Origin of the sequence: Mesorhizobium sp. M0522 (assembly GCF_040321085.1) — a bacterium.
Classification (GTDB): Bacteria; Pseudomonadota; Alphaproteobacteria; order Rhizobiales; family Rhizobiaceae; genus Mesorhizobium.
The window spans coordinates 57,366-112,279 of the sequence record NZ_JAMYQW010000005.1; the positions used below are offsets into that span (position 1 = coordinate 57,366).

The window sequence follows — 54,914 nt, forward strand, 5'->3', positions numbered from 1 at the left end:
GGTCGGCGAGCGCGGCCGAGTATCCCGCTTGCCGGCCAGCGACGTCCTGACCGGCAAGCTATCGTACCGGCCGAGCCTTAGCTGGGCCGGCCGGTACGCTTGCCGGCCTGACGAGGGCCGCCGTCAAGCAGCCGGTCGAATGTTTTGGTTCACCCGGAAGAGGTTGTTTGGGTCGTATTTCTTCTTCAGCGTAGCCAGGCGCTCATAGTTGTCGCCATAAGCCGCCTTGAGCCTTGCATCGCCCTCGTCATCCATCATGAAGTTCAGGTAGGCGCCACCCAGATCGAACGGATGCACGGCCTCCCAATAGGCCTTGGTCCAGCGTGTCACCGGCCCCGCTTTCTGTGGGTCCGGATCGATCCCGGCGATGACCATCGACCAGGTCGCATCACGGTAATTCCAGGGCGTCTCGTCTTTGCCGACGCGATGGACCGCACCATCGATCGGGTAGAGGTGCATGAGCGATAGCTCGCTCGGCGTCTTCGCCGCCTGCTCGAGATGGGCGTCGATCGCCTCGTCGGACATCGTCTTGACGAAATCGCCCCGCCAGTACCACTGCATTCCCTTCGGGTAGAGCCCATCGAACATGCTCTGCACCGCGGGATAGGGCATCGTTCCCATCCAGTTGAACCAGGGCGCGGGCAGCGCATCGAGCAGCGGGGCCAGCGCCTCTCTGCCCTTTTCCTCCGGGCCGTTGTAGCAGCACATCAGCAGACACATCCGCTTTCCCCAAAACTCTTCCGGGAAGGGTGCGCTCGAGAGGACGGTCTTGAGCCCGAGAAAGATCCCGAGTTCTTCGGGCGCGTTCGGCAGGAACTCGCGATAATGCTGCATGATGGTGCGGGCGTGGCGCTGATCCCATGCGATCGGCCCCGCAAAGACCATGCTGACCTGGTGGAGCTTGAACACAAAGCTGGTGACAATGCCGAAATTGCCGCCGCCGCCGCGAAGCGCCCAGAACAGGTTGGGGTTCCGCTCCTTGCTGGCGGTGACGAAGCTTCCATCGGCAAGCACGACATCGGCCTCGATCAGATTGTCGATGGTCAGGCCATATTTGCGCGTCAGATAGCCATGGCCGCCGCTCAGCGTCAGTCCGGCGACCCCGGTGGTCGAGATGATGCCCGCCGGTACGGCCAGGCCAAAGGCATGGGTGGCATGGTCGAGGTCGCCCTGAGTGCAGCCCGGGCCCACCCGCGCCGTGCGGGCATCCGGATCGACGCGCACGCCGTTCATCGCCGACAGATCGATCACCAGACCGTCGTCGCAGCTCCCCAATCCTGGTCCGTTATGGCCGCCGCCACGTACCGCAACCAGCAAATTGTTGTCGCGGCCGAAATTCACCGCTGTGATTACGTCGGCGACGTCCACACAGCGGGCGATGATCAGCGGCCGCTTGTCGATCATGCCGTTGTAGAGCTTGCGGGCCTCGTCATAGCGGGCGTCGCCGGCGCGGATGACTTCGCCTCGCAGGCTTGCTGCGAATTTGGTGATGTCTTCATCGTTCATGACATTCCTCCCTGTTATTGGACCTGCCGGCCGGCCGATGAAACGCTAATCCCGTCCGCTGTTCCCGCAAATGTCACATCGTCCATTTCTGTTGCCCGATCGTTCAGAGTAGGATTAGACCGGATGGATAGTTGCTCGGGCGGCCATATTGCCGGATAGTCCGAGATGCCTGGCGGAAAAACTCGTTGTCAAAGGGAGTAGCCGATCGTTTCCGGAGGTGTAGTGCATGGATGTCCTTTCCGATGTGCTCCGAGCCGTTCGCCTCACCGGTGCGATCTATTTCGACGTCGACGCCAGCTCTCCCTGGGTTGGCGAGTCGCCGGGCACGGCCGACATTGCCGCCGCCATCATGCCGGAGGCAGAGCACATCATTTCTTTTCATGCCGTGATGTCGGGCTCGTGCTGGGCCGCGCTGGGAGACGATTCGGTGCCGCCGGTGCTCGTGAACGCCGGTGATGTCGTTGTCTTCCCCGGTGGTGTTCCGAACGTGTTGAGCTCCTCGCCGGGGGCGCGGGGCGAACCCAATATGGCGATGTATTATCGGCCGATAGACGAGAGCCTGCCGTTCGCGGTGATCCATGGTGGCGGCGGAGACGAGCGGACCCGGTTCATTTGCGGGTATCTTGGCTGCGATGCACGTCCCTTCAATCCTCTCCTGGCCGCATTGCCGGCCATCCTGTGTGCCCGCAAGCCCGCCGATGGAAGCAGTTGGGTTGTCGACCTTTTTCGGCTGGCGCTGGCCGAAGGTGGCAGTGGGCGGGCGGGCTGTGAAACGATACTCGCCAAGCTGAGCGAGCTGATGTTTGTCGAGATCATCCGCCGCCATCTCGAGACCCTCCCCGACGATTCGCGCGGCTGGCTGTCAGGCCTACGGGATCCACATGTCGGCGAGGCGCTCCGGCTCATCCACGCTCGCCCCAGGGAGGAATGGACATTGGACCGGCTCGCCCGCGAAGTAGGGCTCTCGCGCACGGCGTTTGCGAGCCGCTTTACCCACTATGTCGAGGTCTCCCCCATGCACTATCTTGCTCGCTGGCGTCTGCAACTGGCGGGACGTCTGCTCGAACGGCCCGAAATGAGCATCGCGCAAGCGGGTGCCGAGGTCGGCTACGAGTCGGAAGCCGCCTTCAATCGCGCCTTCAAAAAGTTCGTCGGCATTCCACCTGGCACCTGGCGAAAGGGACGATCGGCGTTGCTCGAGGCTCAGAGATTGCCCGCTGGCGTCGTGCAATAGGAAAGAACTGGCGGGGCGTTGACGCTTCGGTCTGCGTGCAGCGTCCCAATGCTCGAAAGCCCCTGGCACAAAGCGGTAGACGATGACCGGCCGCCGCGACGCTTTCGGCGAGGCGTGTCAGGCTTCGCGCCTCAATCCTTCGCGCGCTCGACATAGGCGCCATCGGCCGTCATCACCACCACGCGGGTGCCGGCGCTGATGTGTGGCGGCACCAGGGTACGCACGCCGTTGGACAGCGTTGCCGGCTTGTAGGACGAGGACGCCGTCTGGCCCTTGGTCACCGGCTCGGTCTCGACCACCTCGAAAGTGGCGCGCTGCGGCAGTACCAGCGAGATGGCGATGTTGTTGTATTGCGAGATCTGCACCGGCATGCCTTCCACCAGATAAGGCGCCATGTCGCCGACCACGCTTTCCGGCACCGCGACCTGGTCGTAAGTCTCCGGATTCATGAAGTGAAAGCCTTCGCCGTCATGGTAGAGGAACGTGTGCTCGCGCTCCTCGACATAGGCGCGCTCGACCTGCTCGGTGGTGCGGTAACGCTCGGAAACCTTTACCCCGTCGGAGATACGCCGCATGTCGAGCTGGGTGACCGGCGTACCCTTGCCAGGATGAATGTTTTCGGCAAAGAGGATCACATAAAGCTTGCCGTCCTTTTCGACGACGTTGCCTTTGCGTAAGGAGCTGGCGATGACCTTCACGGGTTTCCATCCTGATAAAATTTGTTGGCGCAAATCGGCTGGAGAGGCCGTTGCGTGCGGCCTAGCGCATCTTGGCCGCAATCGCCAGCCCTCTGTGCAATTCCCCTGAAACCGATGACCGCCGCCTCGCCGTGGTGGACGCCGCATGTCCACGCCGACCGCCGGCCGCGGCTGATCCTGCGCAATGCCATTGCCGCCGGGATGCGCGACTGGTTCGCCCGCCGCGACTTCGTCGAGGTGGAGACATCGGCCCTGCAGGTCTCGCCCGGCAATGAAGCGCACCTGTCGGCCTTTGCCACCGAGGCGATCGGGCCGGACGGACAGCGCCAGCCGCTCTACCTCCACACGTCGCCGGAATTCGCCTGCAAGAAGCTGCTTGCCGCCGGCGAGGAGCGCATCTTCAGCTTCGGGGCTGTCTGGCGCAACCGCGAGCGCGGCCCCTTGCACCATCCTGAGTTCACCATGCTCGAATGGTACCGCGTCGGCGAGACCTATGAGAGCCTGATGCGCGACTGCGCCGAGCTCGTAGCGCTGGCGGCCGAACGGGCCGGAGCGAAGCGTTTTAGCTTCCGCGGCCGTGAAGCCGATCCGTTCGCCGAGCCGGAACGGTTGAGCGTCGCCGAAGCTTTCATGCGCCATGCCGGCATCGATCTGCTGGCGACGGTTGCAGCCGATGGCAGCACCGACCGCGCGGTGTTGCATGCCGCCCTGGTCCAGGCCGGATTGCGGACCGCGCCCGACGACAATTGGGCCGACCTGTTCAGCCGGGTGATGGTCGAAAAAATCGAGCCGGCGCTGGGGCAGGGACGCCCCACCATCCTTTTCGGATATCCGATCTCGGAGGCGGCATTGGCCCGGCCGAGCGCCGACGATCCGCGCACCGCCGAGCGTTTCGAGCTTTATTGCTGCGGCGTCGAGCTCGCCAACGCCTTCGGCGAATTGACCGACCCGGCCGAGCAGCGCCTGCGCTTTGCCGCCGAAATGGATGAGAAGCAGCGCGTCTATGGCGAACGCTACCCGATCGACGAGGACTTCCTCGCCGCGCTCGCCATCATGCCGCAGGCGAGCGGCGCCGCGCTCGGCTTCGACCGGCTGGTGATGCTCGCCACCGGCGCGCTCAGGATCGAGGACGTGATCTGGACGCCGGTGGCCGCTTCCTGAGGGATTGTCGATCTCGCTCGCCGTTCATCCGCCTGCGGCCTGCGGTCCTGTTTGGGCGCTTGATGCACCCGGTTTGCCCGCTTCTCCCATTGCAGAAGCGGCATCGGGACAATAGATGGTGCAGCAGCGGCTGCCCTTCAGCCGGCCGGAAATAACAGGATTATGCGCATGACCGATACGCTCGACGCAGCGAAACTGACCGATCGCGTCGCGGCCCTGGTCGAGGCTGCCAAACGCGCCGGCGCCGATGCCGCCGATGCCGTTGCGGTACGCGGCCGCTCGACCGGCGTGTCGGTGCGGCTTGGCAAGGTCGAAGGCACAGAGGCGTCCGAGAGCGAGGACGTCTCGCTGCGCGTCTTCGTCGGCAAGCGGGTAGCGAGCGTTTCGGCAACGGCGGCATCCGACCCCAATATGCTGGCCGAGCGCGCGGTCGCCATGGCCAAGGTGTCCCCCGAGGATCCCTATCAGGGCCTCGCCGACCCGGCCTTCCTGGTCAAGAAACCGCGCGACCTCGATCTGTTCGACGCCACCGAGGTGCCGGCGGACCAGTTGAAGGAAGCAGCGCTTGCCGCCGAAGCGGCGGCGCTTGCCGTCAAGGGCGTCACCAATTCGGCCGGCAGTGGCGCCAGTGCTGGGCTCGGCGGCCTGGTGCTCGCCACCTCGCACGGCTTCGTCGGCCATTACGTCGCCTCGCGTTTTTCACGCTCGACCAGCGTGATCGCCGGCGAGGGCACCGGCATGGAGCGCGACTACGAATTCTCCTCGCGCCAGCATTTTTCCGATCTCGACGCGCCGGAAGACATCGGCCGCAAGGCCGGTGAGCGCGCCGTCCGCCGCATTGGCGCGCGCAAGGCGGCGACCGGGCCTGTCGACGTGGTGTTCGATCCGCGTGTGGCGCGCGGCATTGCCGGCCACCTTGCCGGTGCCATCAATGGCGCCGCGGTCGCGCGCAAGACCAGCTTTCTCCGCGACATGATGGGCAAGAAGGTGGCTTCGGCCGCAATCACCGTCACCGACGAGCCGCTCCGGCGCCGTGGGCAGGCCTCGCGCCCGTTCGACGGCGAAGGCGTCGAGGGCGAAAAACTGTTCATGGTCGACAAGGGCGTGCTCAGCCACTGGTTCCTATCGACTTCGGCGGCTCGGGAACTCGGCCTCGTCACCAACGGGCGCGGCTCGCGCAGCGGCTCGTCGGTCTCGCCGTCGTCGACCAATCTCGCCATCGAGCCCGGGGAAAATACGCCGGAAGAGCTGATCAAGTCGCTCAAGTCCGGCTTCTACGTCACCGAAGTGTTCGGCCAGGGCGTCGACATGGTGACAGGCGAATATAGCCGCGGCGCTTCCGGCTTCTGGATCGAAAATGGCGAGCTGGCCTATCCCGTCGCCGAGGTGACCATCGCCTCCAATCTGAAGACGATGTTCCTCAACATGGTTCCGGCGAGCGATCTCGACCGCAATTTCGGCACTGCCGCGCCCACGCTTTTGATCGAAGGAATGACCCTTGCCGGAGCTTGACCCGGCCGTCTCGGCCGGCGCTACTGAAGACCTGCAGCTGTTGCGCGATGCCGCCCGCGAGGCGGGGCTCATCGCCATGCAGTACTTCAACAACAATCCGCAGGTGTGGATGAAGGGCGGCACCTCGCCGGTCAGCGAAGCCGATCACGCCGCCGACAAATATCTGCGCGAGACCTTGCTGGCGGCCCGGCCGGATTATGGCTGGCTGTCGGAGGAAACCGTCGACGACCCGGTAAGGCTTGTCGCGCGCCGCACCTTCGTCGTCGATCCGATCGACGGCACGCGCGGTTTCCTCGAGGGCCTGCCCACATGGTGCGTCAGCGTCGCTGTGGTCGAGAACGGTCGAACGCTTGCCGGCGTGCTCGACTGCCCGGCGAAGGGCGAAATCTATTGGGCGCTGCCGGGCGAGGGCGCGTTCCTGAACGGCAGGCGCATCAGCGTGCGTCCGCCGTCGGAAACGGCCGAAATCGCCGGACCGAAGGCGATGATCGACCTGATGCCGGCGAAATGGCACAAACGGCTGAAGCGCGTGCTCTATATTCCTTCGCTCGCCTACCGGCTGGCGATGATCGCCGGCGGCCAGCTCGATGCCACCTTCGTCAAGGCCAACGCGCATGACTGGGACATCGCCGCGGCCGATCTCATCCTGCGCGAGGCAGGCGGCGCCTTGCTCGATCGGCATGGCCGCGCGCCGCTCTATGCCGGCGAAGTGATCCGTCACGGACCGCTCGCCGCCGGCAGCGGCGAACTCCTCGCCGTGCTCGCCGGCGTCATCGCCGGGCTGGACAATTGACCACTATCAATAGTTCCAAAGTCGGCGGCTTTGGTCTAGACCTGTCCCAAACTCACGATATGTGAAGGATCGACATGGCCGCTGAAGACGGAAAGAAACAGCTTTTGCACCTGGTGTTCGGCGGCGAACTCAAGAAGCTGGGCGGCACCGAATTCCGCGATCTCGACGCGCTCGATATTGTCGGCATCTATCCGGACTATCAATCGGCGCACGCCGTCTGGAAGGCCAAGGCGCAAGCTAGCGTCGACAATGCCCATATGCGCTATTTCGTCGTTCACCTGCACCGCCTGCTCGACCCCGAAAACAAGGCCGTCGGTTGACATCGATGAACCATGAAGCGGTCAAGCGATCAGCCCCGCGGTCGGCGGTCAGACGTCGCAAGCCGAAGACGTTCTGGCGCAAGATCCGCGAACCGCTGGCGCAGTCGCGATTCGTCAAGAATGCGCTTGCCGCGCTGTTTGCGTATTTCGTTCGCCTTGTCCGCTTGACCAACCGCATGGTCGACGGATCGGCCAAGTTTTCCGGCGGCGCCTATGCGCAGCTCGAGCCTGGCATCATCGCGCTCTGGCACGGCCAGCACCTGCTGACTCCGGCCTACTATCCCAAGGGACGGCCGCTGGTTGCCATGGTATCGCGCAGCGCCGATGCCGAGCTCAACGCGCTGATGGTCGAGAAATTCGGCATCGAGGCGGTGCGCGGCTCTGGCGGGCGCGAAAGCGCAAGGCATCTCGACAAGGGCGGGGCCAAGGCGCTCATCGCCCTCAAAAAGTCGCTCGCCACCGGCAAGAATGTCGCCATGATTGCTGATATTCCCCACGGCACGCCGCGCGATGCGGGGCTCGGCGTCGTCCTTCTGGCGCGGCTGTCCGGCCGGCCGATCCTGCCTGCCGCGATAGCCACCAGCCGCCGCAAGGTGATCGAGGGCAGCTGGGACAAGACGACGATCAACTTGCCCTTCGGCCGCTCCTCGATTGTCGTCGGCACGCCTGTCTTCGTGCCGGCCAACGCCGACGCCGCGGAAATGGAACGCAAGCGCCAGGAGGTCACGGCCTCGCTCAATGCCGCGACCGCCGAGGCCTATCGCCTTGTGGACGGTTCGAAATGAGTATGCGCTGGGCCCGCGCCTTCCTGACGGCCTACCGCTTCGCCGGGGCCGCCGCTTACCCGCTGGTCGGACCTTACGTCGCCTGGCGCACTTCCAGAGGCAAGGAGGACCGGATTCGCCGGCGTGAACGCTACGGCGTCGCCGGACGCGAGCGTCCCGAAGGCCCGGTGATCTGGATCCATGCAGCCAGCGTCGGCGAGACCATCGCCGTCGTGCCGCTGGTCGAGAGCATTCTCGATTACGGCGTCAACATCGTGCTGACGACGGGCACGGTCACCTCGGCGCAGGTCGCCGAAAAACGGCTGGGCGACCGCATCATCCACCAATATGTGCCGCTCGACCTCAAGCCGGCGGTCAGCCGCTTCCTCGACCATTGGCAGCCGGACCTGGCGATCATCGCCGAATCGGAGATCTGGCCGATGACCATCCTGGAACTCGGCGCCCGCCGCGTGCCGCAGGTTCTGGTCAACGGCAGGCTGTCCGACCGCTCCTTCAAGTCCTGGAAGAAGCGCGCCAACATTGCCGAAGCATTGTTCGAAAATCTTGCCCATGTCGTCGCCCAGTCGGATCTCGATGGCGAGCGCTTCCTATCGCTCGGCGCCCGGCCGGTCACCGTATCCGGCAATCTCAAGGTCGACACCGCGCCGCCGCCGGCCGACGAGCGGGCGTTGGCGGCGCTGAGACGCCAGATCGGCGGTCGCCCGACCTGGGCGGCGACCTCGACCCATGACGGCGAAGAGGCGGTCGCCGCCGAAGTTCACGCCATGCTGCACAAGCGCCACCACGGGCTTTTGACGATCATCGTGCCGCGCCATCCCGATCGCGCCGGGCAGCTGGCCGCCCAGATTTCCGGCATGGGCCTGAAGCTGGCGCAGCGCAGCAAGGGCGACAGGATCACCGCCGACACCGATATTCTGCTCGGCGACACGATCGGCGAGATGGGGCTTTATCTGAGGCTGACGGAAATCGCCTTTGTCGGCCGTTCGCTGACTTCCGAGGGCGGCCAGAACCCGCTGGAACCAGCCATGCTGGAGACGGCGGTGCTTGCCGGCCGCAACGTCCAGAATTTTCGTGAGGCCTATCAGCGCCTGCTCGATAGCGGCGGCGCCAAGCTGGTGCGCGACCGCGATATGCTGGCCGGCGCCGTTAATTTCCTTTTGACCAACGAGGCGGCCCGCCATGAGATGATGGCGGCGGGTGCGGCGACGGTCGACGAGATGCGCGGTGCGCTGGCGCATACGCTCAGGTCGCTCGAGCCCTATATCCAGCCGCTGGTCGTCAAGTCGCGCCTGAAGGGCGCGAACGGGCGCTGACGTGACCTCGGAAGCGCCGCCCTTCTGGTGGGAAGAGCCGGACTGGCGGGTCAAGGCGCTGTCGCCGCTTTCCGCCGTCTATGCGCTTGTCGCCGGTCGCCGCATGCGGCACGCGCCGCGCGAAAAGGTCGAGGCGCCGGTGCTCTGCGTCGGCAACTTCACCGTCGGCGGCACCGGCAAGACGCCGGTGGCGATCGCGCTGGCCGAGCAGGCCAGGCGCATGCAGCTCAATCCGGGTTTCCTGTCGCGCGGCCATGGCGGCTCCTTCGCGCAGCCGCATATAGTCGATCCGCACCACGACGCCGCCAAGCATGTCGGCGACGAGCCGCTGCTTCTGGCCGAACACGCGCCGGTCGCGGTGACGCCGAACCGGGCCGCCGGCGCCAGGCTTCTGCTGGAGAAGCTCGGCTGCGATTTCTTGATCATGGATGACGGTTTTCAGAGCGCGCGCATCCACATCGACTATGCGCTGGTCGTTGTCGATGCGCGCCATGGCATCGGCAATGGCCGCGTCATCCCCGGCGGGCCCCTGCGGGCAAACATCGTCGACCAACTGGTCTTCACCAGCGCGTTGCTGAAGATGGGCGAGGGCACCGCGGCCGACACGGTCGTGCGCCAGGCAGCGCGCGCCGGCAGGCCGATCTTCGAGGCGCACACTGCCCCGAGCAGCAAGGTGACGCTGGCCGGCAGGCGGTTCCTGGCGTTCGCCGGCATTGGCCATCCCGACAGGTTTTTCGACACGGTAAGCGAGGCCGGGGGCGAGCTTGCGCTGACCGGACCGTTTCCTGACCATCATTTCTACAGTGCGGACGAGCTTGCCGAATTGGCGGCGACGGCACGTAAAGCCGGGCTTGGCCTCATTACCACCGCCAAGGACGCTGCCCGCCTGCGTCACGGCGCAGCACCGCCGGAATTCCTCGACGGGCTCGATGTGCTGGAGATCGACACCGTCTTCGAGCTCGACCATGTGCCGCAACGCATCATCGACGAGACGCTGGATGCCTGGCGGCAGCGCCGGCTTAAAGGCTGACCAGAAGCTTGAGCACCGAGGCAATGCGGGACTGGAATTTGCAGCTTTCCGCCGGTCGAACGTATTTTGTTCTTGCTTTGTGCCGGCAGCTATGCTAATAATTTCGGTATGGTGATGATTCGCCGGTGACCCGCCCTCGAGCCTGAGGCGGGTTTTTTATTTCGAGATAGCCTCTAAGGTTTCGGTGTTGCCGTGTCTGACACCGCGGCAGAGGGCGCAGGATCGCAACGGGGCGGCTTCCATTTGCGCTGGACTAGCGTCGGCGGCGCAGTTCCGGATGCGCTTCGATCTCGCGGCGCAGCGAGGCAGCGGCGTTCACATAGGGTTCCTGCCTGGCGACACTCCAGTATTTGAGCTCGTCGAGCGGGATGCTCTCGCCGGTCACCGCGCAGCGCACGAAGGCGCCGGGGCTGGTCACCTGGAAGTCGCCGTCGAGATAGCGGATGCGGGCTTCCTTGCCGCCGGGTCCTTCGAAACGGTTCATCATGGGGTGGTGCCGAAATTCATGACGATGTCATCGCCACAAATTGCGGCGAGGTCAAGCTTGGTTGGCTTTGCGTGGTTCTGTTTCTGGTGACGCTTGCTCAAACAAGCCGGCAAAGCGGATGCCAATGCATGTCGCGCAAAAGTGTGCAGCGGTTTTGCGATAACGACATGCATAAAACACAAGAACCTGAAGCACGTCGTATCAGGCCGGCCGCACGCGACGCGCCTGAGGCATCTCATTCCTCGGCGATGATAAACTCTTCGATCTTCTCCGCTGGCAGCCCGGCCTGGACGGCGATGCGCCGGGCGAGTTCGGCGGCGGCGGCGCGTGGGCGCCCCAGCGGCCGGTCGAGCCAGTAAGATATCGGGCTCAGCGTACTGCGCTCGTCTACGGCGACGATGCGGCCCGATTTCAATTGGTCCACCGTCAACGGCGGACGTGCCAGCGCAATACCGAGCCCGTGCGCGGCGGCGTCGAGCACGAGGTTGTAGTCCTCGAAACGGCGGTCGTGCGGCCGCGGCCGATAGTCCATCTCCTGCGCCGCAAACCAGGCGCGCCACGCCGAAGCGTCGGAATCATTGATAACCGGATAGTTGAGCAGCCGGGCGGGATCTCCGCGACCGATCTCCCTGGCCAGTCCCGGCGAGGCGACCGGGAACACATATTCTTCGAAAAGCTGCACCGAGATCCGGCCCGGAATGCGACCGCGCCCGCAGCGGATCGACAGGTCGATGCCCTCGTCGGCAAGATCGCCCTGGCGGATGTCGACGTCGAGCACGATGCGCAGCTTGGACGGGTGGTTCTCCAGCGCCGCCATGCGCGGCATCAGCCACAGCCCGCTGACCGAAGGGATCGAGGTCAGCCGCACCACCGCCGTGCCGCGCGGCTCGACCCAACGGTCCGAATTGCTGGCGATCAGGGCGAAGGCTTCGGTGGTGCGCAGATGCAGGCGGTTGCCCTCGACGGTCAGCGAGACGCCGCGCGCGCCGCGATCGAAGACTTTCAGCCCAAGCCAGCCCTCGAGCTTGGCGATCTGCCGGCTGACGGCGCCGTGGGTGATCTTGAGCTTCTCGGCCGCCGCCGAAAAGCTGCCGGTCCGAGCCGCGGCGTCGAAGGCGCGCAGCGTTTCGAGCGGCAGCATCGGGTCTAAGCTGTGATCCATAGTCACAGGTGATCCTCGATTTGTTCGTTTGTCAACCGACCCGCAATAGCGTTTCTCTACTTCATGGCATTGGATCGCGAGGACACCCAGATGAGCGCTTACACCGGCACGTTGAATACGACACAGCGCATGGATGCCACGGCTGCCATCGCGGTGGCGCTGACGGTCGTCGGCTGGGCCTCCGCCTTTCCGGCGATCCGCGCCGGCCTTGCCGCTTTCGGGCCGCTGGAACTTGGCGCGCTGCGCTTTGCCATCGCCGCGGTTCCGGCGGCGATCTTCCTCGCGGTCAAGCGGCCGGCACTGCCCAGGCTCGATGAACTCTGGCGCTTTGTCTTCGGTGGTGCCGTCTTCGTCGCACTCTACACGGTGATGCTCAATTTCGGCGAGCTGACCGTTTCGGCCGGTGCGGCCGGCTTCATCATCAATGTCAGCCCGATCTTCACCGCCATCATGGCCATGGCGCTGCTCGGCGAACGCTTCTCGGGCCTGGCCTGGGCCGGCACATTCCTGTCCTTCGCCGGTATCGGGATCATCGCCATGGGCGAGGGGCAAGGGCTGCATTTCAACAGCGGTGCGCTGCTTGTCCTCGGCTCGGCGCTGTGCTCGGCCGTCAACACCATCGTCCAGAAGCCGCTATTTGGTCGCCACCACCCGCTGACGATCTCGGCCTCGAACATGGTGCTTGGCGCGCTCTGCCTGTCGCCGTTCCTGCCGAGCGGTCTGGCGCAAGCGGCGGTCGCCGACACCGCCGGGCTCGGCGCCGTCATCTTTCTCGGCATCGTGCCCAGCCTCATCGCCTATGCCGCATGGGCAACAGCACTTTCCCGACTGCCCGCGGCGCGTGCCTCGAACTTCCTCTATCTGGTGTCGCCGGTGGCGACGCTGATCGGCTTCTTCTGGCTGGGCGAGGTGCCGACGCTGCTTGGCATAATCGGCGGCGCGCTGGCGCTGGGCGGCGTCATCGTGGTGAATTTGAAGAGGTGAGCAAAGGGTTTGGGGCTGTGCCTGACTCGAAAGAGCCGCTGTACAGCGGCTCTTTTCGTACCCCCACCCCGCTGCTTCGCAGCGGCCCTCCCCACAAGGGGGAGGGTAAGCTCCTCGCGAGGCGTCGGCGGGTAGGCTCCCTACCTCCCCCTTGTGGGGAGGTCGGACCGAAGGTCCGGGTGGGGCTGCGCCCTGCGAGTTTCTCACCGCCGCCCGAACAACCGCTCAATATCCGCCAGCTTGAGCTCGATATAGGTCGGGCGGCCGTGGTTGCAGGTGCCGGAGCCCGGCGTCGCCTCCATCTGCCGCAGCAGCGCGTTCATCTCTTCCGGTTTGAGCAGGCGGCCGGAACGTACCGAGCCGTGGCAGGCCATGGTCGCGGCTATTTTGTCCAGCCGCTCCTTCAGCGTGTCGACCGTGTCGTTGTCGGCGATCTCGTCGGCGAGATCGCGCACCAGCTGCTGGACGTTGGTCTCGCCGAGCATCGACGGCGTCTCGCGCACGGCCACCGCACCGGGGCCGAAGCGCTCGATGCCGAGGCCGAAGCGGGCCAGCGTCTTGGAATGCCTAGCAAGCCGCTCGGCATCCTCTTCCGACAGATCGACAATCTCGGGCAACAGCAGCATCTGCGACGGCACCGCGCGTGAGTGGAGGGCGTTCTTCAAGGCCTCGTAGACCAGCCGCTCATGCGCCGCATGCTGGTCGACGATGACAAGCGAATCCCTGGTCTGGGCGACGATATAATTCTCGTGCACTTGCGCGCGCGCCGCGCCCAGCGCCGTGCCGAGCAGCGTTTCCGCGGCTTCGTTTTGCCCGGCGCGCGCGTCGGCACTTTGCAGTGGCCCGGCGTCGAAGGCCGTCTGCTCGTCCTCGCCGAACCCGTCGCCCATATCGAGCGGCCGCTGTGGCGACCGGGCAGCATCGAACCCGGCAAAGCCCGATGCCCGATAGGCGGCCTCGTAGCTGCGGTGACCGTTGGCCGGCCCGCCATGCGCATAGGATGCGGCGCCTGGCCGGAACGCCGCCATCATGCCGGCGGCCCCGGTGGTGGCGGCGCGGATGCCGGCATTGGCCAGCGCTTCGCGGATAGCGCCGACGATCAGCCCGCGCACCAGCCCCGGGTCGCGGAAGCGCACGTCTGCCTTGGCCGGATGGACGTTGACGTCGACGATCGCCGGATCGAGCGTCAGGAACAGCACGGTGACGGCATGGCGGTCGCGCGGCAGCACGTCGGCGAAGGCGCCGCGAATGGCGCCGGCGATCAGTTTGTCACGCACCGGGCGGCCGTTGACATAAGCGTATTGCTGCAGCGCGTTGGCGCGGGTGAAGGAGGGGACCGAGACATGGCCGGCGAGATGCACGCCGTCCCGCATCGCGTCGATGGCGATCGCATTGTCCGGAAAGTCGGCGCCCATCACCTGTGCCACCCGGCGCAGCCGGCCTTCCGGGCTGTCGTCGGTCGCCGGCAGTTCCAGCGTCGAGCGGTCCGGGCCGGCCAGGGTGAAGCGCACGGCGGGAAAGGCGATGGCGATGCGCTTGACCACGTCGCCGATGGCCGAGCTTTCGGCGCGCTCGCCCTTCATGAATTTGAGCCTTGCGGGCGTGGCGAAGAACAGGTCGCGCACCTCAACCGTGGTTCCGCGATTGGCCGCCGCCGGCCTGACCGCGGAGACGCGGCCGCCGTCGATGCCGATCTCGGCGGCGTTTTCACTGGACGCGGTGCGCGAGCGGATCGACAGCCGCGCCACCGAGCCGATCGAAGGCAAGGCCTCGCCGCGGAAGCCGAGCGAGCGGATGTCGTGAATGTCGTCGGCGAGCTTGGAGGTGCAATGGCGCGCAATCGCCAGCGCCAGTTCGTTTTCCGGAATGCCCAAGCCGTCGTCGCTGACCCGGATAAGATTCAGCCCGCCGCCGGCGGTGACGATCTCGACTCTGGCAGCACCGGCATCGAGCGCGTTCTCGACCAGTTCCTTGACCACGCTTGCCGGACGCTCGATGACTTCGCCGGCGGCGATCTGGTTGATCATCGTTTCGGAAAGCTGGCGGATGGGCATGGGTTCATTCTACATGGATTCGTAGAATGCGAACCAGCACACCAAACGCAAATTATCGCGCTCAGTTTATTGAGGTCCCCTTTGGCTTCGTTTCCAAAAGAGCTTGCGAAGATTGTTTTCGAAAGATGGCCCAACATGGTCGCCGGCGACTATGCGCTTCCGCTATGCCCACCCCTGCCTCTGTTGAGGCAGCTATTGGAGATTTGCTACCTCACTGCAAGTGCGCCGGAAGAGTCCCGTTATCCACAATTCAACGTTATTGCCTTGCCAAAAAATGATGCAGAAATACCCGAGTCTGCTGGCAGAATGTATCGTTTCTCGTCGGAGCGACCTTTAAGCGTTAGCGAGCTTCGCCGTCTCGCTCCGGCAACGGATATCAAGAAATCGGCTATATTGGTGCTCTGGGATGAGCGAGGGTGGTCAATCGGGGGGCTATTTGATTTAGGGACATCGTGGCACCGAGCTCGAAGCGGTTTGGAGTATAGGTATAGATCTCCAAACAATTTCTTTGCCCAAGTCGATCGTCCTGGGCGTCTACGGGTTTACCAGGGGCCATACCACGTTGCGTCACTTGCGGATGGGGTTGTACTCACAAGCAGGTTTGAATTTAACCTCGTTCTCCATGAGGTGGCGAGCAGGGGGCTTGCAAAGATGGATGGTTCTATTGATCCGCCGTTGTATGAACACCCGAAGGAGTATGAAGGATTCGAATTTATTGCGGCAATAAATACGTATGCTGCTATTGCAAACGCGATCAGTATGGCTGGTCATGGTGGCATGATAGTAATTATTGATGGAGAGAACGGATTGAACAAATCATTGATAAAACTGAAATATGAAATAGGCTCTGACAATTTGAAAAGTGAATTCATTTCTTATATTAACAAGCGTCATGAAATTGGCGATTATTATGAATTATCTGAGGACGGGCACCTCGTACCTGAGGGAGTAATATATAGGTCCGAGTTAGCTTTGAGTGATAGATTCGAAGCGCTGGTGGAAGCTACTCGGCTTGTGGCAAGCCTGTCCGGATGCGATGGTTCGATAGTTATATCTGATGATTTGAATCTGATTGGATTTGGTGGGGAGATAAAAGCTGAGATTTCGCCTGAGGTTGATATCTTTGAAGTAATAGACGAAATGCAAAGAAAATATAAGAAATGTGATATTGAGCAATTTGGTATGCGACATCGGTCAGCGGTGAAATTGGCAAGTCAAGATGAAAAATCTGTGGCATTAGTTATTTCGCAAGACGGACCAATCAGCGCGGTTTGGCGGGAGAATAAAAAGGTTTTTGTCAAGAAGGATGTCAACCTAGTCAACATGAATATGCCTTGGGCATGAGTTCTTGTCACACCAGCAAGCGACAGCGCGATTTGTCGTGTGCGCCCTCTCGACGCGGCGCTCGGTGATGTAACCTCTCACGCCTGCGCGGCAAGCCAGTCCCGCACCTTGCGGGCATTGTCACTGAGGTCGCGGTTCCTCGACCAGATGACGTGAAAGCCCTTGCCGGTCGCCATCGTATGGCCGGTGGCGCGCACCAGCAGCCCCGATGCCAGCAGCCGCTCGGCGAGGTGGCCCCAGCCGACTATAGGCGATGCGGGAGGGCGGAATTGAGGAAATCCACGCAGCTGACCGCGGCCGTGCACTTCAACTCATGAGCTTGGGCAGCGCTGCCGACAGTGCATCGACGGCAAGGCGGACTTTCATCGGCAGATGAGGCGTCTGCAACCACAGGGCATGAACGTCGTAGAGAAACCGGGATTGTTCCGGTAACAGCGGGACAAGTGCGCCCGCCTGGATGCGCTGGCGAACCATCCAGTATGGCAACCAGGCGAGCCCCATACCGGCGGCCGCGGCATCGGCGATGGCATCGAGATCGTCGAGCCGTAATCTGCTGACTGGCCTGACCTTAATCGCGGGGTGGCCATTGCGCGGAAACAGCCACGGCTGAACGGCACGGCCGGAACGGCGGTAGATGATCGCGTGATGGCTGCCGAGGTCATCGATTTCATGTGGCTCGCCGTGCCGGTCGAGATAGGCGGGGACGCGCAGACGACCATGTGCTGGCGCGCGATGCGACGCGCCATCACCCCGGTCTGGTCCTCCAGATCGCCCGTTCGGATGGCAAGATCGCAGCCATCCTCTGCCAGATCGGCGATGGCATCGCTGAACGACAGGTCAAGTTCCAGCGCCGGATATTGCTGCGCAAGCCCGAACAGGATCGGGGCAACGCAGCGCCGGCCGAAATGCACCGGCATGAGGACAGCTTTCCGCGCGGTTCGGCAAGCTGGTCGGCGGCGAGTGCATCAGCGGCCTCCGCTTCGGCAAGCACCAACCGGCAGCGTTCATAATAGGCGCGCCCGAAATCGGTCAGGCTTTGGCGGCGCGTGGTCCGGTTGATGAGGCGCACGCTCAGGCGCTCCTCGAGAAACCGGACATGCTTGCCGACCATCGGCCCGGACAGATCGAGAGCCGCCGCCGCGGCTGCGAACGAGCCCAGGTCGACGGCTTTGACGAACACGGCCATGCTCGTAAGGCGATCCATATTCAAAACCTGCAGTTTCTGCTGATCTACTCAAGCGGCTATTTATCCGCCTGATGAGCGCTGGCATAGCTGATTCAGTTCAAACATTTTGGAGTTGTGACCGATGGCACGTGTCGTTCGCTTTCATGAGCTCGGTGGTCCCGAGGTCCTGCGCATCGAGAATGTTGACACGCCTGCGCCCGCGAGCGGTGAGATTCAGATCCGCGTCAAGGCGTTGGGTATAACCGCGCCGAGGCGCTGCTGCGTTCGGGGACCTACATCCAGACCGCGCCGTTGCCTTCCGGTCTTGGGCTCGAGGCGGCGGGTATCGTCGAGATGGTCGGCGAAGGCGTGGACGGGTTTGCGCCTGGCGATGCCGTCAGCATCGTGCCGCCATTATCGATGGCCCGCTGGCCTGCCTATGGTGAGATTGCCACATACCCAGCCGAGCTCGTCGTCAAGCACCCGCCATCGCTGAGTTGGGAAGAGGCCGCCGCCGCGTGGATGCAATATCTCACCGCCTACGGTGCGCTGATCGACATTGCCAACCTCCAAAGCGAGGACTTTGTTGTCATTACCGCGGCAACGAGCAGCGTCGGACTCGCCGCGATCCAGATCGCCAACATGATTGGCGCGACCCCGATCGCGGTCACACGGACATCTGCCAAGAAGCGGGCTTTGCTTGAGTTCGGCGCGGCGCACGTCATCGCCTCGGCAGAGGAGGACCTGGAAGCCAGGCTGAAGCGAATCGCCGGCCCGGACGGCGTGCGCGTGGTGTTCGATGCCGTCGGCGGCCCGATTTTCAAGCCTCTGACGGCAGCGATGGCACCGGGTGGCATTCTCATCGAATATGGCGGCTTGAGCCTCGACCCGACACCCTTTCCGCTACCTGCAGTGCTGGCAAAGACACTGACGCTGCGCGGTTATCTCGTCCATGAGATCGTGCGCGATCCGGTCCGGCTGCAGACCGCCAAGGCGTTCATCCTTGACGGACTGAGCTCGGGTTCGCTGAAGCCGGCAATCGCCAGAACCTTTCCGTTCGACCAGATCGTCGAGGCGCACCGCTATCTCGAATCGAACGAGCAATTCGGCAAGATCGTCGTGACCGTTTGACCGGGCATTTATCGGCCTCACGCCTGCGCGGCCAGCCAGTCCCGCACCTTGCGGGCGTTGTCGCTGAGTTCGCGGTTCCTCGACCAGATGACATGAAAGCCCTTGCCGGTCGTCATCGTGTGGCCGGTGACGCGCACCAGCAGCCCTGATGCCAGCAGCCGCTCGGCGAGGTGACCCCAGCCGAGCGCGATGCCTTGCCCTTCCATGACTGCCTGGATCACCAGCGCATAGTCGTTGATGCGCAAGCCGCGTCCGGCATCGGCGATGTCGACACCGGCCGAGGCGAACCATTCGTCCCAGCTCGCGGCCTCGCGAAACGGCTCTTCAAGATGGATAAGGCGGTGCGATTGAAGGTCCGCGACACGCTCCGGCAGCCCGAATCGTGCCACATAACTAACGCCGGCAACGGGGAATATCACCTCATCGGCCAGCGGCAGCGAATGATAATCCGGCCATTCCTTGGGCTCGCCGCCGCGGACGCCGAGCGGGATGTCTTCGGCGATGATGTCGAGATCGCGGTCGGCGGTCTGGATGCGCAGGTCGATGCCCGGCAATTCGTCGCGAAACTGCTGCAGGCGCGGCATCATCCAGAACGAGGCGAAGGCGGTCGAGGCCGCGAGCGTCACATGCGCGCCGACGGCGATCTGGCGCAGATCCTCCGCCGACTTGCGAATGTGCGACAGGCCGAGCGAGACGTCGGCATGGAAGCGGTCGCCGGCCTCGGTCAGGCTGACTTGCCGGTGGCGGCGCTGGAAGAGTTTGGCGCCGAGCTGCTCTTCGAGCCCACGGATCGCATAGGAGACGGCAGCCTGCGTCATACCGAGCTCCCGCCCGGCGGCGGTAAAGCTCGACAGCCGCCCGGCGGCCTCGAAAACGATCAGGCGGCCGGCCGACGGCAGCAGGTGGCGCAAGCTTCGCATAAGCTGAGCTTATACAAGAGATCAGGATTTTCCAGCGTCACAGCCGCATTTTGTCTGGCTAGATTGGTCGAGACAGGAGATGGAGCCTCCATGAACGCACCGGCCGTTGAAGTGAGCGAACACACCAACCGCCGCAGCGGTGGCCGCCTGGGGCGCAAGGCGCTGCGGGGCGCACCCATAGCGTCGTTTCCAACCCTGGTCCGCCAGATTCCCGTCTATCAGATGGTTCCGGACGAGGCGGTTGAGCTGATCCACCAGGAGTCGCTCTCCATCCTCGAAGAAGTGGGATGCGAGTTCCGCGACGACGAGGCGATCGCAATGTGGAAGGCGGCGGGCGCCGATGTCTCGGAGACAAGGGTCCGGATCGACCGCGCCCTGCTGATGGAGCTCATCTCGAAGGTCCCGTCGGAGTTCACGCTCAATGCGAGGAATCCCCAGCGTTCCGTACGTGTGGGTGGAAACAACTCCATCTTCGTGCCGATGTACGGGGCGCCTTACGTGCGCGACCTCGACAACAACAGGCGCTACGGCACACTCGCCGACCTCAACAATTTCCACAAGCTCGCCTACATGGCGCCGGCGCTGCATTCGTCGAGCTCGATCATCTGCGAGCCGATGGAAATCGCGGTGCCGAAACGTCACCTCCACATCATCCATTCGGCGCTGAAGCACTCCGACAAGCCGTTCATGGGCATCGTGACCTCCAGGGATCGAGCCGAAGACACGATGGCGATGGCAGGCATCGTGTTCGGCGAGGACTATGTCCGCGACAACCCGGTCCTGGTGTCGATCACCAACTGCAATTCGCCGCTGGTGTGGGACGCCACCATGCTGGACGCGATGAAAGTCTATGCGCGCCACAACCAGCCGCTGATTCTCGCCCCCTTCGCCCTTTGCGGCGCCTCGACTTCGGCCTCTGCCGTCGGTGCGGTCGCGCAGGTCAATGCCGAAGCGCTGGCGGGCGTCGCGTTCACACAGCTCCTGCGTCCGGGTTCGCCGCAGATCTACGGACAGTTCATGGTGACGGTCGACATGAAGACCGGCGCTCCCATGGGCGGCACGCCGGAGGCGGCCCAGATGATGTATCTCATGGGCGCGCTGGCGCGGAAGTATCGTCTGCCGTGGCGCACGTCCGGTTTCCATGTCGGCTCGAAGCTGAACGACGCCCAGGCGGGCTACGAGGCGAACATGCTGATGCATGCCGCCATCCTTGCCGGCGCCAACTACATCTGGCACTCCGCCGGTTGGCTCGAGGCCGGCCTGACCTGCGGCTATTCGAAATTTGCCACCGACTGCGAGCAGCTTGTCGGCTGGTACAAATATGCTGGCGGGCTGCCATTCGACGATTTCAAGGAGGCTATGGCGGCTATCCGCGAGGTCGGACCGCAGGGCCATTTCCTCGGCACCCAGCACACGCTTGAACATTTCGAGTCCGCCTTCTTCATACCGAGCATCATGGACTTCAATTCGTTCGAACAGTGGAAGGCGGAAGGAGCAAAGGACCACGACACCCGCGGCCGCGAGAAAGCGCGCAACATGCTCGCCGATTATGAGGAGCCGAAGCTCGATGAGGGCATCGCCGATGGTCTCAAAGATTTGATTGCGCGGCGCGAGGAGAAACTGCCGGACAGCGTTAGTTGATCACGGGCGAAGACCCGATGCGAACCATAAGGGAGGAAAAAATGACACTCTTCAGAAGCAACGGCGATCGCGTACCGAGCGCCATCGAAGCAATGGCCAGCGAGGCGCGCGCCGGTCGTGTCGACCGGCGCGAGTTTCTGGCGCTGGCGAGCGCCTTCGGCGCATCGACGGCCCTTGCATACGGCGTGATCGGTCTTGCCGTGCCGGAGCGGGCTTTGGCTGAAGAGCCGAAGAAAGGCGGAACGCTGCACGTTTCGATGTCGGTGAAGGCGCAAAAGGACACGCGCACCTACGACTGGGTGGAACTTGCGAACATTTCACGCTGCTGGCTCGAGCCGCTTGTCCGCTACACCCGCCAGTTCACATTCGAGCCGGTTCTGCTCGAAAGCTGGGAGGTCAACGACGACGCCACCGAATACGTGCTGCATGTGCGCAAGGGCATTACCTGGAACAACGGCGATGCTTTCAACGCCGATGACGTGGCCTACAATCTGACGCGCTGGTGCGAGAAGGCGGCCGCCGGCAATTCGATGGCCGCGCGCGTCGGTGCGCTGATCGATGCAAAGACCGGCAAGGCCAGGGAAGGGGCGATCACCAAGGTCGACGACAACACGGTGAAGCTGAAGCTGAACGAACCGGACATCTCGCTGATCCCTAACTTCACCGACTATCCGGCGCTGGTGGTCCATCGCAACTTCGACGCCGACGGCGCCAATCCGATTGAGAAGCCGATTGGCACCGGGCCGTTCGAACTGGTGTCTTATGCGGTCGGCCAGAAAGCGGTCGTGAAGCGTCGTGAGAATGGCAAATGGTGGGGCGGTGAAGCGCTTCTCGACGGCGTCGAATTCATCGACTACGGAACCGATTTCAACGCCTCGATAAATGCATTCGACTCCGGCGAAATCGACCTCAACTTCGAGACGCCGGCCGACTTCATAGACATTCTCGACAAGATGGGGCTGGTCAAATCGGAGGTCGCGACAGCGACCACGCTCGTCGCCCGCACCAACATCACGAACAAGCCCTATGACGACAAGCGGGTTCGCAACGCCCTCCAGATGGCCGTCGACAACAAAGCGGTGCTCGAACTTGGCTACGCCGGGCGAGGCACTGTTGGTGAAAACCACCACGTCAGCCCGATTCATCCGGAATACTACGCGCTGCCCAAGAAGACACGCGACGCCGCGGGCGCCAAGAAGCTTATGGCCGATGCCGGGCAGGACGACTTCGAGCACGAACTGATCACCGTCGAGGACGATTGGCAAAAGAACACCGGCGACGCTATTGCCGGCCAGTTGCGCGATGCCGGGATCAAGGTGAAGCGCACCGTGCTGCCGGGGTCGACCTTCTGGAACGACTGGACGAAATACCCCTATTCGATGACCATCTGGTACATGCGCCCGCTTGGCGTACAGGTGTTGGCGCTCGGCTATCGCACCGGCGAGGCCTGGAACGAAACAGGCTACTCGAACCCTGATTTCGACGCCAAGCTCAAGCAGGCTCTTTCGCTCATCGACGTGGAAAAGCGCCGCGAGGTCATGAAGGACATCGAGCAGATCCTGCAGGATTCGGGCGTCATCATTCAGCCGTTTTGGCAGAAGCTGTTCAGCCACATGAACGAGAAGGTGAAGAACTACGGTGTCCACCAAACCTTCGAGATGGATCTCCAGGATGTCTGGCTGAACGCCTGAGTTGCCAGCAGAGGACGCGTTGCAGGATTTCATGGACCGCAAGAAAGCCGACGGGCAAGATGCGTGGTACTGATAGCTTCCGTCAGTGAACAATCGGGGACACCCATGAAACTGCCACTTTTTGTTGCCGCGCTTTCGATGGCTGTGCCGGCGGCCGCGTTTGCCGGCCCTGCTGCCAACGCCGTGAAGTTCTTTTATGTCCCGTCGGTTAAATTCGAGGCCGATGCGCAATATCGCGACCGCTTCACCGCGCCGGTGACGAAACTGTTCGAATTGAACGACAATGCCGCAAAGAACCATCCGGATGAAGTTCCCTGCATCGACTTCGCCCCTGGTCTCGATGCGCAAGACTATGACGAGAAGACCGTGGCCAAGACGCTGACGCTGGCCGAAACGCTGGATGGCGACAGTGCCGAGGTGACGGCGACGTTCAACCTTTTTCCGGAAGGCGATGATTCCAAACGCGAAATGGTCTGGTCGTTGAAGAAGATCGACGGCCAGTGGAAGGTAGCCGACATTACCTCGAAGACCAGCGGCTGGACGCTGAGTGCGCTCGAATGCCTGGCCGGGCAGCCTCCGGAGTGACACCGTGCTTCGCTGCCGTCCCTGGATTTTGGCGACTGCGTGCCTGCTGGCCGGATTGAGCAGCGCCGCCGCTCAGAGCCTGTTCGGCGCGCCGCCCGCAAACGCGCCGGCCGACAGTGCGGCACCTCCGCCGGCAGTTTTGCCGCCGGCAGAAAACGCGCCGGCCGCACCCGTGCAGCCGGGCTCGCCGACCGCGGTAGTGAAGCCGTTCTACGAGCATGCCGGGCTCGAGGTCGATCCGGCTCAGCGGGGCCATTTCACCGACCCGGCAAAGTCGGTGCTGGACAAGAGCGACGCGCTGCGGAAGTCGGGGCAGGGCGAGTGCCTCGATCCCAACATGGCACTCGACAATTCCGAATACGACAAGGCGCAGATCGACAAAAGCCTGAAGACCATCGAAGCGGTCAAGGGCGATGAGGCCAAGGTCGTCGTCGCTTTTGTCGTCTCCGGCAATCCGCACCGGCTGGAATGGAAGTTCAAAAAGATCGACGGCGACTGGAAGATATCGGACCTGCTCTCGGTGACCGGCGAATGGGCGCTAAGTCAATACCAGTGCGAGTGAGAACGGAACCGATGAAGATCACCAACATCCGCGTCACCCACGTCAACGTCCCGCTCGATGCTCCGTTCTGGTGGACGGCTGGTCTCTACGGCGGCGCCTCGAAATCGATCATCGAGGTCGAGACGGACGAAGGCGTGGTCGGACTGGGCGAGGCGCCATGGTGGCATTTCGGCGAGGTGATCAAGGCCGAGATCGCGCCGGCGCTGATTGGCGCCGATCCGCTCGACATCGCCGACTGCGAGGCGCGCTGTGTGCCGCCCTGGCAGATCACCGCCAACACCGGCGAGAACGCAGCCACGGTGGCGTTCGGCGCCGTCGAACTGGCGCTGTGGGATATAAGAGGCAAGGTCTTCGGCATGCCGCTCTACAAGCTGCTCGGCGGCGCGGTGCGCAAGGACATTCCGTTTTCGGAATATTTCGCCTTTCGCCCCGCTCAAGGCGGAGCCGGCGGCGAGATGACCGCCGAAGCGATCGTCGACTACTGTCTCGGCATGCGAGAACAGCACGGCTCGACGATCTTCGAGGGCAAGCTGATCATGGGCGATCCCGAGCTCGAGATCAGGACAGTGCGCATGCTGCGCGAGGCGCTTGGCGATAAAGCGCAGATCAAACTCGATTCCAACATGCAGTGGTCGCTGACCACAGCGCGCTGGGTGCTGCGCGAGATCGAGCCGTTCAACATCCGCAACTACGAGGATCCGGTCGCGACCTTCGAGGAGATGGCTGCGCTGCGCCAGCATTCGCGCATTCCGTTCTCCACGCACATCCCGGATCTCAGACGGGCAGTCGCGCTCGGTGCGCCGGATTACTTCGTCTGCAATGTCGCAGCACTCGGCGGATTGTCCAAAACTCTGAAATTCATCGCCGCCTGTGAGGCCATGGGCAAGGGGTTCTGGTGCTATTCGAACGATCTCGGCATCATGACATCGGCTTATCTGCACGTCATAGCGGCGACGCCGTGGATCACGGAAGCGTCGCAGTCGCTGTTTCGCTGGCAGATCGGCGACGTCATCAAGGATGGCCCATTCCGGCAGATCGCCAACACGGTGCGTGTGCCGGAGGGTGACGGGCTGGGCATCGAACTCGATCCGGCGGCAATGAAACGCTGGTCAGCGCACTTTGCCGAACACGGGCCGATGCACCATTTCAGCGACCCGAACAACCCCAGCCGCTACCGGCGGCTGCCGCTCAACTGATGCGAAGTGCACGTGACCGATCGATGAGAAGAGGTCCTGTCGTGGTTGCTTTATTCGCGGCGGTTTGCGTCCTGGCCTGCGCTGTCACCTGGGAGGCAGGAAGCCGCGCGGTGGCCCGCGTGCCTCAGCAAAGCTTCACGCTGCCTGTGGGGTTACCGGTGGAGCGCATCGTTCTGAAGCAGGAGGGCGCGCCCGACCTTGCCGGTTGGGTGGCGGATCGGCAGGACAGTTGCGGAACAATCGTGCTGTTACACGGACGCGGTTCAAACAAGCTGGCGACGGTTCCAAGAGCGAAGCTGCTTTTCGAAAGCGGCTACTCGATCGTGCTGTTCGATCTGTCGGGACATGGCGAAAGCGGCGGCGATATCAGAGGCTTTGGTTACATCGAACGGCAGGACGCCAGCCGCATCCTCGCCTTTGCGCGGCAACGCTTCGCCGGTCGCAAGGTGGCGGCCATCGGCTCGTCGCTCGGTGCGGCTGCTTTTGTATTTGGCGCTCAGCAGGAGCATGCCGATGCCTATGTCCTGGAGCAGCTCTACGCGACTTTGCTGGAAACCACGGCGTTGCGAGCGCCCTTGCCTATGTTGCGCGACGTACAGGCGACCGTGCTCTTGGCGCAGATGCAGCTCCGCCTTGGCTTCGGGGTAGATGATGTCAGGCCCGTCGATCGCATCGGCGCGATTGATCGTCCGATATTGCTGCTAGCAGGCAATTCGGATCCGTTTGTCGCTCGCAGCCAGACACTGGCGTTGAAAGATGCGGCAGGCGCTGACGCAAAGCTGGTCTGGTTCGACGGCGCGCGGCATGTTGATCTCTATCGCTATGACCAACAGCGGTACCGCGACGCGGTGTTGCCTTTCCTGGAGACCAACCTGTGCCGGACCGGGATCAGGTGAGCCGCTCCGTCCGATTAGCCGCGCCCGCGATAGGGGGTGACGCCGGTGTCGGGCAGCCACACACCTTCCGGCGGCGCGCCGGTTTGCCAGAACACGTCAATCGGAATGCCCCCGCGCGGATACCAGTAGCCGCCGATGCGCAACCACAATGGCTTGGTCGCGGCGATGATGCGGCGGCCGATCATGACGGTGCATTCTTCGTGGAAGGCGCCATGGTTGCGAAACGAGGTCATGAACAGCTTGAGCGACTTCGATTCCACCAGCAGCGCATCGGGTGCGTAGTCGATGACGATATGGGCGAAGTCCGGCTGGCCGGTGACCGGGCAGAGCGAAGTGAATTCCGGGCAGGTGAAGCGAACGATGGCCGGCGGGCCGTGGCCGCGCGAAAACGGCACGGTTTCCAGGACTGCCGCTTCAGGGCTCTGTGGCGCCTCGACGTTGGTGCCGAGCTGGGTGAGATTTTTCGTATCGGTCATGAGCAGGTTCCTTGCTGCATGTCGCCCAAAACTGCGCAGCGATTTTGGGACAGCGACATGCGTAAAACAAAAATTTGCCGCTCATTAGCACAATTTGAAACAGCAGGAAGACGATGACCAGCAACGACCCGCTCCTCCAGCCCTATCAGCTCAAGCATTTGACGCTGAAGAACCGGGTGATGTCGACCAGCCATGAGCCGGCCTATTCCGAGGACGGCATGCCGAAGGAGCGGTACCGGCTCTACCATGCCGAAAAGGCCAAGGGCGGCATGGCGCTGACCATGACCGCCGGTTCGGCGATCGTCTCGCGCGACAGCCCGGCCGCTTTTGGCAATCTGCATGTCTATGACGACCGCATCGTGCCGTGGCTCGCCGAGCTTACCGGTGCCTGCCACGAGCACGATTGCAAGGTGATGATACAGATCACCCATCTCGGCCGCCGCACCGGTTGGAACAAGGCCGACTGGCTGCCCGTCCTGTCGGCTTCGCCGGTGCGCGAACCGGCCCATCGCGCCTTTCCCAAGACTATCGAGGACTGGGATATCGAGCGCATCGTCGCCGACTATGCGGCGGCCGCGCAGCGCTGCCAGGCTGCCGGCCTCGACGGCATCGAGTTCGAAGCCTACGGCCATCTGATGGACGGTTTCTGGTCGCCGGCCACCAACCGGCGCGACGACGATTTCGGCGGCTCGCTCGACAACCGGCTGCGCTTCACCGGAATGGTGCTCGACGCAGTGCGTGCCGCAGTCGGCGAAAAGTTCGTCGTCGGCATCCGCATGGTCGCCGACGAGGATTTCGAGAAAGGCCTGTCGAAACAGGAGGGCGTCGAAATCGCCAGGCGGCTGGCCGGCTCCGGCAAGGTCGATTTCCTCAACATCATCCGTGGCTCGATCGAGACCGATGCGGCGCTGACCAAGGTCATCCCGGTGACCGGCATGCGCTCGTCACCGCATCTCGACTTCGCAGGGGAGGTGAGAGCGGCGACGAAATTCCCGACCTTCCATGCGGCGCGGATTTCCGACGTCGCCACCGCGCGTCACGCCATCGCCACCGGCAAGCTCGACATGGTCGGCATGACGCGTGCCCACATTGCCGACCCGCATATCGTCAAAAAAGTGATGGAGGGCCGCGAGCACGAGATCCGGCCTTGCGTCGGCGCCACATATTGCCTCGACCGCATCTATGAGGGCGGCGAGGCGCTGTGTATCCACAATGCGGCGACGGGCCGCGAGGCTGATATCCCGCATATTATTCCGAAAACCGAGGGACCGAAGCGGAAGGTGGTCGTCGTCGGCGCCGGCGCCGGCGGGCTGGAGGCGGCGCGCGTCGCCGCCGAGCGCGGGCACCAGGTGACGGTGCTGGAAGCATCGAGCCAGGCCGGCGGCCAGGTGCGGCTGGCAACGCAAAACCCGCGCCGCAAGGAATTGATCGGCATCATCGACTGGCGGCTGGCCGAACTCGACCGGCTTGGCGTCGAGATCCGCTACGACAACTGGGCGGAGAAGAACGACGTGCTGGCGCTGTCGCCGGACGTGGTGGTGATCGCCACCGGCGGGCTGCCGCAGAACCCGCCTCTGACGGCGGGCGACGATCTCGTCACCTCGAGCTGGGACATCATGGCCGGCAGCGTCAAGCCGGCCGAGAACGTGCTGCTCTATGACGACAATGGCGGCCATCAGGGCATGGGTGCTGCCGAACTGATCGCCAATAGCGGCGCCAGGCTTGAGCTGGTTTCGCCCGAACGCTTCTTCGCCCCGGAAATGGGCGGCATGAATCATGTGCCCTACATGCGCGCCTTCCAGGAAAAGGGTGTCACGGTGACCATCAACACACGGCTACGCTCTGTGCGGCGCGAAGGCAACCAGCTGATCGCCGAGCTCGCCTCCGACTTCGCCGATGGCTGGCGCGGCGAGCGGCGCGTCGACCAGGTGGTGGTCGAGCATGGCACGCTGCCGCTCGACGATCTCTACCTGGCGCTGAAGCCGCTGTCGAAGAACGCCGGCGCGATCGATTACGAAAGACTGGTCAATGGCGGCGACATCTTTCCGGTGCGCAATCCGCAGAGTAGTTTCGTGCTCTTCCGCATCGGCGATGCAGTCGCCTCGCGCAACATCCACGCCGCCATCTATGACGGCATCAGGTTCGGCTTGCGGATCTGAGGAATATTTTGGATTGATTGGTGGCGCGCAGCCGAACCTCCGTACGGAGAGCCACCACGGTACTTTGGTCCGGTCTGCGCGCCGCGCACGCCGCCGGCCATCGCCGGGCACCGTACGATCTTGCGATTGCGGCAGGACGTTCAAAACATCCTGGCGGTGGCCATGCAGAACACGGTGATAACCAGCAGGCCGCCAGCGATGCGTTCGCCTTTTGTCATCTTGGCGCGCAACTGGGTTTGCTTCGCCGCATCAGCGCCGGCCAACTGCCTGCTGGCGGAACCCACCAGCGCGCCCTGAACCCCGGCGGCGATTAACGCCGTCAAGATGCCCAGCGCCAAGACCATCTCCATCGAGCCGAAAGAGCCGTTGTGGAAGAAATACCACAGCAGCAAGCCGGTGAGGAAAACCACGCCGGCTGCGCCCATTTGCGGCCGGAAGAAACGTTCCGCCCTGATCTCCGGTTCGCGGGCGACCGCGATGGTGGTGCCGGCCCAGAACACGCCCGCCATGACGTGAAGGCCGAGGACGATGATGTAGACATATTGCATGACCGCATTTCCTCTCTTGCCCACCGCTAGTCATATTGATAGATATCAAATGATTAGATGTCAACGCATAAGCTCGAGCCGGTTCCATAGGCTTTGCCCTTGTTCTAGTGTCGGATCATGACGCCCTTTGACCGCCCGCCGATCGGGATGAATCTCGCGCGCACCGCCAAGCTGGTTGCGCAGGCTTTCGACGCTGCCTTGGTCGAGGCAGGCGGCACGCTGCCGGTCTGGGTCACGTTGCTGTCGGTCAAGTCGCGGGAGCTGGCCAACCAACGCGAGCTCGCCGGCATGATCGGCATCCGGGGCGCAACGCTGACCCACCACCTCAACGCCATGGAGACGCAAGGCCTGCTGATGCGCCGCCGCGATCCCGAGAACCGCCGGGTTCACCAGGTGGAGCTGACCCAAGCCGGAGAAGCGCTGTTCCTGAAATTGCGCATCGCCGCGTTAGCCTTCGACAAGCGGCTGCGGAAAGGACTGTCCGACGACAGGCTGGCAGAGTTTGCACAGGTGCTGGCCGCGCTACGGGCCAATGTCGAGGGTTAGAAATTAGGATAGGAAACGCCATGCGCGAAATTTCGCTGAAGGATGCCGGGGCTACACTCTCGGCGCTGCTCGATCCGGTCGTCGCGGGAGAACCGGCCATCATCACCCGGCACGGCCGCAAGCAGGCGGTCATTTTGTCGTTTCAGGACTACGAAAGACTGGCGCGTGTGCCCAGCTTTGGACAATTGCTGGCAGGATTTCCCGGTGATGAGGATGACCTTCCGCCTCGGCAGATCAGGTCGGTTCGCAAGGCCGAACCATGACGGATCTACGCCCGGCAGCCCTGCAGCACCGTCAGCCTGGCCTTCTTGGGCGTTCGCGCCACCAGCCATTCGCGCACGCTGTCCGGCGGCATCGGGAAAGCGATGGAATAGCCCTGCACCTGGTCGCAGCCGATCGCCATCAGCGAGTCGAGCTCGGCTTCGGTTTCAGCGCCCTCGGCAACGATCGAGATGCCGAGACCGCGGGCGAGTTCTGTGAGGGCACGCACGATCTTGGTGTTGCCGCTGTTCTCGTTGATGTTCTGGACGAAACGGCGGTCGATCTTCAGCCGATCGATCTCGTTTGGATTGACATGGCTGAGCGATGCGTAGCCGGTGCCGAAATCATCGAGCTCAAGATGGATGCCGGCGGCGCGAATGTGCCGCAGCTTTGCCGCGATACCGGTCTTCTCGTCGTCGAGGATGACGGATTCGACGATCTCCAGCGATAGTTTGTGCGCTGGCAGGCCAGCCCTCTCCAGCATGTCGAACAGGAAGACTTCGAAATCTGTCTCGCGCAGCTCCGAACCCGACACGTTGACCGCGATCCGGCCGAAGGCGATGCCTGCGCGGTTCCATTCGGCTGCTTCGTCGATCGCCGTGGCAATGACGATGCGGCCGATCTCGGGCATGAGACCGCATTTTTCCGCGATCGGAATGAACTCGCCCGGCGCGATCATGCCGCGCTCGGCATGTCTCCAGCGAACCAGAGCCTCGATGCCGCTGATGCCGCCGTCCGACAGCGAGACTTGCGGCTGGAAATAGACTTCGAACGCCTTCTCCGAGATGGCGGTCCTGATGTCGAGCTCGAGCTGCTTGCGATAATCGAGTTCGTGCCTCAGCTCCTCGGAGAAGAACGACAAGCTGCCGCCGCCCTGCTTCTTGGCGGAATACAGCGCCAGATCGGCATGGACGAGCAGATCCTGCGCATTGTCGGCGTCGACAGGGTAGACCGCAATCCCGGCACTTACGCCCGGATGAATTGTCGTGCCTCGAAAGACGATCGGCTTGTTGAGCTTGGTCAGGATGCGCCGGGCGACGGTATCGATGTTCTCGGTGCTGCCGGCGCCGTTGAGAATCATGACGAATTCATCGCCGCCGAGCCGCACGTTGAGATCCGACGTACGGCACGAATCACGCATGCGCTGCGCAGCCGCCACCAGCACATAATCGCCGGCGGCGTGGCCGAACGTGTCGTTGATCTGCTTGAACCGGTCGAGATCGAACTGCACCACGGCAACCCGTTCACGCCGTCGCTGCGCGGCATTGATCAGCGTATCGAAATGCTCGGTCAGGAAGGTGCGGTTGTGCAGGCCGGTCAGCCCGTCATGCACGGCGATAAAGGCCATGGAATTGCGCGCATCGACCAGCTCGCGCGTCCGGCGCAGGATGGCATTCGACATTGGCCTGAAAATGAAAAGCGCCACCAGCACGATGACGCCGATGGTCGAGTAGAACAATGTGCGGTTAAGATCGAGAAGTGTTTCGGATCGCTGGTCTGCAAAGGCGCTGATGCGCTGGCCAAGTGCGGCATAGCCCGACAAAGTTGCGTTGGCAACGGAAGCGTTCAGGTTGACGCGCTCCTCTCCGCCTTTGTAGCCACCATTGCCGGCCATGTTGAGCCGCGATTCGAATGACGAGATCAGGCGTTCGCCGTTGGCGATAAGCCCGACCGAGAAATAGTCGAGATGGTACGGCTTGGCGAAAAGCACGCTCTCGATCGATTTCGGATCGAACCTTGCCGGCGACGCCGGATCGGCGGCGGTCCGTTCGAGCAGCAGATCGTAGTTCTTCTCGAACTCCACCGTCGCTTGCTTGAGCGCGCTAACCAGGGCCGGCTGCTGGTCGCGTGAGGCGCTGCCTGTCGCGCCGGCGAGGAAGACGATGCGCTGCGACAGGGCTTTCTGTGTGCTGACGATATCGAGCAGCGCCTGATTGTGCCGTTGGGTAGACATCACCTGTTGCAGCAGGATGAAGGAGGCCACGACCATGGCGGCGATGATCAGCAGAGCCAGCCAGTAGCCGGATTTGATCAGGAGTATGAGCCTGCCCGAAACGGCGTGCACCGGCTGCTGTGACATTTTCTGAGGCGGCCCTCTCGCCAACGAATTCTTGTGCGATAACCTTTGGCTCCAAAGTGTTAACAGGTTTGGGACGGCAACAGGCCGGCGGCGGCGGCCGCGGCGGGAAACCCGCAAAGTGGTTATTGCAATCTTTCGCGGCGCCTCCGCATTTGAACATCGTGGCCTCTGCCGTGCCATTGCCGCCACCGAAGCGGTCGCTTTTGCGATGGATTTTTCGTCCGCGCGGCGCGACAGTCCTCGTCGATCTCAACAGGGCCTGATCATGACCGAAGCATTCCTTTCCCACATCGACAGCGAGCTTGAAGGACTGAAATCGGCCGGCCTTTACAAATCCGAACGGGTGATAACCTCGACCCAATCGGCCGAGATCGAGGTCGGCGGCGAGAAGGTGCTGAATTTCTGCGCCAATAATTATCTCGGCCTCGCCGACAGCGCCGAACTGCGCGAGGCGGCCAAGCAGGCGCTCGACCGTTACGGCTACGGCATGGCGTCGGTGCGCTTCATCTGCGGCACGCAGGAAGAACACAAGCAGCTCGAGGCGACCATTTCTGACTTCCTCGGCATGGAGGATACGATCCTCTACGGCTCCTGCTTCGACGCCAATGGCGGCCTGTTCGAGACGCTGCTCGGCGAGGAGGATGCGGTCATCTCCGACGCACTGAACCACGCCTCGATCATCGACGGGGTACGGCTGTCGAAGGCAAAGCGCTTCCGCTACGCCAACAACGACATGGCCGATCTGGAGGCGCGGTTGAAAGAGGCGAGCGACTGCCGGTTCCGGCTGATCGCCACCGACGGCGTGTTCTCGATGGATGGCATCATCGCCAATCTGAAGGGCGTCTGCGACCTCGCCGACAAATATGATGCGATGGTCATGGTCGACGACAGCCATGCAGTTGGTTTCGTCGGCAGGAATGGCCGCGGCTCGGCCGAACATTGCGGCGTCGAGGGCAGGGTGGACATCATCACCGGCACGCTGGGCAAGGCATTAGGCGGCGCGTCGGGCGGCTACACTTCGGGCAGGAAGCAGGTAGTCGACTGGCTGCGCCAGCGCTCGCGACCCTATCTGTTTTCCAACACGCTGATGCCGGCGATCGCCGGCGCCTCGATTCGGGTGTTCGAACTGGTCCGCAATGGCGACGCGTTGCGTCAGCGCCTATATGCCAACGCAGCGCGGTTTCGCTCCGAGATGGGCAGGCTCGGCTTTACACTGGCCGGCGCCGACCATCCGATCATCCCGGTGATGCTGGGCGACGCGACGCTGGCGCAGGAGATGGCGGCGCGGATGCTGAAGCGCGGCATCTATGTCATCGGCTTCTCCTTCCCCGTGGTGCCGAAGGGCCAGGCGCGCATTCGCACGCAGATGTCAGCCGCCCATTCCAGCGCGGACATTGACCGTGCGGTTGAGGCGTTTTCGGATGTGGGAAGGGAATTGGGCGTGCTGAAATGACTGAAGGTTACCCTAAGTCGTGCTGGTTTTGCGGCGAGGTCATTGAAACGACCGATAGACAGGCCATCGAAGTTTCAGTTCGCAATCTTTGGACCACCGAAGACGATCCGCCAATGCAGTATTTCTTCCTGCATTCGGTCTGTGCCCTCGAAAAATTGCAAGGCAAAGAAGGGCCAAAATTTGAAGTGGATGTGTTCACGGACTTCCGCAGTTAGCTCAGAAATCGCTGGCTAGATCGAGGATTCAAGAATGTCAAACATGATGAAGGCCCTGGTCAAGGCCAAGGCCGAGCCGGGCATCTGGATGGAAGAAGTGCCGGTGCCCGAGATCGGCCCCAACGACGTGCTGATCAAGATCAGGAAGACCGCGATCTGCGGCACCGACGTCCACATCTACAATTGGGACCAGTGGGCGCAAAAGACCGTGCCGGTGCCGATGGTTACCGGCCACGAATTTGTCGGAACCGTCGCCGATTTCGGCACGGCGGTGACCGAATACAAGGTTGGCCAGCGTGTCTCCGGCGAAGGCCATATCGTCTGCGGCCATTGCCGCAACTGCCGGGCGGGCAGGGGGCATCTGTGCCGCAACACGCTCGGCGTCGGCGTCAACCGGCCGGGCGCCTTTGGCGAATACCTGGCGATTCCACAGCACAATGTCGTGCCGATCCCCGACGACGTGCCGGACGAGATCGCGGCGATCTTCGATCCCTTAGGCAATGCGGTTCACACCGCATTGTCCTTCGATCTCGTCGGCGAGGACGTGCTGGTCACCGGCGCCGGGCCGATCGGCATCATGGGCGCGCTGGTGGCGCAGTGCGTCGGCGCGCGAAAAGTGGTCATCACCGACATCAACCCGGTGCGCCTGGCACTGGCAAAAAAGCTCGGCGTCCAGCATGTCGTTGACGCATCGAAGGAGAAGCTGCGCGACGTGATGCCGGCGCTCGGCATGACCGAGGGTTTTGACGTCGGCCTTGAAATGTCGGGCGCTGCGCCTGCCTTCCGCGACATGATCGACACTATGAACAATGGCGGCAAGATCGCCATTCTCGGCATTGCGCCGACCGGCTTCGAGATCGACTGGAATAAGGTCATCTTCAAGATGCTGCATCTGAAGGGCATCTACGGCCGCGAGATGTTCGAGACCTGGTACAAGATGATCGCCCTGGTGCAGGGCCCGCTCGATGTGTCGGGGCTAATCACGCACCGGATCGGCATCGACGATTACATTTCCGGTTTCGAAGCGATGAAGAGCGGCAATTCCGGCAAGGTGGTGATGGATTGGTAGGCCAGCTCACTGCCTGCACTTTGGGGGACAAAATGGCGGAGAACGAGCACGGACGTATCATTGCTTCGGAAGCAAAGACCGTACTGCAGCCGGCCGGATTTCGGCGAAAGGGGCAGTCACGTGTCTGGATCGCTGATCGTGGCTTCTGGCTGAGTGTAGTCGAATTTCAGCCCAGCTCTTGGTCCAAAGGCACTTACCTGAACGTGGCTGTCCACTGGCTTTGGGATTCGCTTCCGCAAACACTGACCTTCGATCGTTCTGAACGCGTCGGCGGGTTCGTTGAGTTCCAGAACTCGGCACAGTTTGTGCCACTGGTCGGTCAAATGGCGAGGAAGGTACTCGAAATTGATCAGATTCATCGATCGATGTTCCCTTCCGTGCAGGCGACAGCCGCGACCCTCGTGAATGAATTGCAGCTTGGTGCGTACGGCGAATGGGCAGCTTTCCACGCCGGGGTGGCGGCCGGCTTGGCTGGTGACTTTGAAACGGCAAGGCGGCTGTTTGAAAGCGTTCGAAGACACGCGGCTTCGCAGGCACAGGCGCTCCTGGCCTACATCGATGATTCGGTAGAATTTCGAAGCCATGTCAAAGGCATCATTGAAGCCGAACGCGCCTATTACGGTTTAGGAGCGTTGCCTGCCGCGGTAGCCATCTGATTTCTGCGACGGTCGAACCTATAGAGGATTTCAACCCAGGGTAAGTTTTGCCTCCAGCGCCGCTACCCCACTGACAATCGCCGCCCGCTCTTCCGCACCAAGCCTCTCCAGCAGCTCCCGCTCGAACGCCTTCGCCAGCGGCACCATTTCGCGATAGGCGGCAAGCCCCGCTTTGGTCAGCGTCAGATGCTCGACGCGACGGTCTTTCTCGTCTGGCGTGCGGGTCAGCCAGCGCCGCCGCTCGAGTTCGGCGACCGCGCGCGAAACCTTGGTCTTGTGCATGGCCGATTGCTCGCCGAGCGCCGTCGCCGTCATCGTGCCGTGCTGTCCAAGTCCCGCAAGCGTGCGCCATTCGGGCCGTGTCAGGCCGTGGCGGTCCTTGTATATTCTTGAGAACTCGCGGCTGACGGCATCGGCAAGCCGGTAAAGCCGGTAAGGTAGGAAGGATTCCAGTTCGAGGATTTCCATAGTTGGCCCTGACTGAGCATGCTGGCGGCTCATGCCGAAATCACCGTTGATGGTTACATTTTCAATGGTTACAAATGAAACCGATATGGTCAACTTGGAGCATCTTTGCGGATGCGCAAACGATGCTCCGAGACCATGAATTCGGGAGGATTCCATGGCCTATTCCTACATGCCGGGTTTCGGCAATGACTTCGAGACCGAGACTTTGCCGGGCTCGCTGCCGCAAGGCCGAAACTCGCCGCAGCGGCCGGCCTACGGCCTCTATGCCGAGCAGCTTTCGGGCTCTCCATTCACCGCGCCGCGCGGCACCAATGAGCGCTCCTGGCTTTATCGGATAAGGCCGAGCGTGAGGCACACCGGTCGCTTCAAAGCGGCGAATTATCCGCTTTGGAAAAGCGCGCCGAACGTCGGCGACCATCAGCTCGCACTCGGCCAGTATCGCTGGAGCCCGGTGCCGATGCCGAAGGAGCCGACCGATTTCATTGCCGGCATGCGCTCGATCACCACCGCCGGCGACGTGCTCGGCCAGACCGGCATGGCGGCACACGTCTATGTCGCCAACCGTTCGATGGTCGACGATCATTTCTTCAACGCCGACGGCGAGTTGCTGGTCGTGCCCCAGGTTGGAGCCTTGCGCTTCGTCACCGAGATGGGGGTCATCGAACTCAGGCCGGGCGAGATCGCCGTGCTGCCGCGCGGTCTGGTGTTCAAGGTCGAACTGGTGGATCCGCAAGTGCGCGGCTATGTCTGCGAGAATTACGGCGCCAAGCTGACGCTGCCGGATCGCGGCCCGATCGGCGCCAACTGCCTGGCCAATCCGCGCGATTTCAAGACGCCCTGTGCCGGGTTCGAGGACAAGGAGACACCGTGCCGGCTGATCGCGAAATGGTGTGGCCAGTTCCATGTCACCGAGATCGACCATTCGCCGCTGGATGTGGTGGCGTGGCACGGCAATTATTCGCCCTACAAATATGATCTTGCGACCTTTTCGCCGGTCGGCGCGATCCTGTTCGACCACCCCGATCCATCGATCTTCACCGTGCTGACCGCGCCGAGCGGCGAGGAAGGCACCGCCAATATCGATTTCGTCATCTTCCCGCCGCGCTGGCTTGTGGCGGAAAACACTTTCCGGCCGCCCTGGTATCACCGCAACATCATGAGTGAGTTCATGGGCCTGATTCATGGTCAGTACGATGCCAAGGAAGAGGGCTTCGTGCCCGGCGGCATCAGCCTGCACAACATGATGCTGGCTCACGGACCCGATGCGTCTGGCTTCGAAAAAGCCTCGCGAGCGGAGCTGAAACCGGTCAAGCTCGACAACACCATGGCCTTCATGTTCGAAACACGCTTTCCGCAGATGGTGACCCGCTATGGCGCCGAGCTCGAAACCCGGCAGGACAACTACATCGACTGCTGGGCCGGCCTGAAGAAGCGCTTCAACGGCACGCCAGAGGGCGACTGGTCTTGAGCGCCGTCGCATGACGGATCGTCTGGTGCTTCTGGGTTCGAAGGGTGGCCCGGCGCTCCGGCCGGGCGGCCCGTGGCCGAGTTCGTCGCTGCTGGAGATTGGCGGCCGCACCATCGTCGTCGATTGCGGGCTCGGCGTAACGCGCGGGCTGACCGATGCCGGCATCAGCCTGAAGGCGCTCGACCTGATCTTCATCACGCATTTGCACTCCGACCATGTTCTGGAACTCGGACCTCTCATCCACACCGCCTGGACCGCCGGCCTGGCGGCGCCCGTCACTTTATTCGGCCCGCCCGGCATCGGCCATTATTGGCAGCGCTTTTGCCAGGCAATGGAATTCGACATCGAGATCCGCATCGCCGATGAAGGCAGGCCGGATATCCGCGACCTGGTCTCGATCGTCGAGTTTGGTGAAGGCCACGTGGTCGGGGAGCGCGGTCTCAAAATATCGGCGCTGCGTGTCGACCACCCGCCGGTGACGGATTGCTTTGCGCTGCGCTTCGATCATGCGGGGCAAGGCATCGTCTTTTCGTCGGATACGGCGTTCTTTCCGCCATTGGCGGATTTCGCCGAGGGCGCCGACGTCCTGGTCCACGAGGCCATGCTGGAAGAGGGTATCGAGCGGCTGGTCGCGAAGACCGGCAACGGCGCAAGGCTGAGGGAACACCTGCTTGCCAGCCACAGCTTTGCCGAGGAAGCGGGTCGCATCGCCACCGATGCAGGCGTCAACAGACTGGTCCTCAACCATCTCATTCCCGCCGACGATCCCGAGATCGGCGAGGCCGACTGGATTGCCGCCGTGAGGAAAACATGGGCCGGCGACTTGACGATCGCCCGCGACGGCCTTGTTGTGGGGCTGGAGCATGATCCCGAAAAGTGGAACCGGTTTTCGGAAGAGATCATGCGTAGAACAAAAAGCAGCGCCAAAGCTGCGCCAGGAGAGGAAACCGCATGAAGCTTGCCACATTGAAGGACGGGACGCGCGACGGAAAGCTCGTCGTCGTCTCGCGCGACCTGACGCGGTTTACCGATGCTTCGTTCCTGGTGCGGACGCTGCAGGCCGCGCTCGACGACTGGCATCGGATCGCGCCGCATCTCGCTGCGATGGCCGAATCGCTCGAGAATAATGCGGTGCCGTCTGCCCGCTTTCACGAGCATGACGCCCATTCGCCGCTGCCGCGCGCCTATCAATGGGCCGACGGCTCGGCCTATGTGAACCACGTCGAGCTGGTGCGGAAGGCGCGCGGCGCCGAGATGCCGGCAAGCTTCTGGACCGATCCGCTGATCTACCAGGGCGGCTCGGACGCTTTCCTCGCACCGCGCGACCCAATCCGCATGACCGACGAGACCCTTGGCATCGACATGGAAGGAGAGGTCGCCGTCATCGTCGACGACGTGCCGATGGGTGCAGGCCTCGACCAGGCGCGGGCGGCGATCCGGCTGGTCATGCTGGTCAACGATGTAACGCTGCGCGGCCTGACCGGACCCGAGCTCGCCAAGGGGTTCGGCTTCTACCAGTCGAAACCGTCATCGGCCTTTTCGCCGGTTGCGGTGACGCCGGACGAGCTGGGCGATGCCTGGGACGGCGGCAAGGTCAGCCTGCCGCTGCTGGTCGATCTCAACGGCAAACCGTTCGGCCGGGCGAACGCCGGCATCGACATGACCTTCGATTTTCCGGCGCTGATTGTCCATGCCGCAAAAACGCGGCCGCTGGCCGCCGGCACCATTATCGGTTCGGGCACCGTCTCCAACAAGCTCGACGGCGGGCCGGGCAAGCCTGTCTCGGCGGGCGGCGCCGGCTATTCCTGCATCGCCGAGCTGCGTATGATCGAGACCATCGAAACCGGCGAACCAAAAACGCCGTTCCTGCGCTTTGGCGATAGCGTGCGTATCGAGATGAAGGACCGGGGTGGGCATTCGATCTTCGGCGCCATCGAGCAGAAGGTCGAGAAGTACGAGGGGTAAGAGAATGACAGGCGAGACGTTCTATCTGCTGTGCGGTGCCTGGGCTCTTGCCATGCTGGCGATCTTCATCCAGGCAATCAGGCTGAGCTACCGCATCGAGGCGCGCTCGCCCGGCCTGACCAACCGCAGCGGCTTTCCGCGCAAGGCGATGATGTTTCACACCGTCACCAACACGAATGTCGCGCTGGACGAGGAAACGCAAGGCATGCGGCGGCGCATGATCGGGCTGCTGCTGATTGTTTTGGCTGGGTTTGCGCTTCTATGGGCGGGTGTGTCGCTATTCCGGGTCGCGCCGTGAAGTCATGGACCTGCTGAACCATTTCCGCCGCATGGCAGCCAACAGTCTGTGGTCGAACGACCGGCTCTACCGCGCCGTGCTGCAGCTTGAGCCCGGCGAATTCGAAGCCGAACGGACGAGCTTCTTTCCGTCGATCAAGGCAACGCTAAACCACATCCTGGCGGTCGATCACCTCTATCTCGATTTTCTCGAAGAGGGCGGCGTCGGCGCCGCGGCCTACGATGAGTTCTTGCTCTTCGACGAAGCGGACGCGCTCTTTGGCAAGCGGACGGAGGCCGACCGGCGGCTGATCGCCTTTTGCGACCGCCTGTCGGCGGACGATCTCGAGCGCCGCGTTCTCACCGACCGGCGCGAGGACGGCATGATACCGGAACGGATCGGCGACTTGCTCGCCCATCTCTTCATCCACGACATCCATCATCGCGGCCAGGTGCACGCAATGCTTTCCGGCACCTCGGTGAAACCGCCGCAACTCGACGAGTTTTTCCTCGATTATGATCTGAAACTCAGGAAAGCCGAGGTCGAGAGGTTGGTGCTCGAAGGTCGCAATTAGTTGTAGTTACGAAAATTGTTGACTTAATTATTGTAGGTACATAAATTCTGATGAAGATCGTTTGGGACGAACCAAAACGGTTGGCCAACATTGACAAGCACGGCTTGGATTTTGCGGCGCTTGATGACGAGTTTTTTCTTGCCTCGACAGTCCGCACTGCCAAGGCCGGTCGTCTCATGGCAATTGGCCGGATCATCGATGGCATCGTTGCGGTGGTGTTTGCCCGGCTCGGTTCCGAGGGCATCTCGATAATTTCGATGCGCCCGGCAAGTCCCGCGGAAAGGAGATTGTTCAATGGCAAAGCGTAAGGTGCGCACCGAGTTCGAAGCTGGTCGCGGCTACAGCAAAGAAGACTGGGAAGCCGTTTCGGAGAATCCGGAATGGACAGAGGAGGATTTTCGAAACGCTCGTCCTTTCGCCGAAGCGTTCCCTGAACTTGCCGAAAGCATTCGCCGTTCGCGCGGCCGGCCGGCTCTCGATAATCCGAAGAAGCAGGTAACACTCCGTCTCGACAGTGACGTAGTCGCCCGCTTTCGTGCCGGCGGCCCCGGCTGGCAGAGCCGCATCAACGAGATTCTGCGCAAAGCCGCCGGCCTCGCCAAATAGACGTTTGCCTGTGACAGCGTCATTTGGCATACCTGTCCCATTCGGGACCGAGTTCGTCAAAATCGTCGGCAATCCTGATTTTGCCCTTCATGGCGCCGATACGAGGCAGGGACTCGGGCACGGCTAGCGGCACGAGGCGCGCCGCAACCTTGCCGCGACGGGTAATCACAATCTCTTCGCCAGCTTCCGCGCGGCTGACGAGTTCCGACAGTCTTGCCTTGGCCTCTGCGATAGCAATGTTCATGGCCAAAGTCTGAGCTACTACTGACCGAATCGCAAGAAGTCCGGTGCAGCCTTACTCCGCCGCCTGCACCTTCAGCACGCCGCGCTTGATCTGGTCCTGCTCGATCGATTCGAACAAAGCGCGGAAATTGCCCTCGCCAAAGCCTTCGTCGCCCTTCCTCTGGATGAACTCGAAGAAGATCGGGCCGATCACGGTTTTCGAAAAGATCTGCAGCAGGATCTTGGTCGTGCCGCCGTCGACCACGCCTTCGCCGTCGATCAGGATACCGTGCTTCTTCATGCGCTCGATCGGCTCTTCATGGCCGTTCACGCGGGCATAAGACATGTCGTAATAGGTCTCGGGCGGGCCCGGCATGAACTTCAGGCCGTTGGCGGCCAGCCTGTCGGTGGCACCGTAGATGTCGTCGGTGCCGACGGCGATGTGCTGGATGCCCTCGCCATTATACTTCTTCAGATATTCGGCGATCTGGCTGGTCTCGTCCTTGGACTCGTTGAGCGGGATGCGGATCTTGCCGCAGGGCGAGGTGATGGCGCGGCTGACCAGGCCGGTGATCTTGCCGTCGATGTCGAAGAAATGGATCTGCTTGAAGCCGAACAGGTCTCGGTAGAAATCCCACCATTTGTCCATCTGGCCGCGATAGACATTGTGGGTCAGGTGGTCGAGATAATAGAAGCCGACGCCTTCCGGCCTGGGGTCGCGCTCGCCCAGCCAGTCGAACTCGGCGTCGTAAGCCGAGCCCTTCTCGCCGTAGGTTTCGATGAAATAGAGCAGCGACCCGCCGATACCGACGATCGCCGGCACATCGAGCGTCTTGTCGTTGCCTTCATAGGGCGTCGCGCCCTTGGCCACCGCGTGATCGAAGGCATGCGTTGCATCGACCACCCGCCACGCCATCGAGGCGGCGCAAGGGCCGTGCTTGTCGACGAATTTCATGGCATGCGAGCCGGGTTCGGCATTGACGACATAGTTGATGTCGCCCTGCCGCCAGACGGTGATGTCCTTGCTGCGGTGCTTGGCCACCGGCACATAGCCCATGCGGGTGAAAAGCTCGGCGAGCTTTTCCGGCTCGGCATGCGCGAATTCGACGAACTCGAAGCCGTCGGTACCGGCGGGATTGGTTTTGCTGATCTTGGCGGGCGGTGCGTCGTGCGGGAAGGGACCCATGGCATTGCTCCGAAATCTGGAACTGGCCGCGTCGGCCATCTGAACGCAATTATAGCGCGGAGCGAGTGCAAATTGCTTGCATTCAAACGCTTGAAATGGTCTGATCATGCGCGAGTTGTGCACTGCGGACCCGAAATTCATGGATGAGGCGCGCATCGACCAGTTTGACCGCAAGATAATGGCTCTGTTGCAGGGCGATGCACGGCTGACCAACAACGATCTGTCGGAACGGGTGAACCTGTCCGCGTCGCAGTGCTCGCGTCGTCGCCAGCGGCTGGAGGAGGACGGCTATATCAAGGGCTACCGGGCGGTGCTCGACCGCGACAAGCTCGGTTTTTCCCTGGTCAATGTCATCTCGGTGACGCTCGCCACCCACAACCGCGACAATGCGCGGCGCTTCGGCGAATTGGTGGCGCGGCTGCCGCAAGTGCAGGAAGCGCACGCGCTAACCGGCGAGATGGATTATATATTGAAGGTCGTGACGCCGGACCTGAAGTCGCTGTCGGAATTCGTCAACGGCGTGCTGCTGCCGCACGAATCCGTGCAGCATGTGAAGACGGCGATCGTGCTGGAGACGCTCAAGGAAACCGGCGCGCTGCCGATTTGACGGCATTTTCTGTCAGTTTGATCGGTGCATTCGAAAGGTCTATGACATAGCTGAACAAACAATTGCGGTAGTCCATGTCCAACTTTCAGCTTGCAGGGATTGTCCTCTTTTTTGTTGGACTGGTGCTGTTCACGGTCGGCGGCCTGATCCACCTCGCAAATCATCCCAAGAGTTGGGATTCACGTCTCCTAAATACAAACTGGTCCTGGAGGCCTAGAGCTCCCGTATGGGATCTCAAGGCTTATGACTGGAGCATGTTCACCTATTCGAAGTCGCGCTGGTGGTGCCTCATCGGCTACCCGATCGGCCTTGCGGGCTTCGTCCTGCTGGTGATCAGCACGTTTCCGCTTAGCTTTCTCGCGCTATTCGTTGCTCTCGGCGTGGTTTTCTTCGGTGTGCTCAGTCTAGTCGGCGAGAAGCGCCCGTAGCACCCGCTCATCCCGGCGAGTTGATAGGGTAACGGAGGCCTCTCACCCCTTCGACTGCTGGATCAGCCCATAAAGATTAGTGCAGCGGGCGCCGGACCGGCAGTAAGCGAAGACCGGGCCTTCGAGTTCGTCAAGCGCCTCGGCCTGGTCCTCGACATTCTCGGCCGTGATCTGGCCGCTGATGACCGGGATGTAGCGGAAGGCGAGCCCGGCGCCCTCGACCGCCGCCTTGACGGTGTCGGCCGATGGCTGGCCGGGCTGCTCGTCGTCCGGCCGGTTGCAGATCACGCTCTTGAAGCCGGCGGCCTTGATGGTCGCGACATCTTCGGGCTGGATCTGGCCCGAGACTGAATAGTCCTCGCTTATCTGACGGTATTCCATGGCTGGGGTCCTCGCAATCTGGTTAGCGGCAGTCTTGCCACTCCCTGACCCGGTCGGCAATCCGCGCGAAAAGAAATCCATCCGCAGATAGAGATTTCGATGCCAGAAATCCAGCCGGGCTAACGCCGCATGTCGCCAGGACGCATCATGCGCCAACCCGGCTGGATGAACCGGATCGGTCGGCTCAGCTTCCTAGGATCGCGCCTTTGATCTGGGCGATGTTGTTGTGCATCAGATCGATATAGGTCGCGGCCGGGCCGTCGGGCTGCGACAACGCATCGGAATAGAGTGTGCCGCCCACCTTGATGCCGGTCTCGCTGGCGATCTGCTCGATCAGCCGCGGGTTGGTGATGTTCTCGACGAAGATCGCCGCCGCCTTGTCCTGTTTCACCTGGCTGACCAGCTTGGCGACGTCGGCAGCGGAGGGCTCCGACTCGGTCGACACGCCTTCCGGGGCAAGGAACGTCAAGCCGTAGGCCTGCTCGAAATAGCCGAAGGCGTCATGCGAGGTGATGACGACGCGCTTCTCCTGCGGGATCGACTGGATCGCCGCCTGCACTTCGCCCTCAAGCGCCTCGAGCTTCTGCGTATAGGCGGCTGCATTGGCCTTGTAGCTGTCGCAACCCGCAGCGTCGGCCGTGCAAAAGGCGTCGGCGATGTTCTTCACATAGATCTTGGCATTGGCGATCGACTGGAAGGCATGCGGATCGGTGACCGTCTTGCCGCCATCGGTTTCCGCGCCTTCGGCGACATCGGCCTCGGCGAATTCGGGTTTGAAATTGATCGGCGTGACCCCCTTGGTCAGCACGGCGACAGTCGCCTTGGTGGCGCTGGCGTCGACCAGGCGCTGCAGAAAACCTTCGAAATGCAGGCCGTTGACCAGCACGATGTCGGCCTTGGCCATCGCCACCGCATCGGCGGGGCTCGGCTCGTAGACGTGGGCGTCGCCGTCCGGCCCGACGATGGTGGTCAGATCGATGCGGTCGCCGCCGACATTCTTGGCGAAATCGGCGATGATCGTGAAGCTGGCGACCACTTTCAACGGCTCTGCGAAGGCCGAAGATGCGCCAAAGGCGGTTAATGTTATAACGCTCACGGCCAAAGCGGCGCGGATCGATTTCAGCATGGACAGGTTCTCCTTGTTGGGATCAGGCAGTTCTGTGGCGGTGATGAACGATGCGGGCACGCAGGATGCCGCGCGTGCCGAACAGGATCGAGGCGAAATAGACGACGCCGGCGGACAGGATGATGGCCGGGCCGGAGGGCAGCGACGCATGGTAGGACAACAGCAGCCCGGCAATGCAGGAGGCAAAGCCGATCACTGTGGCCAACACGCACATCGGCTCGACGCGCGAGGTCCAGAAGCGGGCCGCCGCCGCCGGCAGCATCATCAGCCCGACCGACAGCAAGGTGCCGAGCGCCTGGAAGCCGCCGACGAGATTGAGCACGACGAGGCCGAGAAAGATGAAATGCACCGGGCTGCCCATCCGGCTGACCGAGCGCAGGAACAAAGGGTCGAGGCATTCGGCGACCAGCGCCCGCCAGAAGATGGCGAGGCTGACCAGCGTCACCACGACGATGCCGCCGATCAGCGTCAGCGCCTCGTTGTTGAGCGCCAGCACGGTGCCGAAGAGCACATGCATGAGATCGACGCTGGAACCGCGGATCGATACCATGAGCACGCCGATGGCCAGCGAAATCAGATAGAAGGCCGCCATCGAGGCGTCCTCGCGCTGAATGGTGAAGCGCGAGACGGCGCCGGCGCCGAGCGCCACGATGATGCCGGCGATCAGTCCGCCGATAGTCATCGGCAGGATCTCCAGGCCATAGAACAGGAAGCCGGCGGCAGCACCGGGCAGGATGGCATGCGCCATGGCGTCGCCGGACAGGCTCATGCGCCGCAGCATCAGGAACACGCCGACCGGGCAGGCGCCGAGCGACAGCATCATCGAACCGGCGAGCGCCCGCTGCATGAAGGCGTAGTCGGCGAAAGGAGCGACGAAAAGACCGTAAAGCACGTCCATCATGCCGTCCTCGGCCCGGAGCCGTGATAATGGTCGTGGTCATGGCCGTGCTCGTGGCCACCGTGCTGGTGATCATGCTCGCCGGGCTCACACCATGGCGCGTTGTCCTCCCAGGCTTCGTGGAAGCGGCGCGCGCGCAACAGATTCTCCGGCTGCAGCGTCTCCCTGGTCTCGCCCCAGGCGATCGGCTGGCGCGCCAGCAGCAGTGTTTCGGGGAAATTCTGCCGCACCAGATCGAGATCGTGGACCACAACCATGATCGTGCGTTCCTCGCCGTGCCAGCGCTTGATCAGCGCGATCAGGTCACCGACCGTCTTGGCATCGACGGCGTTGAACGGCTCGTCGAGCAGGATGAGCTCGGCATCCTGCAACAGCACGCGGGCAAACAGCGTGCGCTGCAGCTGGCCGCCCGACAGTGTGTCGATCGGCCGCTTCTCGAAGCCGCCGAGGCCGACGGCCATCAGCGCCTTGCTGACAGAGTCGCGATCTTCCCTCGTATAACGGCCGAGCATGCCGCGCCGCGGCCACAGACCAAGCGAAACCAGGTCGACGACCCGGGCCGGAAAGGAGCGGTCGAGTTCCGATTGCTGCGGCAGATAGGCGGCGCGTACGCCGGGCGCCCGGATCACCGCGCCGGCCATCGGCTTCAGGACGCCGACAATGCCCTTCATCAGCGTTGATTTGCCGGAGCCGTTGGCGCCGACGACCGCCGTCAGCGATCCCTTGCGGATCGTACCATTGAGGTGGTGGACCGCAGGATGGCTATTGTAGCCCAGCGTGAGGTCGCGGAAGGTCAGGCAGGTTTGGCTCATGTGACGATCCAAGGGGGCGATGATCGGCGCTGCAGGGGCGGATTCGATATGTGATGTTATTACATTAGTCAACAAGCCAATCGGGCGGAATTGCGGCCGGGCCGTCATCTTGTCTGCTTTGGCTTGGCTCAAGAAGTTCCGCTCGAGCGGCCTTGCCCCCGGCGAACCCGGCCCCTAAACAGGCGCACCGACAAGAAGAGAAGGAATATCCAATGAGCATTCGTCGTATCGATGTAGGCCCGCGCATGAGCCAGATCGTCATCCACGGCAACACCGTCTATCTGGCCGGTCAGGTCGGGAAGCCGGGCGGAAACGTCGGTGCCAGACCAGGGACATTCTGGCGGCGATCGACGAATTGCTGGCCAAGGCCGGCACCGACAAAACCAAGATCCTGCAGGCGATCATCTGGCTGGCCGACATGAGCACCTTTGCCGAGATGAACGCGGAGTGGGACAAATGGGTACCGCAAGGCAACACGCCGGCCCGCGCCACCGGCGAAGCCAAGCTTGCCGGACCGGAATATCTGGTCGAGATTATTATTACCGCGGCGATTTGAGGCGCGGCGCTTTCCCTTCTCCCCTTGTGGGAGAAGGTGGCCGAGCGAAGCTCGGTCGGATGAGGGGTGTTGGACGGATCGCTACGCCGAAATTTTGAACACCAAAAATCATTCGATATTTTTAACGTTTCATTGCTTCCAGCACCCCTCGTCCGTCTCGGCGCTGCGCGCCGATCCACCTTCTCCCACAAGGGGAGAAGGGGGCGTGTCACTACCCCTGCGACGGCGTGAACCGCGCCACCAGCGTGTGGCTCTCGGCCGCATAGGTGAAGCGGACATGGGTGACAGGGTGCTCGGCGCTCCATGTCCGCCGCTCGATCACCAGGCACGGCGCGCCCGTCGCGATGTCGAGTGCCGCCGCTACGTGCTTTTCGGCGGCAACCGCGCGGATGCGATGCTCGGCCGCACTCCACGGCACACGGCCGATCAGCCACGGACCGGGCGCGGTGTCGAAAAACGCCTCTTCGGCGGCCTCCGGCACGGCAGCCAGGTTGATCAGCCGCTGCTCGTGGGCGAACGGCCGCTTGCCGGCGAAATGCCGGCATTCCAGCACCAGCACCGGCCCGGCGACGTCGAGTTCCAGCAGGGCGCGGTCGTCGGCGCTGCTGCGCCTTCTGTTTCCCGCCATGCGCTCATAGCGGTAGGGCAGGCCAAGTGCCTCGACCTCGATCCGGATGTCGTGGATTTCGAGAACGGCTGCCTGCGACTGCGGCCGGCGGACAAAACTGCCGGAGCGACGCCGGCGCTCGATCAGCCCGGCCTTGGCCAGTTGCGACAGCGCCTTGTTCACTGTCATGCGCGAACAATTGTATTCGGCCGTCAGTTCATGCTCGAACGGAATGCGGTGGCCGGGCGCCCAGGCACCCGACAGGATCCGTTCGCTGATGTCCGACAGGATGCGCTGGTGCAGCGAAAGAACCTCGCCGCCGTCCGCGCTTCCAGAATTCGCGCTTATTGTCCCGATCATGCTCATGCCGAAAGCGCTGTCATCACCTTGCGGAACCGCTCGGCGATGGCATCGCGCCTGGCATGCATGCCGCCGCTGACCAGTTTCCTGCCATGCACCCAGACGCAATCGACCTTGGTGCCGTTGGCAAAAATCCAGGCATCAAGGATTGCATCGCCCGTCTTGCCGACCAGCGATGGATGCTTGCCGTCGAGCGAGACGAAATCGGCCGAGGCACCTGCTGCGATCTGCGAGAGGCCGGCGCCCAACGCGGCACTGCCACCATCGAGCGCTGCATCGAACAAAGCACGGCCGGTCGAGCCACCGGCCACCGCCAGCACGTTGCGGGCGCGGTGGGCGAGGCGCTGCGAATATTCGAGCTGCCGCAACTCGTCCGGCAGGCCGATCAGTACGTTTGAATCCGAACCGATGCCGAAGCGGCCGCCATGCTGCATGAACAGGGGCGCGGCAAAGGTGCCGTCGCCGAGATTGGCCTCGGTGATCGGGCAGAGGCCGGCAACGGCGCCGCTTTTCGCCAAATCGGTCGTCTCGGTGTCGGTCATGTGGGTGGCGTGGATGAGGCACCAGCGCCGGTCGACCTTGGCGTTGGCAAGCAGCCATTCGACCGGCTGCGCGCCGGACCAGGCAAGACAATCCTCGACCTCCTTCATCTGCTCGGCGATGTGGATGTGGATAGGCCCCTCCGGCGCCATCACCGTGATGTTTTCCAGTTCCTCCGGTGTCACGGCACGCAGGCTGTGCGGGGCGACGCCGACGACGCCTTGATTCAGCGCGCGAATGGATTCGCGGCATTTCTCAACAAGCCACGAGAACTGGTTCACATCGTTGATGAACCGGCGCTGGCCTTCATTTGGCGCAGCGCCGCCGAAAGAGGAATGCGCGTAGAACACCGGCAGCAAAGTCAGCCCGATGCCTGTCTCGGACGCTGCGGCAACGATGCGCTGCGCCATCTCGGCGATGTCAGTATAGGGCCGGCCGTCGCGGTCGTAGTGTAAATAATGAAACTCGCCGACGCGCGAGAACCCGGCCTCCAGCATCTCGACATAGAGCTGGGCCGCGACCGCCTCGACTTGGTCCGGCGTCATCGACAGCGCGAAATGGTACATCACCTCGCGCCAGCTCCAGAAACTGTCGGCGGAAGGGCCGCGCAATTCGGCAAGGCCGGCCATGCCGCGCTGGAAGGCATGGCTGTGCAGGTTCGGCATGCCGGACAAAAGGATAGAATGGCGCTCGTCGCCAGGCAGGAGCGAGGTATTCGCCTCGACCGTGGCGATCCTGCCGTCGGAGATGACGATCCGCACATTGCTGTGCCAGCCGTCGGGCAGAAGCGCCTGTTCCGCAAAGATTGCTGTCACGTTTTTCTCCAAATCCCGGTCTGCCGTGCGATGATAGCGCTTGCAGTGCCTTTTCATATGTATATACATAATCGTCACCTATTGAAATGGAAAAGATGATGGCTGCAGAGAGCAAAAGCCGGGCAGGAGAGCTTCGCCTCTGGCGCAATGCGCGCCTCGCGACCATGGCCGAAAGCAGCGCCGGGTCAGGCGTCGTCGAGCACGGTGCGGTCGCCGTGCGCAACGGCCGGATCGTCTATGCCGGGCCGGAAGTCGACATGCCGGCGGCTCTCCGCGAGGGCACCGAGGCGACCGACTGCGAAGGCCGCTGGATTACGCCCGGCCTGATCGACTGCCACACCCATCTGGTCCACGCCGGCAACCGTGCCAATGAATTCGAGATGCGGCTGGCCGGCGCCAGCTATGAGGAGGTTGCCAAGACCGGCGGCGGCATCGTCTCGTCGGTCAAGGCGTTGCGCGCGGCGAGCGAGGACGAACTGGTCGGCCAGTCGCTGCCGCGCCTCGATGCGCTGATTGCTGAAGGCGTGACCACCGTCGAGATTAAATCCGGCTACGGCCTCGACCTCGAAAACGAGAAGAAGTCGCTGCGCGCCGCACGACGGCTGGGCGGTGAGCGGCCGGTGACGGTCAGGACCACTTTCCTCGGCGCTCATGCGCTGCCGCCCGAAGCAAAAGGTGACAAGGACGCCTTTATCGATCTTGTTGCAAAGCAGATTTTGCCGGCCGTCGCTGCCGAGGGCCTGGCCGATGCCGTCGACGGTTTTTGCGAAGGCATTGCCTTTTGGCCGGAGCAGATCGCCCGCGTGTTCGATGCCGCGAAGGCGGCGGGCCTGCCGGTCAAGCTCCATGCGGACCAGCTGTCCAATCTGCACGGCGCCGAACTTGCGGCGCGCTATGGTGCGCTATCGGCCGACCACCTCGAATACACCGACGAGGCGGGTGCGGCGGCGATGGCGAAGGCAGGAACCGTGGCGACCATCCTGCCCGGCGCCTACTACTTCATCCGCGAGACCAAGAAGCCGCCGATCGCCTTGTTTCGCCAGCATGGCGTCAGGATGGCCGTTGCCACCGATAACAATCCCGGCACGTCGCCGCTGACCTCGCTGCTGCTGACCATGAACATGGCCGCGACGTTGTTCGGCCTGACCGTCGATGAATGCCTTGCCGGCGTTACCCGCGAGGCTGCCCGCGCGCTCGGGCTGCTTGGACAGACCGGTACGCTGGAGGCCGGAAAATCCGCCGATCTGGCGATCTGGAACGTCGAGCGCCCGGCCGAACTCGTCTACCGCATGGGCTTCAACCCGCTGCATGCCCGCATCTGGAGGGGACAATGACCGAACTCAAGCTAAGGCCGGGCAATGCCACGCTGGCCGATTGGCGCGCCATCTATCGCGGCGCCGCACTGAGGCTCGACGATGCCTGCCGGCCGAAGATCAAGGCCAGCGCCGAGGCCGTCGCCAGGATCGTTGCCAAGGGCGAGCCGGTCTATGGCATCAATACCGGCTTCGGCAAGCTGGCCAGCGTCCGCATCCCCGCCGCCGATCTGGAAACGTTGCAGCGAAACATCGTGCTGTCTCATGCCGCCGGCGTCGGCGAGCCGATGCCCGTCGCAATCTGCCGGCTGATGATGGCGCTGAAGCTGGCCAGCCTGGCGCAGGGGGCCTCCGGCGTGCGGCCGCGGACGATCGAACTGCTCGAGGCGATGCTGGCCAACGACGTCACTCCCGTGGTGCCGGCGCAAGGCTCGGTCGGCGCTTCCGGCGACCTTGCGCCGCTGTCGCACATGACCGCCGTGATGATCGGCGTCGGCGAGTGCTTTACCCCGCATGGCCGCTTTCCCGCCAAGGTCGCCTTCGTTTCGCATGGGTTGGAGCCGGTGACACTTGGCGCCAAGGAAGGCCTGGCGCTGCTCAACGGTACCCAGTTTTCGACCGCCTATGCGCTTGCCGCTTTGTTCGAGGCGGAAGTGCTCTACCAGTCGGCACTGGTCGCCGGCGCGCTGTCGACCGATGCCGCCAAGGGCTCCGACGCTCCGTTCGATCCACGCATCCATCTGCTCAGGAAACATCGCGGCCAGATCGAGACGGCCGAGGCGTTGCGCAATTTGATGGCCGGCAGCGCCATCCGTGAATCGCACCGCGTCGGCGACGAGCGCGTGCAGGATCCGTATTGCCTGCGCTGCCAGCCGCAGGTGATGGGCGCAGCACTCGACGTGCTCCGCAAGGCCGCCGAGACGCTCGGCACCGAGGCCAACGGCGTCACCGACAATCCGCTGATCTTTGCCGAGGACGACTCCGCACTTTCGGGCGGCAATTTCCATGCCGAGCCGGTCGCCTTCGCCGCCGACATGATCGCACTCGCCGTCTGCGAGATCGGCTCGCTGTCGGAGCGGCGCATCGCCATGCTGGTCGATCCGGCGCTGTCGGGCATGCCGGCCTTTCTCACGCCCAAGCCGGGTCTGAATTCCGGTTTCATGATCCCTCAGGTCACGGCGGCAGCACTGGTTTCTGAAAACAAGCAAAAGGCCTATCCGGCCAGCGTCGATTCGATCCCGACCTCGGCCAACCAGGAAGACCACGTCTCGATGGCGGCGCATGGCGCGCGCCGCCTCATCGGCATGGTCGAGAATGCGACGGCCGTCATCGGCATCGAATTGCTGGCCGCCGCGCAAGGCTGCGATTTCCACGCACCGCTGGCCTCGAGCGCGGCACTGGAGGCGGTGCGCCTGCTGGTCAGGGCAGAGGTGCCGCATCTCGACAACGACCGGCACTTCCACCCCGACATGGAGAAGGCCATCGCCATGATACGCAGCGGCGCGGCGGTGAAGGCCGCGGGTGCGGTGAAACTGCCGGGGGTGACGTCGTGAGGCCGTCGTCGCTGCGTTACGCCGGCATGGGTCGTGTTCCGTCGCGCCCCCCTCTGTCCTGCCGGACATCTCCCCCACGAGGGGGGAGATTGGCAGTTCGGGCGCTCCGCCCAGTTCTGCATTGTTGGAGATTGGCGAAGGCCGAGATGACATCCAATCTCCCCCCTCGTGGGGGAGATGTCCGGCAGGACAGAGGGGGGCGCTGTCCCGCCGACGTCCAGCCAGAAACAAAAAACCCGCCTCAAAGGCGGGTCGTCGGGCCGAATCAGCACCATACCGAACTTAGTAGCATAGTTGCCGGCACAAAGCAAGAACAAAATGCGTTCCGACCGGCAAAAAGCGAGGTCGGTGTTCACGGACGATTGCAAGGTCGCGTTCTGTCGCTCGGAGACTTCCGATGACCTCACCCTCCTGGCTCACCGTCACCCAAGGCACAGCACCCCTGCTGGTTTCGATCCCGCATACCGGCATCGATCTCGCCGGCCTCGACAGCCGGCTGGTCTCGCCCTGGCTCGGCCGCCGTGACGCCGACTGGTGGATCGACAAGCTTTATGACTTCGCCGAGAGCCTCGGCGTGACGGTCGTGCATACGGCGATTTCGCGCACCGTTATCGACGTCAACCGCGATCCGTCCGGCGTTTCGCTCTATCCCGGCCAGACGACGACTGGGCTCTGCCCGACAGAGACCTTTGACGGCGATCAGCTCTACCGCAAGGGTGAAGAGCCGGGACCGTCGGAGATCGACGAACGCCGCGAGAAGTTCTTCGTACCCTATCATGCCGCTCTGCAGGCCGAGATCGACAGGCTGCGCGCTTTGCACGGAAAAATCGTCGTCTATGACTGCCATTCGATCCGCTCGGTGCTGCCGCGCCTTTTCGAAGGCAAATTGCCGGTCTTCAATCTCGGCACCAATGACGGCAAGAGCGCCGATCCGACGCTGCAAGCGACGGTTGGCCAGATCCTCGCCGAAACCGGCGAGAGCTACGTCGTCAACGGCCGCTTCAAGGGCGGCTGGATCACGCGCCATTTCGGCCAGCCGCAAGCCGGCGTCCACGCGCTGCAGATGGAACTCTCCAACCGCGGCTATATGCGCGAGCCCGAAGGCAAGGGCGAACCGGCTAACTGGCCGGTGCCTTACGAGGCCGAATTCGCGGCGCCGATCCGCGTCACGCTGAAGAAGATCCTGGAAACCGCGATCGCCTGGGCCGAACGCTGACGCGCGGTGCACCTCACTGGAAAGGGACAATCATGACCGATCCTCGCCACAACATCCGTGAAGTGCGCAGCCCGCGCGGCAGCGAGCTCAACGCCCGCACCTGGCTGACGGAAGCGCCGTTGCGCATGCTGATGAACAATCTCGACCCAGACGTCGCCGAAAACCCCAACGAGTTGGTCGTCTATGGCGGCATCGGCCGGGCGGCGCGCACCTGGAACGATTTCGACCGCATCGTTGCCTCGCTGAAGACGCTTGGCGACGACGAGACGTTGTTGGTGCAATCGGGCAAGCCGGTCGGCGTGTTCCGCACTCATCCTGACGCCCCGCGCGTGCTGATCGCCAATTCCAACCTGGTGCCGCACTGGGCGACATGGGAGAAATTCAACGAGCTCGATAGAAAGGGCCTGATGATGTACGGCCAGATGACGGCCGGCTCGTGGATCTACATCGGCACGCAAGGCATCGTGCAGGGCACCTACGAGACCTTCGTCGAGGCCGGCCGCCAGCATTATGGCGGCAATCTCAGGGGCAAGTGGATCCTGACCGGCGGTCTCGGCGGCATGGGCGGTGCCCAGCCGCTCGCCGCGGTCATGGCCGGCGCCTGCTGCCTGGCCGTCGAATGCGATCCCGACCGCATCGATTTCCGGCTGCGCACCCGCTATGTCGATGAGCGCGCCGACACGCTCGACGAGGCTCTGGAAAAGATCGAGCGCTGGACCAAAGCCGGTGAGGCGAAATCGGTTGGCCTGGTCGGCAACGCCGCCGACATCCTGCCGGAACTGGTTCGGCGCGGCGTGCGCCCTGACATCGTCACCGACCAGACCTCGGCGCATGACCCGCTCAATGGCTATCTGCCCAAGGGCTGGTCGCTGGCCGAGTGGCGCGAGAAGCGCACCAGCGACCCGAAGGCCGTTGAAAGAGCTGCCCGCGCGTCGATGCGCGAGCATGTCGAGGCGATGGTGGCGTTCTGGAATGCCGGCGTGCCGACGCTCGACTACGGCAACAACATCCGCCAGGTGGCGAAGGAGGAGGGGTTCGAGAATGCTTTTGCCTTCCCGGGTTTCGTGCCGGCTTATATCCGTCCGCTGTTTTGCCGCGGCATCGGCCCGTTCCGCTGGGCAGCGCTTTCCGGCGATCCCGAGGATATCTACAAGACCGACGCCAAGGTGCGCGAGCTGACCCCCGGCAACACCCATCTGCACAACTGGCTCGACATGGCGCGTGAGCGCATCGCCTTCCAGGGCCTGCCGGCGCGCATCTGCTGGGTTGGGCTTGGCGATCGCCACCGGCTCGGCCTCGCCTT

At 62.9% G+C, this 54,914-nt stretch carries 55 protein-coding genes and 4 pseudogenes (1 of these 59 only partly in view); 39 read left to right on the forward strand and 20 right to left on the reverse strand.

What is annotated here, in order from left to right:
* Window positions 1-123: 123 nt before the first annotated feature.
* Window positions 124-1,506, reverse strand: coding sequence for an FAD-binding oxidoreductase (locus NKI58_RS08585; RefSeq protein WP_352786272.1), 1,383 nt, complete (start codon window positions 1,504-1,506; stop codon window positions 124-126).
* A gap of 226 nt (window positions 1,507-1,732) precedes the next feature.
* Here NKI58_RS08585 and NKI58_RS08590 point away from each other — a divergent pair, with 226 nt between their 5' ends.
* Window positions 1,733-2,740, forward strand: coding sequence for an AraC family transcriptional regulator (locus NKI58_RS08590; RefSeq protein WP_352786274.1), 1,008 nt, complete (start codon window positions 1,733-1,735; stop codon window positions 2,738-2,740).
* Between the two features lie 131 nt (window positions 2,741-2,871).
* On the opposite strand, the gene efp is transcribed toward NKI58_RS08590, so the two are convergent.
* Window positions 2,872-3,438, reverse strand: coding sequence for an elongation factor P (efp, locus tag NKI58_RS08595; RefSeq protein WP_352786277.1), 567 nt, complete (start codon window positions 3,436-3,438; stop codon window positions 2,872-2,874).
* Between the two features lie 114 nt (window positions 3,439-3,552).
* Between efp and epmA the strand changes: the two genes are divergently transcribed.
* The 7 genes from epmA to lpxK all read left to right on the forward strand — a co-directional run bounded on the left by epmA (window position 3,553) and on the right by lpxK (window position 10,352).
* Complete coding sequence (gene epmA, locus NKI58_RS08600) at window positions 3,553-4,599, forward strand: EF-P lysine aminoacylase EpmA (protein ID WP_352786279.1); 1,047 nt, start codon at window positions 3,553-3,555, stop codon at window positions 4,597-4,599.
* Between the two features lie 168 nt (window positions 4,600-4,767).
* The gene (locus NKI58_RS08605) at window positions 4,768-6,111 is read left to right on the forward strand and encodes a TldD/PmbA family protein (RefSeq protein ID WP_352786281.1); all 1,344 of its coding nucleotides are present in this window, start codon (window positions 4,768-4,770) and stop codon (window positions 6,109-6,111) included.
* On the forward strand, window positions 6,098-6,904 hold the full coding sequence (locus tag NKI58_RS08610) for a 3'(2'),5'-bisphosphate nucleotidase CysQ (RefSeq protein WP_352569792.1): 807 nt from the start codon (window positions 6,098-6,100) through the stop codon (window positions 6,902-6,904). Before NKI58_RS08605 ends, NKI58_RS08610 begins: the two co-directional genes overlap by 14 nt.
* Window positions 6,905-6,978: 74 nt before the next feature.
* Window positions 6,979-7,224 (forward strand): DUF4170 domain-containing protein, encoded by a 246-nt coding sequence (locus NKI58_RS08615; protein WP_023674378.1) that lies wholly within the window; start codon window positions 6,979-6,981, stop codon window positions 7,222-7,224.
* Between the two features lie 5 nt (window positions 7,225-7,229).
* Window positions 7,230-8,009 carry a lysophospholipid acyltransferase family protein gene (locus NKI58_RS08620; protein WP_023717166.1) on the forward strand — a complete coding sequence of 260 codons (780 nt, stop codon included), beginning with the start codon at window positions 7,230-7,232 and terminating at the stop codon, window positions 8,007-8,009.
* The gene (waaA, locus tag NKI58_RS08625; RefSeq protein WP_352786286.1) at window positions 8,006-9,322 is read left to right on the forward strand and encodes a lipid IV(A) 3-deoxy-D-manno-octulosonic acid transferase; all 1,317 of its coding nucleotides are present in this window, start codon (window positions 8,006-8,008) and stop codon (window positions 9,320-9,322) included. Before NKI58_RS08620 ends, waaA begins: the two co-directional genes overlap by 4 nt.
* Before the next feature lies 1 nt (window position 9,323).
* Complete coding sequence (lpxK, locus tag NKI58_RS08630; RefSeq protein ID WP_352786288.1) at window positions 9,324-10,352, forward strand: tetraacyldisaccharide 4'-kinase; 1,029 nt, start codon at window positions 9,324-9,326, stop codon at window positions 10,350-10,352.
* Window positions 10,353-10,605: 253 nt separating this feature from the next.
* On the opposite strand, the gene NKI58_RS08635 is transcribed toward lpxK, so the two are convergent.
* On the reverse strand, window positions 10,606-10,839 hold the full coding sequence (locus NKI58_RS08635; RefSeq protein WP_031211156.1) for a DUF2093 domain-containing protein: 234 nt from the start codon (window positions 10,837-10,839) through the stop codon (window positions 10,606-10,608).
* Between the two features lie 235 nt (window positions 10,840-11,074).
* Window positions 11,075-12,001, reverse strand: coding sequence for a LysR substrate-binding domain-containing protein (locus tag NKI58_RS08640; protein WP_352853126.1), 927 nt, complete (start codon window positions 11,999-12,001; stop codon window positions 11,075-11,077).
* A 90-nt stretch (window positions 12,002-12,091) separates the two neighbouring features.
* Between NKI58_RS08640 and NKI58_RS08645 the strand changes: the two genes are divergently transcribed.
* Entirely contained in the window at window positions 12,092-12,985 is an 894-nt protein-coding gene (locus NKI58_RS08645; RefSeq protein ID WP_254817460.1) for a DMT family transporter, read from the forward strand.
* A gap of 203 nt (window positions 12,986-13,188) precedes the next feature.
* Here the strand turns inward: NKI58_RS08645 and mutL are convergent, their stop codons facing one another.
* Window positions 13,189-15,039 carry a DNA mismatch repair endonuclease MutL gene (mutL, locus tag NKI58_RS08650; RefSeq protein ID WP_352786294.1) on the reverse strand — a complete coding sequence of 617 codons (1,851 nt, stop codon included), beginning with the start codon at window positions 15,037-15,039 and terminating at the stop codon, window positions 13,189-13,191.
* 135 nt (window positions 15,040-15,174) lie between these two features.
* On the opposite strand from mutL, the gene NKI58_RS08655 reads away from it, so the two are divergent.
* On the forward strand, window positions 15,175-16,383 hold the full coding sequence (locus NKI58_RS08655; RefSeq protein ID WP_352786296.1) for a putative sensor domain DACNV-containing protein: 1,209 nt from the start codon (window positions 15,175-15,177) through the stop codon (window positions 16,381-16,383).
* Window positions 16,384-16,460: 77 nt separating this feature from the next.
* On the opposite strand, the pseudogene NKI58_RS08660 reads toward NKI58_RS08655, so the two are convergent.
* Together NKI58_RS08660 and NKI58_RS08665 are read right to left on the reverse strand one after the other, a co-directional pair.
* Window positions 16,461-16,628, reverse strand: a pseudogene (locus tag NKI58_RS08660) (LysR substrate-binding domain-containing protein); the annotation flags it as partial.
* Window positions 16,629-16,689: 61 nt separating this feature from the next.
* Window positions 16,690-17,542, reverse strand: a pseudogene (locus NKI58_RS08665) (LysR family transcriptional regulator).
* Here NKI58_RS08665 and NKI58_RS08670 point away from each other — a divergent pair.
* A complete protein-coding gene (locus NKI58_RS08670; protein ID WP_352786454.1) occupies window positions 17,480-17,641 on the forward strand; it encodes a hypothetical protein in 162 nt (53 codons plus the stop codon). The pseudogene NKI58_RS08665 and the gene NKI58_RS08670 overlap by 63 nt on opposite strands.
* 49 nt (window positions 17,642-17,690) lie before the next feature.
* Window positions 17,691-18,679 (forward strand): annotated as a pseudogene (locus NKI58_RS08675) (zinc-dependent alcohol dehydrogenase family protein).
* Window positions 18,680-18,696: 17 nt separating this feature from the next.
* Here NKI58_RS08675 and NKI58_RS08680 read toward each other — a convergent pair.
* Complete coding sequence (locus NKI58_RS08680; RefSeq protein ID WP_352786299.1) at window positions 18,697-19,599, reverse strand: LysR substrate-binding domain-containing protein; 903 nt, start codon at window positions 19,597-19,599, stop codon at window positions 18,697-18,699.
* Window positions 19,600-19,689: 90 nt separating this feature from the next.
* Between NKI58_RS08680 and NKI58_RS08685 the strand changes: the two genes are divergently transcribed.
* The 6 genes from NKI58_RS08685 to NKI58_RS08710 all read left to right on the forward strand — a co-directional run bounded on the left by NKI58_RS08685 (window position 19,690) and on the right by NKI58_RS08710 (window position 26,170).
* Complete coding sequence (locus NKI58_RS08685) at window positions 19,690-21,240, forward strand: trimethylamine methyltransferase family protein (RefSeq protein WP_023674389.1); 1,551 nt, start codon at window positions 19,690-19,692, stop codon at window positions 21,238-21,240.
* 41 nt (window positions 21,241-21,281) lie between these two features.
* The gene (locus tag NKI58_RS08690; RefSeq protein WP_352786302.1) at window positions 21,282-22,931 is read left to right on the forward strand and encodes an ABC transporter substrate-binding protein; all 1,650 of its coding nucleotides are present in this window, start codon (window positions 21,282-21,284) and stop codon (window positions 22,929-22,931) included.
* Between the two features lie 105 nt (window positions 22,932-23,036).
* Window positions 23,037-23,516 carry a DUF3828 domain-containing protein gene (locus NKI58_RS08695; protein WP_352578322.1) on the forward strand — a complete coding sequence of 160 codons (480 nt, stop codon included), beginning with the start codon at window positions 23,037-23,039 and terminating at the stop codon, window positions 23,514-23,516.
* A 4-nt stretch (window positions 23,517-23,520) separates the two neighbouring features.
* Window positions 23,521-24,078, forward strand: a complete 558-nt coding sequence (locus tag NKI58_RS08700; RefSeq protein WP_352786305.1) for a hypothetical protein — start codon at window positions 23,521-23,523, stop codon at window positions 24,076-24,078.
* An 11-nt stretch (window positions 24,079-24,089) separates the two neighbouring features.
* Window positions 24,090-25,274, forward strand: a complete 1,185-nt coding sequence (locus NKI58_RS08705) for a mandelate racemase/muconate lactonizing enzyme family protein (protein ID WP_352786307.1) — start codon at window positions 24,090-24,092, stop codon at window positions 25,272-25,274.
* Window positions 25,275-25,297: 23 nt separating this feature from the next.
* Entirely contained in the window at window positions 25,298-26,170 is an 873-nt protein-coding gene (locus NKI58_RS08710; RefSeq protein ID WP_352853127.1) for an alpha/beta hydrolase, read from the forward strand.
* Window positions 26,171-26,184: 14 nt separating this feature from the next.
* Here NKI58_RS08710 and queF read toward each other — a convergent pair whose 3' ends face one another.
* The gene (gene queF / locus NKI58_RS08715; protein ID WP_352853129.1) at window positions 26,185-26,646 is read right to left on the reverse strand and encodes a preQ(1) synthase; all 462 of its coding nucleotides are present in this window, start codon (window positions 26,644-26,646) and stop codon (window positions 26,185-26,187) included.
* A gap of 113 nt (window positions 26,647-26,759) precedes the next feature.
* On the opposite strand from queF, the gene NKI58_RS08720 reads away from it, so the two are divergent.
* On the forward strand, window positions 26,760-28,805 hold the full coding sequence (locus tag NKI58_RS08720; protein ID WP_352853131.1) for an oxidoreductase: 2,046 nt from the start codon (window positions 26,760-26,762) through the stop codon (window positions 28,803-28,805).
* A 140-nt stretch (window positions 28,806-28,945) separates the two neighbouring features.
* Here NKI58_RS08720 and NKI58_RS08725 read toward each other — a convergent pair whose 3' ends face one another.
* Window positions 28,946-29,353: a hypothetical protein gene (locus NKI58_RS08725; RefSeq protein WP_352786315.1), complete on the reverse strand. Its 408-nt coding sequence runs from the start codon at window positions 29,351-29,353 to the stop codon at window positions 28,946-28,948.
* A gap of 117 nt (window positions 29,354-29,470) precedes the next feature.
* On the opposite strand from NKI58_RS08725, the gene NKI58_RS08730 reads away from it, so the two are divergent.
* Together NKI58_RS08730 and NKI58_RS08735 are read left to right on the forward strand one after the other, a co-directional pair.
* A complete protein-coding gene (locus tag NKI58_RS08730; RefSeq protein WP_352786317.1) occupies window positions 29,471-29,899 on the forward strand; it encodes a MarR family winged helix-turn-helix transcriptional regulator in 429 nt (142 codons plus the stop codon).
* Between the two features lie 20 nt (window positions 29,900-29,919).
* The gene (locus NKI58_RS08735; RefSeq protein ID WP_352593119.1) at window positions 29,920-30,162 is read left to right on the forward strand and encodes a type II toxin-antitoxin system Phd/YefM family antitoxin; all 243 of its coding nucleotides are present in this window, start codon (window positions 29,920-29,922) and stop codon (window positions 30,160-30,162) included.
* Window positions 30,163-30,167: 5 nt separating this feature from the next.
* On the opposite strand, the gene NKI58_RS08740 is transcribed toward NKI58_RS08735, so the two are convergent.
* Window positions 30,168-32,240, reverse strand: a complete 2,073-nt coding sequence (locus NKI58_RS08740) for a putative bifunctional diguanylate cyclase/phosphodiesterase (protein WP_352645895.1) — start codon at window positions 32,238-32,240, stop codon at window positions 30,168-30,170.
* Between the two features lie 265 nt (window positions 32,241-32,505).
* Between NKI58_RS08740 and NKI58_RS08745 the strand changes: the two genes are divergently transcribed.
* The 4 genes from NKI58_RS08745 to NKI58_RS08760 are packed head-to-tail and all read left to right on the forward strand — an operon-like array spanning window position 32,506 to window position 35,633.
* Window positions 32,506-33,693 (forward strand): glycine C-acetyltransferase, encoded by a 1,188-nt coding sequence (locus NKI58_RS08745; protein ID WP_352786319.1) that lies wholly within the window; start codon window positions 32,506-32,508, stop codon window positions 33,691-33,693.
* Window positions 33,690-33,908, forward strand: coding sequence for a hypothetical protein (locus NKI58_RS08750; protein WP_352593127.1), 219 nt, complete (start codon window positions 33,690-33,692; stop codon window positions 33,906-33,908). Before NKI58_RS08745 ends, NKI58_RS08750 begins: the two co-directional genes overlap by 4 nt.
* 34 nt (window positions 33,909-33,942) lie before the next feature.
* A complete protein-coding gene (gene tdh, locus NKI58_RS08755; RefSeq protein ID WP_352593130.1) occupies window positions 33,943-34,977 on the forward strand; it encodes an L-threonine 3-dehydrogenase in 1,035 nt (344 codons plus the stop codon).
* 32 nt (window positions 34,978-35,009) lie between these two features.
* Window positions 35,010-35,633, forward strand: coding sequence for a DUF4304 domain-containing protein (locus NKI58_RS08760; RefSeq protein WP_352786324.1), 624 nt, complete (start codon window positions 35,010-35,012; stop codon window positions 35,631-35,633).
* A gap of 30 nt (window positions 35,634-35,663) precedes the next feature.
* On the opposite strand, the gene NKI58_RS08765 is transcribed toward NKI58_RS08760, so the two are convergent.
* On the reverse strand, window positions 35,664-36,101 hold the full coding sequence (locus tag NKI58_RS08765) for a MarR family winged helix-turn-helix transcriptional regulator (protein WP_352755983.1): 438 nt from the start codon (window positions 36,099-36,101) through the stop codon (window positions 35,664-35,666).
* 154 nt (window positions 36,102-36,255) lie between these two features.
* On the opposite strand from NKI58_RS08765, the gene hmgA reads away from it, so the two are divergent.
* The 7 genes from hmgA to NKI58_RS08800 are packed head-to-tail and all read left to right on the forward strand — an operon-like array spanning window position 36,256 to window position 40,991.
* On the forward strand, window positions 36,256-37,569 hold the full coding sequence (gene hmgA, locus NKI58_RS08770; RefSeq protein WP_352755977.1) for a homogentisate 1,2-dioxygenase: 1,314 nt from the start codon (window positions 36,256-36,258) through the stop codon (window positions 37,567-37,569).
* A 10-nt stretch (window positions 37,570-37,579) separates the two neighbouring features.
* A complete protein-coding gene (locus tag NKI58_RS08775) occupies window positions 37,580-38,524 on the forward strand; it encodes an MBL fold metallo-hydrolase (RefSeq protein WP_352786326.1) in 945 nt (314 codons plus the stop codon).
* Window positions 38,521-39,534 (forward strand): fumarylacetoacetate hydrolase family protein, encoded by a 1,014-nt coding sequence (locus NKI58_RS08780; protein WP_352593142.1) that lies wholly within the window; start codon window positions 38,521-38,523, stop codon window positions 39,532-39,534. Before NKI58_RS08775 ends, NKI58_RS08780 begins: the two co-directional genes overlap by 4 nt.
* A 4-nt stretch (window positions 39,535-39,538) precedes the next feature.
* On the forward strand, window positions 39,539-39,832 hold the full coding sequence (locus NKI58_RS08785) for a hypothetical protein (RefSeq protein ID WP_352593145.1): 294 nt from the start codon (window positions 39,539-39,541) through the stop codon (window positions 39,830-39,832).
* A 4-nt stretch (window positions 39,833-39,836) separates the two neighbouring features.
* Window positions 39,837-40,385, forward strand: coding sequence for a DinB family protein (locus tag NKI58_RS08790; RefSeq protein ID WP_352636605.1), 549 nt, complete (start codon window positions 39,837-39,839; stop codon window positions 40,383-40,385).
* Between the two features lie 50 nt (window positions 40,386-40,435).
* Window positions 40,436-40,693, forward strand: coding sequence for a BrnT family toxin (locus tag NKI58_RS08795; protein ID WP_352593151.1), 258 nt, complete (start codon window positions 40,436-40,438; stop codon window positions 40,691-40,693).
* Window positions 40,680-40,991, forward strand: a complete 312-nt coding sequence (locus NKI58_RS08800; protein ID WP_352457131.1) for a BrnA antitoxin family protein — start codon at window positions 40,680-40,682, stop codon at window positions 40,989-40,991. The genes NKI58_RS08795 and NKI58_RS08800 overlap by 14 nt, the downstream gene beginning before the upstream one ends.
* A gap of 19 nt (window positions 40,992-41,010) precedes the next feature.
* Here NKI58_RS08800 and NKI58_RS08805 read toward each other — a convergent pair whose 3' ends face one another.
* Window positions 41,011-41,235, reverse strand: a complete 225-nt coding sequence (locus NKI58_RS08805; RefSeq protein ID WP_352593154.1) for a type II toxin-antitoxin system Phd/YefM family antitoxin — start codon at window positions 41,233-41,235, stop codon at window positions 41,011-41,013.
* A 51-nt stretch (window positions 41,236-41,286) separates the two neighbouring features.
* Complete coding sequence (gene hppD / locus NKI58_RS08810; protein WP_352593157.1) at window positions 41,287-42,399, reverse strand: 4-hydroxyphenylpyruvate dioxygenase; 1,113 nt, start codon at window positions 42,397-42,399, stop codon at window positions 41,287-41,289.
* Between the two features lie 139 nt (window positions 42,400-42,538).
* Here hppD and NKI58_RS08815 point away from each other — a divergent pair, with 139 nt between their 5' ends.
* Both NKI58_RS08815 and NKI58_RS08820 read left to right on the forward strand, forming a co-directional pair.
* Window positions 42,539-43,006, forward strand: a complete 468-nt coding sequence (locus tag NKI58_RS08815) for an Lrp/AsnC family transcriptional regulator (protein ID WP_023674409.1) — start codon at window positions 42,539-42,541, stop codon at window positions 43,004-43,006.
* 74 nt (window positions 43,007-43,080) lie between these two features.
* Entirely contained in the window at window positions 43,081-43,434 is a 354-nt protein-coding gene (locus NKI58_RS08820) for a hypothetical protein (RefSeq protein WP_156937261.1), read from the forward strand.
* 42 nt (window positions 43,435-43,476) lie between these two features.
* Here the strand turns inward: NKI58_RS08820 and NKI58_RS08825 are convergent, their stop codons facing one another.
* The 4 genes from NKI58_RS08825 to aztA form a co-directional block, all read right to left on the reverse strand.
* Entirely contained in the window at window positions 43,477-43,815 is a 339-nt protein-coding gene (locus tag NKI58_RS08825) for a protein tyrosine phosphatase family protein (RefSeq protein ID WP_023674411.1), read from the reverse strand.
* A 184-nt stretch (window positions 43,816-43,999) separates the two neighbouring features.
* On the reverse strand, window positions 44,000-44,941 hold the full coding sequence (gene aztC, locus NKI58_RS08830; RefSeq protein ID WP_023674412.1) for a zinc ABC transporter substrate-binding protein AztC: 942 nt from the start codon (window positions 44,939-44,941) through the stop codon (window positions 44,000-44,002).
* 22 nt (window positions 44,942-44,963) lie between these two features.
* Window positions 44,964-45,839, reverse strand: coding sequence for a zinc ABC transporter permease AztB (aztB, locus tag NKI58_RS08835; RefSeq protein WP_023674413.1), 876 nt, complete (start codon window positions 45,837-45,839; stop codon window positions 44,964-44,966).
* Window positions 45,839-46,651 carry a zinc ABC transporter ATP-binding protein AztA gene (gene aztA / locus NKI58_RS08840; protein ID WP_023674414.1) on the reverse strand — a complete coding sequence of 271 codons (813 nt, stop codon included), beginning with the start codon at window positions 46,649-46,651 and terminating at the stop codon, window positions 45,839-45,841. Before aztA ends, aztB begins: the two co-directional genes overlap by 1 nt.
* Before the next feature lie 212 nt (window positions 46,652-46,863).
* On the opposite strand from aztA, the pseudogene NKI58_RS08845 reads away from it, so the two are divergent.
* Window positions 46,864-47,207 (forward strand): annotated as a pseudogene (locus NKI58_RS08845) (RidA family protein).
* A gap of 211 nt (window positions 47,208-47,418) precedes the next feature.
* On the opposite strand, the gene hutC reads toward NKI58_RS08845, so the two are convergent.
* Entirely contained in the window at window positions 47,419-48,180 is a 762-nt protein-coding gene (gene hutC, locus NKI58_RS08850; RefSeq protein ID WP_352786332.1) for a histidine utilization transcriptional repressor HutC, read from the reverse strand.
* The gene (locus NKI58_RS08855; RefSeq protein WP_352786334.1) at window positions 48,177-49,529 is read right to left on the reverse strand and encodes a formimidoylglutamate deiminase; all 1,353 of its coding nucleotides are present in this window, start codon (window positions 49,527-49,529) and stop codon (window positions 48,177-48,179) included. The genes hutC and NKI58_RS08855 overlap by 4 nt, the downstream gene beginning before the upstream one ends.
* Before the next feature lie 98 nt (window positions 49,530-49,627).
* On the opposite strand from NKI58_RS08855, the gene hutI reads away from it, so the two are divergent.
* From hutI to hutU, 4 genes are all read left to right on the forward strand, one after another.
* Window positions 49,628-50,863, forward strand: coding sequence for an imidazolonepropionase (gene hutI, locus NKI58_RS08860; protein WP_352786336.1), 1,236 nt, complete (start codon window positions 49,628-49,630; stop codon window positions 50,861-50,863).
* The gene (gene hutH / locus NKI58_RS08865) at window positions 50,860-52,395 is read left to right on the forward strand and encodes a histidine ammonia-lyase (RefSeq protein ID WP_352645861.1); all 1,536 of its coding nucleotides are present in this window, start codon (window positions 50,860-50,862) and stop codon (window positions 52,393-52,395) included. The genes hutI and hutH overlap by 4 nt, the downstream gene beginning before the upstream one ends.
* A 397-nt stretch (window positions 52,396-52,792) precedes the next feature.
* Window positions 52,793-53,611, forward strand: a complete 819-nt coding sequence (gene hutG / locus NKI58_RS08870) for an N-formylglutamate deformylase (RefSeq protein ID WP_352646598.1) — start codon at window positions 52,793-52,795, stop codon at window positions 53,609-53,611.
* Window positions 53,612-53,643: 32 nt separating this feature from the next.
* Window positions 53,644-54,914, forward strand: the 5' portion of a protein-coding gene (gene hutU, locus NKI58_RS08875; RefSeq protein WP_352457143.1) for a urocanate hydratase. It continues 400 nt past the right edge of the window; 1,271 of the gene's 1,671 nt are visible here — the first part of the coding sequence; its start codon is at window positions 53,644-53,646; its stop codon lies off the right edge, out of view.

Excerpts from the sequence above, each read along its gene's own strand:
- NKI58_RS08750 (WP_352593127.1), top strand. The coding sequence starts at position 33,690 with ATGACTGAAGGTTACCCTAAGTCGTGCTGGTTTTGCGGCGAGGTCATT.
- NKI58_RS08745 (WP_352786319.1), top strand. The coding sequence starts at position 32,506 with ATGACCGAAGCATTCCTTTCCCACATCGACAGCGAGCTTGAAGGACTG.
- tdh (WP_352593130.1), top strand. The coding sequence starts at position 33,943 with ATGTCAAACATGATGAAGGCCCTGGTCAAGGCCAAGGCCGAGCCGGGC.
- NKI58_RS08605 (WP_352786281.1), top strand. The coding sequence starts at position 4,768 with ATGACCGATACGCTCGACGCAGCGAAACTGACCGATCGCGTCGCGGCC.
- NKI58_RS08790 (WP_352636605.1), top strand. The coding sequence starts at position 39,837 with ATGGACCTGCTGAACCATTTCCGCCGCATGGCAGCCAACAGTCTGTGG.
- NKI58_RS08780 (WP_352593142.1), top strand. The coding sequence starts at position 38,521 with ATGAAGCTTGCCACATTGAAGGACGGGACGCGCGACGGAAAGCTCGTC.
- mutL (WP_352786294.1), bottom strand. The coding sequence starts at position 15,039 with ATGCCCATCCGCCAGCTTTCCGAAACGATGATCAACCAGATCGCCGCC.
- NKI58_RS08620 (WP_023717166.1), top strand. The coding sequence starts at position 7,230 with ATGAACCATGAAGCGGTCAAGCGATCAGCCCCGCGGTCGGCGGTCAGA.
- aztA (WP_023674414.1), bottom strand. The coding sequence starts at position 46,651 with ATGAGCCAAACCTGCCTGACCTTCCGCGACCTCACGCTGGGCTACAAT.
- NKI58_RS08640 (WP_352853126.1), bottom strand. The coding sequence starts at position 12,001 with ATGGATCACAGCTTAGACCCGATGCTGCCGCTCGAAACGCTGCGCGCC.
- NKI58_RS08730 (WP_352786317.1), top strand. The coding sequence starts at position 29,471 with ATGACGCCCTTTGACCGCCCGCCGATCGGGATGAATCTCGCGCGCACC.
- NKI58_RS08765 (WP_352755983.1), bottom strand. The coding sequence starts at position 36,101 with ATGGAAATCCTCGAACTGGAATCCTTCCTACCTTACCGGCTTTACCGG.
- NKI58_RS08645 (WP_254817460.1), top strand. The coding sequence starts at position 12,092 with ATGAGCGCTTACACCGGCACGTTGAATACGACACAGCGCATGGATGCC.
- hppD (WP_352593157.1), bottom strand. The coding sequence starts at position 42,399 with ATGGGTCCCTTCCCGCACGACGCACCGCCCGCCAAGATCAGCAAAACC.
- NKI58_RS08775 (WP_352786326.1), top strand. The coding sequence starts at position 37,580 with ATGACGGATCGTCTGGTGCTTCTGGGTTCGAAGGGTGGCCCGGCGCTC.
- queF (WP_352853129.1), bottom strand. The coding sequence starts at position 26,646 with ATGACCGATACGAAAAATCTCACCCAGCTCGGCACCAACGTCGAGGCG.
- NKI58_RS08740 (WP_352645895.1), bottom strand. The coding sequence starts at position 32,240 with ATGTCACAGCAGCCGGTGCACGCCGTTTCGGGCAGGCTCATACTCCTG.
- NKI58_RS08820 (WP_156937261.1), top strand. The coding sequence starts at position 43,081 with ATGTCCAACTTTCAGCTTGCAGGGATTGTCCTCTTTTTTGTTGGACTG.
- NKI58_RS08685 (WP_023674389.1), top strand. The coding sequence starts at position 19,690 with ATGAACGCACCGGCCGTTGAAGTGAGCGAACACACCAACCGCCGCAGC.
- NKI58_RS08615 (WP_023674378.1), top strand. The coding sequence starts at position 6,979 with ATGGCCGCTGAAGACGGAAAGAAACAGCTTTTGCACCTGGTGTTCGGC.
- epmA (WP_352786279.1), top strand. The coding sequence starts at position 3,553 with ATGACCGCCGCCTCGCCGTGGTGGACGCCGCATGTCCACGCCGACCGC.
- NKI58_RS08720 (WP_352853131.1), top strand. The coding sequence starts at position 26,760 with ATGACCAGCAACGACCCGCTCCTCCAGCCCTATCAGCTCAAGCATTTG.
- hutG (WP_352646598.1), top strand. The coding sequence starts at position 52,793 with ATGACCTCACCCTCCTGGCTCACCGTCACCCAAGGCACAGCACCCCTG.
- NKI58_RS08785 (WP_352593145.1), top strand. The coding sequence starts at position 39,539 with ATGACAGGCGAGACGTTCTATCTGCTGTGCGGTGCCTGGGCTCTTGCC.
- hutH (WP_352645861.1), top strand. The coding sequence starts at position 50,860 with ATGACCGAACTCAAGCTAAGGCCGGGCAATGCCACGCTGGCCGATTGG.
- NKI58_RS08725 (WP_352786315.1), bottom strand. The coding sequence starts at position 29,353 with ATGCAATATGTCTACATCATCGTCCTCGGCCTTCACGTCATGGCGGGC.
- NKI58_RS08670 (WP_352786454.1), top strand. The coding sequence starts at position 17,480 with ATGCTTGCCGACCATCGGCCCGGACAGATCGAGAGCCGCCGCCGCGGC.
- NKI58_RS08635 (WP_031211156.1), bottom strand. The coding sequence starts at position 10,839 with ATGATGAACCGTTTCGAAGGACCCGGCGGCAAGGAAGCCCGCATCCGC.
- NKI58_RS08815 (WP_023674409.1), top strand. The coding sequence starts at position 42,539 with ATGGATGAGGCGCGCATCGACCAGTTTGACCGCAAGATAATGGCTCTG.
- NKI58_RS08800 (WP_352457131.1), top strand. The coding sequence starts at position 40,680 with ATGGCAAAGCGTAAGGTGCGCACCGAGTTCGAAGCTGGTCGCGGCTAC.
- NKI58_RS08705 (WP_352786307.1), top strand. The coding sequence starts at position 24,090 with ATGAAGATCACCAACATCCGCGTCACCCACGTCAACGTCCCGCTCGAT.
- aztB (WP_023674413.1), bottom strand. The coding sequence starts at position 45,839 with ATGGACGTGCTTTACGGTCTTTTCGTCGCTCCTTTCGCCGACTACGCC.
- NKI58_RS08680 (WP_352786299.1), bottom strand. The coding sequence starts at position 19,599 with ATGCGAAGCTTGCGCCACCTGCTGCCGTCGGCCGGCCGCCTGATCGTT.
- NKI58_RS08690 (WP_352786302.1), top strand. The coding sequence starts at position 21,282 with ATGACACTCTTCAGAAGCAACGGCGATCGCGTACCGAGCGCCATCGAA.
- hutI (WP_352786336.1), top strand. The coding sequence starts at position 49,628 with ATGGCTGCAGAGAGCAAAAGCCGGGCAGGAGAGCTTCGCCTCTGGCGC.
- NKI58_RS08590 (WP_352786274.1), top strand. The coding sequence starts at position 1,733 with ATGGATGTCCTTTCCGATGTGCTCCGAGCCGTTCGCCTCACCGGTGCG.
- NKI58_RS08585 (WP_352786272.1), bottom strand. The coding sequence starts at position 1,506 with ATGAACGATGAAGACATCACCAAATTCGCAGCAAGCCTGCGAGGCGAA.
- aztC (WP_023674412.1), bottom strand. The coding sequence starts at position 44,941 with ATGCTGAAATCGATCCGCGCCGCTTTGGCCGTGAGCGTTATAACATTA.
- NKI58_RS08825 (WP_023674411.1), bottom strand. The coding sequence starts at position 43,815 with ATGGAATACCGTCAGATAAGCGAGGACTATTCAGTCTCGGGCCAGATC.
- NKI58_RS08760 (WP_352786324.1), top strand. The coding sequence starts at position 35,010 with ATGGCGGAGAACGAGCACGGACGTATCATTGCTTCGGAAGCAAAGACC.
- hutC (WP_352786332.1), bottom strand. The coding sequence starts at position 48,180 with ATGAGCATGATCGGGACAATAAGCGCGAATTCTGGAAGCGCGGACGGC.
- NKI58_RS08805 (WP_352593154.1), bottom strand. The coding sequence starts at position 41,235 with ATGAACATTGCTATCGCAGAGGCCAAGGCAAGACTGTCGGAACTCGTC.
- NKI58_RS08710 (WP_352853127.1), top strand. The coding sequence starts at position 25,298 with ATGAGAAGAGGTCCTGTCGTGGTTGCTTTATTCGCGGCGGTTTGCGTC.
- NKI58_RS08735 (WP_352593119.1), top strand. The coding sequence starts at position 29,920 with ATGCGCGAAATTTCGCTGAAGGATGCCGGGGCTACACTCTCGGCGCTG.
- NKI58_RS08695 (WP_352578322.1), top strand. The coding sequence starts at position 23,037 with ATGAAACTGCCACTTTTTGTTGCCGCGCTTTCGATGGCTGTGCCGGCG.
- NKI58_RS08655 (WP_352786296.1), top strand. The coding sequence starts at position 15,175 with ATGGTCGCCGGCGACTATGCGCTTCCGCTATGCCCACCCCTGCCTCTG.
- waaA (WP_352786286.1), top strand. The coding sequence starts at position 8,006 with ATGAGTATGCGCTGGGCCCGCGCCTTCCTGACGGCCTACCGCTTCGCC.
- hmgA (WP_352755977.1), top strand. The coding sequence starts at position 36,256 with ATGGCCTATTCCTACATGCCGGGTTTCGGCAATGACTTCGAGACCGAG.
- NKI58_RS08795 (WP_352593151.1), top strand. The coding sequence starts at position 40,436 with ATGAAGATCGTTTGGGACGAACCAAAACGGTTGGCCAACATTGACAAG.